This is a genomic window from Streptomyces sp. NPDC050085 (assembly GCF_044460595.1).
Taxonomy (GTDB): domain Bacteria; phylum Actinomycetota; class Actinomycetes; order Streptomycetales; family Streptomycetaceae; genus Streptomyces.
Genome location: NZ_JBITJZ010000009.1, coordinates 1 through 56,166 on the forward strand (window position 1 = coordinate 1; position 56,166 = coordinate 56,166).

General features: G+C 72.4%; 50 protein-coding genes. 32 read left to right on the forward strand and 18 right to left on the reverse strand.

Features of this window, described 5'->3' with window-relative positions:
- On the forward strand, nucleotides 1-1,202 hold a 1,202-nt coding region (serA, locus tag ACIBUY_RS29275), incomplete at its 5' end, for a phosphoglycerate dehydrogenase (RefSeq protein ID WP_399154226.1).
- Between the two features lie 78 nt (nucleotides 1,203-1,280).
- On the opposite strand, the gene ACIBUY_RS29280 is transcribed toward serA, so the two are convergent.
- A complete protein-coding gene (locus ACIBUY_RS29280) occupies nucleotides 1,281-4,220 on the reverse strand; it encodes an AAA family ATPase (RefSeq protein WP_399154227.1) in 2,940 nt (979 codons plus the stop codon).
- Nucleotides 4,221-4,334: 114 nt separating this feature from the next.
- Between ACIBUY_RS29280 and ACIBUY_RS29285 the strand changes: the two genes are divergently transcribed.
- Genes ACIBUY_RS29285 through ACIBUY_RS29295 form a run of 3 tightly spaced genes read left to right on the forward strand, consistent with a single transcriptional unit; the run spans nucleotide 4,335 to nucleotide 9,217 of the window.
- Nucleotides 4,335-5,837, forward strand: coding sequence for an ABC transporter substrate-binding protein (locus tag ACIBUY_RS29285; RefSeq protein ID WP_399154228.1), 1,503 nt, complete (start codon nucleotides 4,335-4,337; stop codon nucleotides 5,835-5,837).
- Between the two features lie 10 nt (nucleotides 5,838-5,847).
- Nucleotides 5,848-7,734 carry an ABC transporter permease subunit gene (locus ACIBUY_RS29290; protein ID WP_399154320.1) on the forward strand — a complete coding sequence of 629 codons (1,887 nt, stop codon included), beginning with the start codon at nucleotides 5,848-5,850 and terminating at the stop codon, nucleotides 7,732-7,734.
- Complete coding sequence (locus ACIBUY_RS29295; protein ID WP_365572919.1) at nucleotides 7,724-9,217, forward strand: ABC transporter ATP-binding protein; 1,494 nt, start codon at nucleotides 7,724-7,726, stop codon at nucleotides 9,215-9,217. Before ACIBUY_RS29290 ends, ACIBUY_RS29295 begins: the two co-directional genes overlap by 11 nt.
- Before the next feature lie 117 nt (nucleotides 9,218-9,334).
- Here the strand turns inward: ACIBUY_RS29295 and ACIBUY_RS29300 are convergent, their stop codons facing one another.
- Complete coding sequence (locus ACIBUY_RS29300) at nucleotides 9,335-10,834, reverse strand: MFS transporter (protein ID WP_365572916.1); 1,500 nt, start codon at nucleotides 10,832-10,834, stop codon at nucleotides 9,335-9,337.
- A gap of 83 nt (nucleotides 10,835-10,917) precedes the next feature.
- On the opposite strand from ACIBUY_RS29300, the gene ACIBUY_RS29305 reads away from it, so the two are divergent.
- Complete coding sequence (locus tag ACIBUY_RS29305; RefSeq protein WP_365572913.1) at nucleotides 10,918-11,493, forward strand: TetR/AcrR family transcriptional regulator; 576 nt, start codon at nucleotides 10,918-10,920, stop codon at nucleotides 11,491-11,493.
- Here the strand turns inward: ACIBUY_RS29305 and ACIBUY_RS29310 are convergent.
- A complete protein-coding gene (locus ACIBUY_RS29310) occupies nucleotides 11,482-12,678 on the reverse strand; it encodes a helix-turn-helix domain-containing protein (RefSeq protein ID WP_365572910.1) in 1,197 nt (398 codons plus the stop codon). The genes ACIBUY_RS29305 and ACIBUY_RS29310 overlap by 12 nt on opposite strands.
- A 169-nt stretch (nucleotides 12,679-12,847) precedes the next feature.
- Between ACIBUY_RS29310 and ACIBUY_RS29315 the strand changes: the two genes are divergently transcribed.
- From ACIBUY_RS29315 to ACIBUY_RS29325, 3 genes are all read left to right on the forward strand, one after another.
- Nucleotides 12,848-13,774, forward strand: coding sequence for a proline dehydrogenase family protein (locus ACIBUY_RS29315; RefSeq protein WP_365572907.1), 927 nt, complete (start codon nucleotides 12,848-12,850; stop codon nucleotides 13,772-13,774).
- A 73-nt stretch (nucleotides 13,775-13,847) separates the two neighbouring features.
- Nucleotides 13,848-15,488, forward strand: a complete 1,641-nt coding sequence (gene pruA, locus ACIBUY_RS29320) for an L-glutamate gamma-semialdehyde dehydrogenase (RefSeq protein ID WP_365572946.1) — start codon at nucleotides 13,848-13,850, stop codon at nucleotides 15,486-15,488.
- A 91-nt stretch (nucleotides 15,489-15,579) separates the two neighbouring features.
- Nucleotides 15,580-16,317, forward strand: a complete 738-nt coding sequence (locus ACIBUY_RS29325) for a tyrosine-protein phosphatase (RefSeq protein WP_399154229.1) — start codon at nucleotides 15,580-15,582, stop codon at nucleotides 16,315-16,317.
- Here ACIBUY_RS29325 and ACIBUY_RS29330 read toward each other — a convergent pair.
- From ACIBUY_RS29330 to ACIBUY_RS29350, 5 genes are all read right to left on the reverse strand, one after another.
- Nucleotides 16,304-17,263: an NADP-dependent oxidoreductase gene (locus ACIBUY_RS29330; protein WP_365572901.1), complete on the reverse strand. Its 960-nt coding sequence runs from the start codon at nucleotides 17,261-17,263 to the stop codon at nucleotides 16,304-16,306. The genes ACIBUY_RS29325 and ACIBUY_RS29330 overlap by 14 nt on opposite strands.
- Before the next feature lie 202 nt (nucleotides 17,264-17,465).
- Nucleotides 17,466-18,713, reverse strand: coding sequence for a lysophospholipid acyltransferase family protein (locus ACIBUY_RS29335; protein ID WP_399154230.1), 1,248 nt, complete (start codon nucleotides 18,711-18,713; stop codon nucleotides 17,466-17,468).
- Nucleotides 18,714-18,727: 14 nt separating this feature from the next.
- Nucleotides 18,728-19,600: a phosphatidate cytidylyltransferase gene (locus ACIBUY_RS29340; RefSeq protein WP_399154231.1), complete on the reverse strand. Its 873-nt coding sequence runs from the start codon at nucleotides 19,598-19,600 to the stop codon at nucleotides 18,728-18,730.
- Nucleotides 19,597-20,205: a CDP-alcohol phosphatidyltransferase family protein gene (locus ACIBUY_RS29345; RefSeq protein ID WP_399154232.1), complete on the reverse strand. Its 609-nt coding sequence runs from the start codon at nucleotides 20,203-20,205 to the stop codon at nucleotides 19,597-19,599. The genes ACIBUY_RS29340 and ACIBUY_RS29345 overlap by 4 nt, the downstream gene beginning before the upstream one ends.
- Nucleotides 20,206-20,290: 85 nt before the next feature.
- On the reverse strand, nucleotides 20,291-21,322 hold the full coding sequence (locus ACIBUY_RS29350; protein WP_365572889.1) for an NADP-dependent oxidoreductase: 1,032 nt from the start codon (nucleotides 21,320-21,322) through the stop codon (nucleotides 20,291-20,293).
- A gap of 101 nt (nucleotides 21,323-21,423) precedes the next feature.
- Between ACIBUY_RS29350 and ACIBUY_RS29355 the strand changes: the two genes are divergently transcribed.
- On the forward strand, nucleotides 21,424-22,320 hold the full coding sequence (locus tag ACIBUY_RS29355; protein WP_365572886.1) for a LysR family transcriptional regulator: 897 nt from the start codon (nucleotides 21,424-21,426) through the stop codon (nucleotides 22,318-22,320).
- Between the two features lie 222 nt (nucleotides 22,321-22,542).
- A complete protein-coding gene (locus tag ACIBUY_RS29360; protein WP_365572883.1) occupies nucleotides 22,543-22,686 on the forward strand; it encodes a hypothetical protein in 144 nt (47 codons plus the stop codon).
- Nucleotides 22,687-22,709: 23 nt separating this feature from the next.
- Here ACIBUY_RS29360 and ACIBUY_RS29365 read toward each other — a convergent pair whose 3' ends face one another.
- Nucleotides 22,710-24,296 (reverse strand): purple acid phosphatase family protein, encoded by a 1,587-nt coding sequence (locus ACIBUY_RS29365; RefSeq protein ID WP_399154233.1) that lies wholly within the window; start codon nucleotides 24,294-24,296, stop codon nucleotides 22,710-22,712.
- Between the two features lie 129 nt (nucleotides 24,297-24,425).
- Between ACIBUY_RS29365 and ACIBUY_RS29370 the strand changes: the two genes are divergently transcribed.
- From ACIBUY_RS29370 to ACIBUY_RS29400, 7 genes are all read left to right on the forward strand, one after another.
- Nucleotides 24,426-25,466, forward strand: coding sequence for a 3-isopropylmalate dehydrogenase (locus ACIBUY_RS29370; RefSeq protein WP_365572877.1), 1,041 nt, complete (start codon nucleotides 24,426-24,428; stop codon nucleotides 25,464-25,466).
- A 276-nt stretch (nucleotides 25,467-25,742) separates the two neighbouring features.
- Nucleotides 25,743-26,837, forward strand: a complete 1,095-nt coding sequence (locus tag ACIBUY_RS29375) for a branched-chain amino acid aminotransferase (RefSeq protein ID WP_365572874.1) — start codon at nucleotides 25,743-25,745, stop codon at nucleotides 26,835-26,837.
- Nucleotides 26,838-27,040: 203 nt separating this feature from the next.
- Nucleotides 27,041-27,748 carry an urease subunit gamma gene (ureA, locus tag ACIBUY_RS29380; RefSeq protein ID WP_399154234.1) on the forward strand — a complete coding sequence of 236 codons (708 nt, stop codon included), beginning with the start codon at nucleotides 27,041-27,043 and terminating at the stop codon, nucleotides 27,746-27,748.
- Nucleotides 27,745-29,457, forward strand: a complete 1,713-nt coding sequence (locus tag ACIBUY_RS29385) for an urease subunit alpha (protein ID WP_399154235.1) — start codon at nucleotides 27,745-27,747, stop codon at nucleotides 29,455-29,457. The genes ureA and ACIBUY_RS29385 overlap by 4 nt, the downstream gene beginning before the upstream one ends.
- Before the next feature lie 10 nt (nucleotides 29,458-29,467).
- Complete coding sequence (locus tag ACIBUY_RS29390; RefSeq protein ID WP_399154236.1) at nucleotides 29,468-30,514, forward strand: agmatine/peptidylarginine deiminase; 1,047 nt, start codon at nucleotides 29,468-29,470, stop codon at nucleotides 30,512-30,514.
- Nucleotides 30,511-31,119: a TetR/AcrR family transcriptional regulator gene (locus tag ACIBUY_RS29395; RefSeq protein WP_365572862.1), complete on the forward strand. Its 609-nt coding sequence runs from the start codon at nucleotides 30,511-30,513 to the stop codon at nucleotides 31,117-31,119. The genes ACIBUY_RS29390 and ACIBUY_RS29395 overlap by 4 nt, the downstream gene beginning before the upstream one ends.
- A 126-nt stretch (nucleotides 31,120-31,245) precedes the next feature.
- A complete protein-coding gene (locus tag ACIBUY_RS29400) occupies nucleotides 31,246-32,496 on the forward strand; it encodes a hypothetical protein (RefSeq protein ID WP_399154237.1) in 1,251 nt (416 codons plus the stop codon).
- Here the strand turns inward: ACIBUY_RS29400 and ACIBUY_RS29405 are convergent.
- Genes ACIBUY_RS29405 through ACIBUY_RS29415 form a run of 3 tightly spaced genes read right to left on the reverse strand, consistent with a single transcriptional unit; the run spans nucleotide 32,483 to nucleotide 34,727 of the window.
- A complete protein-coding gene (locus tag ACIBUY_RS29405; protein WP_399154238.1) occupies nucleotides 32,483-33,343 on the reverse strand; it encodes a biotin-dependent carboxyltransferase family protein in 861 nt (286 codons plus the stop codon). The two genes, ACIBUY_RS29400 and ACIBUY_RS29405, sit on opposite strands and share 14 nt — an antisense overlap.
- Nucleotides 33,340-33,978 carry an allophanate hydrolase subunit 1 gene (locus ACIBUY_RS29410; protein WP_365572853.1) on the reverse strand — a complete coding sequence of 213 codons (639 nt, stop codon included), beginning with the start codon at nucleotides 33,976-33,978 and terminating at the stop codon, nucleotides 33,340-33,342. The genes ACIBUY_RS29405 and ACIBUY_RS29410 overlap by 4 nt, the downstream gene beginning before the upstream one ends.
- Entirely contained in the window at nucleotides 33,975-34,727 is a 753-nt protein-coding gene (locus tag ACIBUY_RS29415; protein ID WP_399154321.1) for a LamB/YcsF family protein, read from the reverse strand. The genes ACIBUY_RS29410 and ACIBUY_RS29415 overlap by 4 nt, the downstream gene beginning before the upstream one ends.
- 121 nt (nucleotides 34,728-34,848) lie before the next feature.
- Here ACIBUY_RS29415 and ACIBUY_RS29420 point away from each other — a divergent pair, with 121 nt between their 5' ends.
- From ACIBUY_RS29420 to cimA, 5 genes are all read left to right on the forward strand, one after another.
- Nucleotides 34,849-35,568: a DUF969 domain-containing protein gene (locus ACIBUY_RS29420; RefSeq protein WP_365572850.1), complete on the forward strand. Its 720-nt coding sequence runs from the start codon at nucleotides 34,849-34,851 to the stop codon at nucleotides 35,566-35,568.
- Nucleotides 35,565-36,530, forward strand: a complete 966-nt coding sequence (locus tag ACIBUY_RS29425; RefSeq protein ID WP_365572847.1) for a DUF979 domain-containing protein — start codon at nucleotides 35,565-35,567, stop codon at nucleotides 36,528-36,530. The genes ACIBUY_RS29420 and ACIBUY_RS29425 overlap by 4 nt, the downstream gene beginning before the upstream one ends.
- A gap of 13 nt (nucleotides 36,531-36,543) precedes the next feature.
- Nucleotides 36,544-37,188, forward strand: a complete 645-nt coding sequence (pcp, locus tag ACIBUY_RS29430; protein WP_365572844.1) for a pyroglutamyl-peptidase I — start codon at nucleotides 36,544-36,546, stop codon at nucleotides 37,186-37,188.
- Between the two features lie 106 nt (nucleotides 37,189-37,294).
- Nucleotides 37,295-38,608 carry an MFS transporter gene (locus tag ACIBUY_RS29435; RefSeq protein ID WP_365572841.1) on the forward strand — a complete coding sequence of 438 codons (1,314 nt, stop codon included), beginning with the start codon at nucleotides 37,295-37,297 and terminating at the stop codon, nucleotides 38,606-38,608.
- 296 nt (nucleotides 38,609-38,904) lie between these two features.
- Complete coding sequence (cimA, locus tag ACIBUY_RS29440) at nucleotides 38,905-40,536, forward strand: citramalate synthase (protein ID WP_365572838.1); 1,632 nt, start codon at nucleotides 38,905-38,907, stop codon at nucleotides 40,534-40,536.
- Between the two features lie 71 nt (nucleotides 40,537-40,607).
- Here cimA and ACIBUY_RS29445 read toward each other — a convergent pair whose 3' ends face one another.
- On the reverse strand, nucleotides 40,608-42,488 hold the full coding sequence (locus ACIBUY_RS29445) for a ricin-type beta-trefoil lectin domain protein (RefSeq protein ID WP_365572835.1): 1,881 nt from the start codon (nucleotides 42,486-42,488) through the stop codon (nucleotides 40,608-40,610).
- Between the two features lie 141 nt (nucleotides 42,489-42,629).
- Here ACIBUY_RS29445 and ACIBUY_RS29450 point away from each other — a divergent pair, with 141 nt between their 5' ends.
- The 3 genes from ACIBUY_RS29450 to ACIBUY_RS29460 all read left to right on the forward strand — a co-directional run bounded on the left by ACIBUY_RS29450 (nucleotide 42,630) and on the right by ACIBUY_RS29460 (nucleotide 45,371).
- Nucleotides 42,630-43,949, forward strand: a complete 1,320-nt coding sequence (locus ACIBUY_RS29450; RefSeq protein ID WP_399154239.1) for a hypothetical protein — start codon at nucleotides 42,630-42,632, stop codon at nucleotides 43,947-43,949.
- Between the two features lie 94 nt (nucleotides 43,950-44,043).
- Nucleotides 44,044-44,697 carry a hypothetical protein gene (locus tag ACIBUY_RS29455; protein ID WP_365572829.1) on the forward strand — a complete coding sequence of 218 codons (654 nt, stop codon included), beginning with the start codon at nucleotides 44,044-44,046 and terminating at the stop codon, nucleotides 44,695-44,697.
- Nucleotides 44,694-45,371, forward strand: coding sequence for a hypothetical protein (locus ACIBUY_RS29460; protein WP_365572826.1), 678 nt, complete (start codon nucleotides 44,694-44,696; stop codon nucleotides 45,369-45,371). Before ACIBUY_RS29455 ends, ACIBUY_RS29460 begins: the two co-directional genes overlap by 4 nt.
- Nucleotides 45,372-45,378: 7 nt before the next feature.
- Here the strand turns inward: ACIBUY_RS29460 and ACIBUY_RS29465 are convergent, their stop codons facing one another.
- Nucleotides 45,379-45,855 (reverse strand): DUF11 domain-containing protein, encoded by a 477-nt coding sequence (locus ACIBUY_RS29465; RefSeq protein ID WP_399154240.1) that lies wholly within the window; start codon nucleotides 45,853-45,855, stop codon nucleotides 45,379-45,381.
- Nucleotides 45,856-45,965: 110 nt separating this feature from the next.
- A complete protein-coding gene (locus ACIBUY_RS29470) occupies nucleotides 45,966-47,609 on the reverse strand; it encodes a cytochrome bc complex cytochrome b subunit (RefSeq protein WP_365572820.1) in 1,644 nt (547 codons plus the stop codon).
- A 142-nt stretch (nucleotides 47,610-47,751) separates the two neighbouring features.
- On the opposite strand from ACIBUY_RS29470, the gene ACIBUY_RS29475 reads away from it, so the two are divergent.
- Both ACIBUY_RS29475 and ACIBUY_RS29480 read left to right on the forward strand, forming a co-directional pair.
- On the forward strand, nucleotides 47,752-48,045 hold the full coding sequence (locus ACIBUY_RS29475; RefSeq protein ID WP_365572817.1) for a metalloregulator ArsR/SmtB family transcription factor: 294 nt from the start codon (nucleotides 47,752-47,754) through the stop codon (nucleotides 48,043-48,045).
- Complete coding sequence (locus ACIBUY_RS29480) at nucleotides 48,042-48,431, forward strand: VOC family protein (RefSeq protein WP_365572814.1); 390 nt, start codon at nucleotides 48,042-48,044, stop codon at nucleotides 48,429-48,431. Before ACIBUY_RS29475 ends, ACIBUY_RS29480 begins: the two co-directional genes overlap by 4 nt.
- A 32-nt stretch (nucleotides 48,432-48,463) precedes the next feature.
- Here ACIBUY_RS29480 and ACIBUY_RS29485 read toward each other — a convergent pair whose 3' ends face one another.
- Both ACIBUY_RS29485 and ACIBUY_RS29490 read right to left on the reverse strand, forming a co-directional pair.
- The gene (locus ACIBUY_RS29485) at nucleotides 48,464-48,967 is read right to left on the reverse strand and encodes a hypothetical protein (RefSeq protein ID WP_399154241.1); all 504 of its coding nucleotides are present in this window, start codon (nucleotides 48,965-48,967) and stop codon (nucleotides 48,464-48,466) included.
- A 207-nt stretch (nucleotides 48,968-49,174) separates the two neighbouring features.
- Nucleotides 49,175-50,566, reverse strand: coding sequence for an oxidoreductase (locus ACIBUY_RS29490; protein ID WP_365572808.1), 1,392 nt, complete (start codon nucleotides 50,564-50,566; stop codon nucleotides 49,175-49,177).
- A 251-nt stretch (nucleotides 50,567-50,817) separates the two neighbouring features.
- Here ACIBUY_RS29490 and ACIBUY_RS29495 point away from each other — a divergent pair, with 251 nt between their 5' ends.
- The 5 genes from ACIBUY_RS29495 to ACIBUY_RS29515 all read left to right on the forward strand — a co-directional run bounded on the left by ACIBUY_RS29495 (nucleotide 50,818) and on the right by ACIBUY_RS29515 (nucleotide 55,408).
- Complete coding sequence (locus ACIBUY_RS29495) at nucleotides 50,818-50,952, forward strand: keywimysin-related RiPP (RefSeq protein WP_365572805.1); 135 nt, start codon at nucleotides 50,818-50,820, stop codon at nucleotides 50,950-50,952.
- A gap of 62 nt (nucleotides 50,953-51,014) precedes the next feature.
- The gene (locus ACIBUY_RS29500) at nucleotides 51,015-52,982 is read left to right on the forward strand and encodes an asparagine synthase-related protein (RefSeq protein WP_399154242.1); all 1,968 of its coding nucleotides are present in this window, start codon (nucleotides 51,015-51,017) and stop codon (nucleotides 52,980-52,982) included.
- On the forward strand, nucleotides 52,979-53,230 hold the full coding sequence (locus ACIBUY_RS29505; protein ID WP_365572799.1) for a lasso peptide biosynthesis PqqD family chaperone: 252 nt from the start codon (nucleotides 52,979-52,981) through the stop codon (nucleotides 53,228-53,230). Before ACIBUY_RS29500 ends, ACIBUY_RS29505 begins: the two co-directional genes overlap by 4 nt.
- The gene (locus tag ACIBUY_RS29510; RefSeq protein ID WP_365572796.1) at nucleotides 53,227-53,670 is read left to right on the forward strand and encodes a lasso peptide biosynthesis B2 protein; all 444 of its coding nucleotides are present in this window, start codon (nucleotides 53,227-53,229) and stop codon (nucleotides 53,668-53,670) included. The genes ACIBUY_RS29505 and ACIBUY_RS29510 overlap by 4 nt, the downstream gene beginning before the upstream one ends.
- Nucleotides 53,660-55,408, forward strand: a complete 1,749-nt coding sequence (locus ACIBUY_RS29515) for an ABC transporter ATP-binding protein (RefSeq protein WP_399154243.1) — start codon at nucleotides 53,660-53,662, stop codon at nucleotides 55,406-55,408. Before ACIBUY_RS29510 ends, ACIBUY_RS29515 begins: the two co-directional genes overlap by 11 nt.
- A gap of 23 nt (nucleotides 55,409-55,431) precedes the next feature.
- Here the strand turns inward: ACIBUY_RS29515 and ACIBUY_RS29520 are convergent, their stop codons facing one another.
- A complete protein-coding gene (locus ACIBUY_RS29520) occupies nucleotides 55,432-56,040 on the reverse strand; it encodes a YceI family protein (RefSeq protein ID WP_365572940.1) in 609 nt (202 codons plus the stop codon).
- Between the last annotated feature and the right edge of the window lie 126 nt (nucleotides 56,041-56,166).

Sequence of the window (56,166 nt, forward strand, 5' to 3'; positions counted from 1 at the left end):
GGAAGCGCAGCAAGTACACGGGAGTTGAGCTCGCCGAGAAGACCCTCGGTGTCGTCGGCCTCGGCCGCATCGGTGCTCTCGTCGCCCAGCGCATGAGCGCCTTCGGCATGAAGGTCGTCGCGTACGACCCGTACGTCCAGCCCGCGCGGGCCGCGCAGATGGGCGTCAAGGTCCTCTCCCTCGACGAGCTGCTCGAGGTCTCGGACTTCATCACCGTGCACCTGCCCAAGACCCCCGAGACGCTGGGGCTCATCGGCGACGAGGCGCTGCACAAGGTCAAGCCGACCGTGCGCATCGTCAACGCCGCGCGCGGCGGCATCGTCGACGAAGAGGCGCTCTACTCGGCGCTCAAGGAAGGCCGCGTCGCGGGCGCCGGTCTGGACGTGTACGCGAAGGAGCCCTGCACGGACTCCCCGCTGTTCCAGTTCGACCAGGTCGTCTGCACCCCGCACCTGGGTGCCTCCACGGACGAGGCGCAGGAGAAGGCCGGTGTCGCCGTCGCCAAGTCGGTGCGCCTGGCGCTCTCCGGCGAGCTCGTGCCGGACGCGGTGAACGTGCAGGGCGGCGTCATCGCCGAGGACGTCAAGCCGGGTCTGCCGCTGGCCGAGCGCCTGGGCCGGATCTTCACCGCGCTCGCGGGCGAGGTCGCGGTCCGCCTCGACGTCGAGGTGTACGGCGAGATCACCCAGCACGACGTGAAGGTGCTCGAACTCTCCGCGCTGAAGGGCGTGTTCGAGGACGTCGTCGACGAGACGGTGAGCTACGTGAACGCGCCGCTGTTCGCGCAGGAGCGCGGCGTCGAGGTCCGCCTGACCACGTCGAGCGAGTCGCCCGACCACCGCAACGTGGTCACCGTGCGCGGCACCCTCAGCGACGGCCAGGAGGTCTCGGTCTCCGGCACGCTGGCCGGTCCCAAGCACCTGCAGAAGATCGTCGCCGTCGGCGAGTACGACGTGGACCTGGCGCTCGCCGACCACATGGTCGTGCTGCGCTACGAGGACCGTCCGGGCGTCGTCGGCACCGTGGGCCGCGTCCTCGGCGAGGCCGGGATCAACATCGGCGGCATGCAGGTCGCGCGGGCGGACGTGGGCGGCGAGGCCCTTGCGGTCCTCACCGTCGACGACACCGTGCCGCAGGGCGTGCTGAACGAGGTGGCCTCGGAGATCGGCGCGACCTCGGCGCGTTCGGTCAACCTCACCTGAGCGGGCTCGTCTTGTAGCTGCTGAGGGCCGGGTCACCCGCGGGTGACCCGGCCCTCGTGCGTTCTCGTGCGTCGAGCCTCAGAGGCCGAAAGCGCTGGTCTCCGGCTCGATCAGGCCCTCGCGGTAGGCGATGCCCACGGCCTCGGTGCGGCTCGCGGCGCCCAGCTTGGCCAGGATGTTCGACACGTGGACGCTCGCCGTCTTGCCGCTGATGAACAGCTCCTCGCCGATCTGGCGGTTCGTGCGCCCGCGGCCGAGCAGCCGCAGCACGTCGCTCTCCCGGGCGGTGAGCGCGGCGATGCGCTCACCGGCGGCCGGTACGTCGGCGAGCCGGCCCCGGCGGACCAGGGCGTCCAGCGCGTCGCGCAGCGGCACGGCGCCAAGGCGTACGGCGGTGTCCCGGGCCGCGAATGCCGCGGCGGCGGCCTCGTCCCGGCGGTCGGCGGTGAGCAGCGCCTCGGCCAACCGCCGTTGGCAGCGCGCCAGTTCGTACGGCTCGCCGTAGCCGAACGCCGTCACGGCCCGCTCCCAGGCGGCGACGTCGGGCCCGGTGGCGGCACGCACCGCCTCCGCCTCGGCGCGGGCCAGCCAGGCGAGGCCCTCGGGCCCCTGCCGCGTACCGTCCTCGCCGCGGGCCGCCGGGCCCCGGGCCAGCTCCACCAGCTCGGCGGCGATGCCCGCCCAGCGCTCGACGCCCGGCGCGTCCCCGGACAGTCGGCACTCCTCCGCCGCGTCCGCGACGACCGCCAGGGTGAGCGCGGCGAGCCGGACCACGGCGTCGGGCCGCTCGACGCCCAGGCCGTCCGAGAGCGTGTCCACGGAGGTGCGCAGCTGTGCCACGCAGCCCTCGGCGTCGCCGCGCAGCGCCGCCGCGTCGATCAGTACGACGCTCGCGACGAGCGTCGCCATCCAGTCCGCGGGCCCGTCGAGCAGGGCGCGGGCCCCGGCGACGGCCGCGTCCTGCTCGCCGCGTGCGAGGGCGACGTACAGCGCGGGCGCGGTCGCGAACCCGCCCGCGGCCGGGAGGAGTTCGGCGTCGGCGGCGGCCGCTCGCGCGCACTCGTCCCAGCGGCCCAGCGTGTAGAGGAGTACGGACTGCAGGTAGCGCAGCTCCAGTGCGTACGGCGAGGAGAGGAGACCGGCGTGGCGGGCGCGGTCGAGGCCGTCGCCGATCCAGGTCAGGCACTCGTCCAGGTCGCTCGACTCGTAGCACCCTATGGCGAGGTTGTAGAGCGCGCGCATCTCCACCGGGATGTTCCCCGCGGAGCGGGCCAGGTCGCGGGCCATGAGCAGGCGCTCGCGGCCCTGTGCGGTACGCCTGTTGTGCGGCTCCATGCCGACGAGCGAGACCACCAGGTCGGCCTGGGCGTCGCCGAGTCCGAGCCGCTCGGCGACGACGACGGCCTGCCGGCCGACCCGCTCGGCGTCCTCGTCGCTCCCCACGTACCGGGACGCCATGACGAAGGTCGCGGCCGCCCACACCCAGGTGTGCGAGGGCGGCTCGGCCGGGATCAGGGCGAGCGCCTCGCTGCTGTACGTGAACGCGGCCTGCAGATTGTCGATCCGCATCAGGTTGCCCGCGAGGGTGTAGCGCACCCGCGCGGCGAGTTCGGAGTCGGCGTCCGAGCCGGCCTGGGCGAGCGCGGAGCGGGTGAGTTGGACCGCGCGGTGGGGCTCGCCGGCCCGGGCGGCGGCGGCCGAGGCGCGCAGGGCGAGGGTGACCGGGTCGCTGCTCTCGGGGCGGGCCGAGGGGTCTGCCACGTCCCACAGTTCGAGCGCGGTCTCCAGATGGTGCAGCTCCTCGGCGGGGGCGCCGACGCGGCGGGCGTGGTCGGCGGCTTCGAGGGAGGCCGCAAGCGCGTCGCCCAGGTCGTGGCTCTCGCGCGAGTGGTGGGCGCGCTCCGCCGCGCTCTCCGCGGAGCGGCGCTCGCCCGCGAGGAGCCCGGCGAAGAGGCGGTGCAGCCGGACCCGCTCGCCGGGCAACAGGTCGGCGTACACGGCCTCGCGGGTCAGGGCGTGCCGGAACGAGTACGTCGCGTCGTCGTCCGGCAGCAGCAGTTGGTGGCCGACGGCTTCGCGCAGCGCCGACTCCAGCTCTTCTTCCGGGAGTTGGACGGCGTCCCGCAGCAGGTCGTGTCCGACACGGCGGCCCGCGACGGCCGCCGTGCGCAGCACCTGCTGGGCGGTCTCGCTGAGCTGCTCGATCCGGATGAGCAGGACGTCGGCCAGGCCGCTGGGCATGGCGGTGCCGTCGTCGCCGGGCAGCGCGGCGAGCAACTCCTCGGCGTAGAACGCGTTTCCCTCCGCCCGGTCGACGATGTCGCGGACCGTGCTGTCCGGGACCGGGCCCGTGCGCAGTGCGCGGACGAGCCGGGCCACGTCCGCGTCGGCCAGCGGGCGCAGCTCGAGCCGGTCGACGGAGGGCAGCCGGATCAGCTCGGCGAGCAGCGGCCGCAGCGGGTGGCGGCGGTGCAGGTCGTCCGTGCGGTACGAGGCGAACACGGCGAGGCGGCGGGAGAGTCCGCCCCGGCTGAGCAGGAAGCGGAGCAGGTCGCGCGACGACTGGTCCGCCCAGTGCAGGTCCTCGATCACCAGCAGCAGCGGAGCGGCCTCGGTGAGGTCGGAGAGGAGGCCCGCGACGCCCTCGAAGAGCTGGAGCCGGGAACCGGGGTCGGTGGCGGCTGCCGAGCCCGAGCCGATCAGGCGGTCCACCGCGGGGTACGCGGCGAAGGCCGGGGCGAGCCGCTCGTCGGCGGCCGCCGCGCCGAGGATCTCCGTGAACGGGAGGTACGGCAGGCCCACGTCTCCGAGGTCCACGCAGTGGCCGGTCAGGACCTTCGCGCCGAGGGCGGCGGCGTGCGCCGCGGCCTCCGTCAGCACGCGGGTCTTGCCGACGCCCGCGTCCCCGGCGATCAGGACGGCGCGCGGATCGCCGGCCGCGGCCCGCTCCAGCACGCCGGTGAGCCGGGCGAGTTCGCCCTCCCGGCCGATGAACGGCGTACCGAATGTCTGTGCCACGTGCCCATCCTGGCACGCCCCGTGCGCGGGGGTCCATGGAGCATTGTTGAAAATGATTATCGTCTGCTACTTTGCTGACCTCGATACTTTGCCTGCCTATTGCTTGGACGCCCCGTGCCTCTTCTCCGCTCCGTCGCTCGTGCCCCGCGCCGCCGCAGCGTGCTGGCGGCAACCCTTGCCGCGCCGCTCCTCGCCGGCTGTTTCGCCCCCGTGGAGAAAGGGGGCGGCGGCGACAAGCGCATCCGTGTCGCGATGATGCAGCCGCCCCGCTCCGGGCTCTCGCCGCTCAGCGACGACGCGTTCAAACTCGCCCGCTGGTCGACCGCCGAGACGCTCGTACGCCTCGACGCCGAGGGGAACGCGCAGCCGATGCTGGCGACCGGCTGGCGGCAGGAAGGCAGGACCTGGATCTTCACCCTCCGCCCGGGCGTCACCTTCCACGACGGCACCCGCCTCACGGCCCGGGACGTCGTCCGCTCCCTGGAGCGCGCGGCCGGTGCCTCGCCCAAGCCGCGCATCCTGGACGGCGTCGACCTCACGGTGCGGACCGACGGTGAGACCGTGCGGATCAGCACCGCGCAGGCGGACCCGCTCGTCCCGCAGCGGCTGTCCTCGCCGCAGCTGTCGATCCTCGCGGCCTCGGCGTACGGCAAGAAGACGGTGGATCCGGTCGGTGCCGGGACCGGGCCCTTCGTGCTGACCGACTCGGGCGGAACCAGCTTCGCGACCCTCGACCGCTACGACGCCTACTGGGGCGGCCGGGCCAGGGCCGCCGGGATCGACGTGACGTACATACCCGACGGCACCGCCCGCGCGGCCGCGCTGCGCAGTGGTGCCGCCGACGTCGTCGAGGCGATCCCCGTCGCACAGGCCCCGCTCCTCGACGAGGAGCAGATCGCCGAGGTGCCGATGCCGCGCACCAACACCCTTTACCTGAATACGGAGTCGGGGCCCTTCCGGGACCCGGCGCTGCGGGCCGCCGCGCGTGCGGCCGTCGACGCCGGACCGATCGTGCGGGACGTGTACGAGGGCCGGGCCGACACCGCGGACGGGCTGCTCGGGCCCGCACTGCCCTGGGCTGCAGCGCTGCGTGGCGAGATCGGCGGACGGGCCGCGGCAGGAGACCCCAAGGGCGCGGAGATCACCATCGGGACCTTCACGGACCGGGCCGAACTGCCCGAAGTCGCCGCTGTGTTGCAGCAGCAGCTCCAGAAGGCGGGGTTCAGGGTCGGCCTCGAGATCCGGGAGTACGCCGCCATCGAGGCCGACGCGCTCGCGGGGAAGTTCGACGCGTTCGTGCTGTCGCGGGCCACGGTCCTCGACTCCGGCGACCCGGCCGCGTACCTCTACAGCGACTTCGCCTCCGACGGCTCCTTCAACCTCGCACAGCTGGCGGACGCCGCAGTCGACACCGCGCTCGACCGGGCCGGTGAGACGCCGGTCGGGGACGCGCGGCGCAGGGCGGTCGTCGCCGCCGAGGCCGCGGTGCTACGGACCGACGCGGTGATCCCGATGCTGCACGAGCGCGTGATCCAGGGGGACGCGACGGGCGTCGTCGGCTCGGTGAAGGACCCGCGCGAGCGGGAGCTGATCAGCATCGACACGTACGTGAAGTGAGGCTCTGGTGATACGAGTTCAGGGGCGCGGCCCCGCTGCCGTCGCCCTGGCCAGCCGGGTGCTCGCCCTCGTCGCCGTGGTGGTTGCGGTGGGGCTGCTGCCCTGGCTGTCCGGGAAGGACCCGGCGCTGAGCGTACTGCGGGCGCGCTCCGCCGAACAGGAGGCGACGCCCGAGGCGCTGGCCGCGATCCGCGGCGACCTCGGGCTCGGGGCCGGCCCTCTTGCTCAACTCGGCCACTGGCTGGGCGGGTTGACGCACGGCGATCTCGGTACGTCGTGGGTGTCCGGGGCCGGGGTCGGGCCGGGTGTCCTGGCGGCGGTGACCGCCTCCCTGGCCCTGATGGGGGCGTCGCTGCTCGTGGCGCTGGTGCTCGCCACTGTGCTGTGTGCGCGGACCGTGGTGCGGGGAGCGCGCGGCACGTCGGCCGGGCGCGGCAGCGGCGGCGCCGGGGCGGCGATGCTCGCGTCCGTGCCCGAATTCCTGCTGGCCACGGTCGGGTTGATGGTGCTCGGGGTCTGGCTCGGCCTGCTGCCGACCTCCGGGTGGACGGGTCCCGTGGACATGGTGCTGCCCGCGCTCGCCATGGGCGTACCGGCGGGCGGGCTGCTCGGGCGGCTGGTGACGGACGCGCTGCCCGGGGCGTTCGCCGAGCGGTGGGCCGAGCTGTGGCGGGCCTCGGGGGTTTCCTCGTGGCGGATCGCGGGCGCCGGACTGCGGCGGGCGATGCCGGCCATCGTGCCCCAACTCGGGTTCGTGACCGTGGGGTTGGCGGGCGGCGCGGTTGCCGTCGAGACCGTGTTCGCGATTCCCGGGATCGGGCGGACGGCTCTCGGCGCCGCCACGTCGCAGGACGTGCCGCTGCTCCAGGCGTGTGTGCTGGTGCTGCTCGCGCTCGGTCTGGTGGCCGGTGCGGTGGCGCACGCGGTGCGGCGCAGGCTGCTCGGACCCGGTCTGCGCGACGCTCAACTCCCCTCGCGTGCGGCGCCCTTGGCGCCGCCGTCCCGGCGGCGCCTGGTCGTGCCGTTGTTCCTCGGGGTGCTGCTGCTCGGTCTCGTCGGATGGGGGCTGCTGCGCGATCCGTACACCGTGGACACCGCCGCCCGGCTCGCCGCGCCGTCCGCCGCTCATCCGCTCGGCGCCGACGGCCTCGGCCGCGATGTGCTCGCCCGGCTCGGGCACGGGGCCGCCGCCACGATCGGCACGGCAGCCGCCGTCACCGCGGTGAGTGCGGTCGTCGGGCTCGCGCTCGGCTTCCTGCCCGTCCTCTCGGCGGGCCTCGCGGACATCGCGAACGCCCTGCCGCCGGTCGTGGTCGGCATCCTCGTCGCGGGCGCAGTGGGGCCGAGCGCCGCAGGGGCGGCGCTCGCCGTGGCGCTCACCTCCTGGCCGCCCCTGGCCGCGCATGCCGCGACGCTGGTCGGCGAGGTGCGCGCATCCCGATTCCTCGTGGTCCAGCGGGCGTTGGGGGCCGGGCGCGGGCGGATTCTCGGGCGGCATGTGCTGCCCGCGGTCGCCGGGCCCGTCGCGCGGCACGCGGTGCTGCGGCTGCCGGGCGTCGCTCTCGCCCTCGCGTCCCTCGGTTTCCTCGGTCTCGGGGCGCAGGCGCCCGCGCCCGAGTGGGGGCTGCTGCTCGACGAGTCCCGTGCCTATCTGGAACGGGCACCATGGGCGGCCCTCGCCCCGGCCCTCGCGCTGGCCGCGCTGGCGGGTCTCGCCGTGTCGCTGTCTTCGCTGTGTTCTCCCTCTTCTCCGTCTTCTCCGTCTTCTCCGTCTTCTCCGTCTTCTCCGTCTTCTCCGTCTTCTCCGTCTTCTCCGTCCTTCCTGGGCGGGGTGCGGGCGCGGCCCCGCCGGGCCGCCGGCCGCCCTGTGAGCGAAGGATCACCGCGTGCCGTGTGAAACTGCCGAACCCGTGCTCTGCGTACGGGACCTGACCATCAGCCTGCCCGGCGCCGTCCCCGCTCCCGTGCGCGGTGTGGACCTGGACATCGCCGCCGGTGAGGCGCACGCGCTCGTCGGCGAGTCCGGAGCGGGCAAGACACTGACCGCGCGCGCCGTGCTCGGGATGCTGCCGCACGGGGCCGAGGTGAGCGGTGGCATACGGTTCGCCGGGCGCGAGATCGGGCAGGCGCTCGGGCGGTCCGCGCGGCGGGGCCTGTGGGGCCGCGAGATCGGGTTCGTACCGCAGGACGCACTGTCGGTCCTGTCGCCCGTGCATCCCGTCGGGGATCAACTGGCCGCGTCCGTACGGTCGTTGCGCGGATTCGGGCGCAAGGAGGCGCGGGCCGCGGCGGTCGCCGCCCTCGACGCCGTCGGCATCCCCGACGCCGCGCGACGGGCCCGTGCCCACCCGCACGAGTTCTCGGGCGGCATGCGCCAGCGCGCCGTCATCGCGATGGCCACCCTGCACCGGCCCCGGCTGCTCGTCGCCGACGAACCCACCACCGCGCTCGACCCGTGCGTCCAGGAGCAGGTCCTGGACGTGCTCACCGAGCAGCGGGCCGCGGCCGGGGCGGCGCTGCTGCTGATCACCCACGATCTGTCGCTGGTCGAGCGGTACGCGGACCGGGTGACCGTGCTGCGGGACGGGCGGGTGCAGGAGTCCGGCCCCGCGGCGTCCGTACTCGCGGCGCCCTCGGCCCCGTACACCGGGGAACTCGTGGCGGCGGTGCGCCGCAGGCCGCGGGATCCGATGCCGGACGGGGGCGAACCGGTTCTGTCCGTACGGGACTTGAGGGTCGTGTATCCGGGCCGGCGGCGGGGTGACGCGCCCGTTGTCGCGGTCGACGGGATCTCCTTCGACGTGGGACGCGGGGAGACCGTCGCGCTGGTCGGGCCCTCCGGTGCGGGGAAGTCGTCGACGGCGGAGGCGGTGTTGCGGTTGCGGCCCGCCGCGTCCGGGTCGGTGCGGTTCGCGGGCCGCGAGCTTCTCGGGCTCGGGGAGCGGGAGTTGCGGGCTCTGCGGCCCCGGATCCAGCCCGTCTTCCAGGATGCGTCCGGCTCGCTCAGCCCTCGGCAGCGGGTTAGGGACGCGGTGGCCGAGCCCCTGCGCGTCCAGGGGAGGTGGGACGCGGCCCGCGGGCCGGCGCGGGTCGATGAACTGCTGCGGCAGGTCGGGCTCGATCCCGCGCTGGGCGGGCGGCGGCCGGGGGAGTTGTCCGGTGGGCAGTGTCAGCGGGTGGGGATCGCCCGGGCGCTCGCCGGTGACCCCGAGGTGCTGGTCCTCGACGAGCCGGTGTCGGGGCTCGACCCCACCGTGCGATCCGGGGTGCTGGACCTGTTGGCCTGTCTGCAAAGGGAGTTGGGGCTCGGTTACCTGTTCGTCTGCCACGACATGGATGTGGTGGCGTCCTTTGCCCACCGGGTCGTGCGGATGTGCTGAAAGGCCGCAGTCGCGGCTGCTCGATGGGTGAGCAGTCGCGACCGCGGCCGGTTCGTTGGTGGCGCGGGCCCCGCGGTGGAGCCGCTGCTGACACAGCCCCGCCTGGCGCCCGTGGCCCTACGAGGACTTGAGCCCCCGCTTCGCCAGCAGCGCCGCCCCGATCAGGATGACCACCCCCGCGACGGCCGCCGCGTGCATCCCGCCGGTGAAGGCCTCGCGGGCCGTGGCGAGCAGGGTCTCGCCCGCCCGGCCCGGCATCCGCTGGGCCACCGCGAGCGCTCCGCCCAGGGTCTCGCGGGCCTCGTCGGGGGCTCCGGCCAGGTCGTGGCGGTAGACCGCGGTGCCGATCGAGCCGAGCACCGCCATGCCGAGCGCACCGCCGAACTCCTGCCCGGTCTCCAGGAGGGACGACGCCGCCCCTGCCTTCTCCGCGGGGGCCGCGCCGAGGGCCAGGTCGGTCAGCTGGGAGCCGATGATGACCGCGCCGGAGGCCAGCACTCCCGCCCCGGCGAGGGCGATCCACAGGGAGTCGGTGCCGGTGAGGATCAGCAGGGCGTATCCGCAGGCGCTGGTCAGGAAGCCGAGCGCGACGACGGTGGCGCGGTGCACTCCGCGCTGGACGAGGACCGTGGCGACGGGAGCCGCGAAGCCGATGAGGACGGTGGGCAGCAGTGCCCACAGGGCCGCCTCCAGGGCGCTCTTGCCGAGGACCGCCTGCAGGTACTGCGTGGTGAAGTACGCCGAACCCATCATCGCGAAGGCCGAGATGAGGTTGAGGGCGACCGCCGGGCCGAAGCCGCGGTGCTTGAACAGGTCGGGGGAGATCAGCGGTGACGCGATCGTGCGCTGGCGGCGGACGAAGAGCACCGAGAAGACGAGTCCGACGGCGAGCGAGACGACGTACTGGGGGGCAAAGCCCTCCGAGGGGATCTCCTTGATGCCGTAGACGAGCGGGAGCACGGCGGCCATCGACAGCGGGACGCTCAGCAGGTCGAAGCGGCCGGGCTCGGGGTCCTTGAACTCCGGGAGCAGGACCGGGGCGAGGACCAGGAGCAGCACCATGGCGGGGATGTTGACGAGGAAGACCGAGCCCCACCAGAAGTGCTCGACGAGGACGCCGCTGAGCACCGACCCGAAGGCGACGCCGCCGGTCATCACGGCGGACCAGATGGCGATGGCCTTCGCGCGCTGCCCCGCGTCGTGGAACATGTTCCGGATCAGCGCCATCGTCGAGGGCATCAGCGTGGCGCCGCCGATCCCGAGGACCGCGCGGGCGGCGATGAGCATCTCCGCACTGTTCGCGTACGCGGCGCAGACCGACGCCGTACCGAAGGCGAGTGCGCCGATCATCAGGAGCTTGCGGCGCCCTATCCGGTCGCCGAGCGAGCCCATCGTCATCAGCAGGCCGGCGAGCACGAACGCGTAGATGTCGAAGATCCACAGCTGCTGGGTGCCGCTCGGGGCGAGGTCGGCGCTGATCGCCGGGATCGCGAAGTAGAGGACCGAGACGTCCATGGAGACGAGGAGCAGCGGCAGCATCAGGACGCCCATGGCGGTCCATTCCCTGCGCCCCGCACGGGAGTTGGGAGTCGTGGTGGTGCTCGGCGAGTTCGTCATGACAGGAACCATACGGCCGTCTTAAACGCTTGTCTAGAACGAGTGTGTAAGACATCTGTTTGGAACCTGGGTAGGGTGCGGGCATGGGACATCGCGAGGATCTGCTCGAAGGCGCCAAGCGCTGCCTTCTGGAGAAGGGGTTCGTGCGCACGACCGCGCGCGACATCGTCAAGGAGTCGGGGACGAATCTGGCGTCCATCGGCTACCACTACGGATCGAAGGACGCGCTGCTCGCGCAGGCCTACGTGTCACTCGCCGAAGGGGCGTCCGAAGGGTGGGGCGAGGTCGGTGAACTGCCGGGCGCCCCGGGCTCGTTGGAGCGCTTCCACGCCGTGATGTCGGGCATCATCGGCACGCTCGGCCGGCCCGACTCCATCTGGCACCTGAGTGTGGAGCTGGTGTCGATGGGGGACAAGCTGCCGGGCCTGCGCGCGCACATGTCAGCGGCTCAGCGGGAGGCCGGGCGTGGCTTCATCGGCCTGGTCATGGGCGAGGAGCCGCCCGCCGACGACCCGAGCGTGGACACGCTCGGCAAGTTCTTCTCGGTCCTGGTGCTCGGCCTCATCTCGCAGCACACCTTCGACCCCGAGTTCTCGCCGAGTGCGGACGAACTCACCACGGGACTGCGGCAGTTGATGGAGTCCGCATCACAGGGCTGATGCCTTGAGCGCCATGTGCAGCAGCAGCCGGTCCTCGCCCTCGTCCAGGTCGAGGCCCGTGAGCTGCTCCACGCGCGACAGGCGGTAGTACAGGGTCTGGCGGTGGATGCCGAGGGCCGCTGCCGTGCGGCCCGCCTGGCCCGCGCAGTCGAGGAACACCTCGGCGGTGCGGGCGAGTTGGCGGTGGGCCGGGGCGAGGAGCGGGGCCACCGCCGGATCGTGGGCGGCCTCCGCGGGCAGCGCCGTGAGGAGGCGGTACGGGCCGATCGCCGACCACTGCGTGTCGGGGCCGAGGCGCGGATCGGCCAGAGCCGTGCGGGCCGCGGCCGTCGCCTCCTGCCAGGCCCCCGCGAGCTCCGCGAGGTCGGAGCGCGGCGCGCCGATGCCCGCGGCCACCCCGTCGGCCCCGGCCCGCGCCCGCAGCTTCGCCGCCGCCGTGAGTGCCGGGGTCAGCACCTCCGGCGACCGCAGCCGGACAAGCAGCGCCAGGCACTGGCCCGTCACCCCCCAGGGCACGGTGCACAGGGCGTCCGCCGCCGGGATCGAACGGACCGACGCCCCGGAGACGCCGTCCGGGTCGGCCGACGGCCAGGGCGCCACGCAGACCACCGTGTGCAGGCCGTCCGCGCGCGAGCCGAGCGCGGTGCGCAGCGCGGCCACCGCCATGTCGCGCTGCCAGCCGCGCTCCGCCGTGAGCACCGAGTGGAACTCCCGGGTGAGGTCGGCCCCCGCCTGCGCCTCGTCCGCGAGCTGCGCACCGATCCGCCCCGCCACCTCCATCGCCGCGGCCAGCTGGGCCTGCGTAGGGCCGGGATCGTCGTCGAGCAGCCATACGTAGCCGAGGACGATGCCCCGGTGGCGCACGGGTACGCAGATGCGGCCGCGGAAGACCCCGGCCTCGGGGGTCGCCGGGATGCGCACCGGCTGCGTCGCGCGGGCGATGCCGAAGCCCTCGAACCAGGCGCGCACGGCCGGGGTCGAGCCGCGCGTGAGGATCGAGCGGGTGCGCACCGGGTCGAGGGTGGACGCGTCGAAGTCGCTGTCCGCGTCCGCGTCGCTGACCTGCGCACCGAACGCGATCAGCCGGAAATCGCGGTTCTCCAAGGTCGCGGGGGCGCCGAGCAGCGCCGAGATCTCGTCGACCAGGTCCTGGTAGTCGCCCTTCACCCCGCCATTCTCGCGCACCCCACGCGTTCCTTCATACAGATGTCTGAGGTGGCGGCCACAGATGCGTGACAGCTGTCGATGGCACAGGATCGGAGGGATCCTTAGATTTCACGGTGGTTCCCCGTGCCGTTCCCGCTTTGCGGCGATTCGGCCTGTCCGCAATTCCTGCTCCTGCTGGAGGTGCCCCGTGCTGGCTCCCCTGATCCTTGCCGCGTCGCGCAGCGACAAGATGCGCTCGTTCGTGTCGGCGGCTCCGGGTACCAAGCAGGTCGTCGACCGGTTCATCGCCGGTGAGAGCGTCGACCAGGTCGTGCCGGTCATCGAGGACGCCGCCGCCAAGGGACTCGAGGTCACCCTCGACGTCGTCGGCGAGGACATCACCACCGTCGAGCAGTCGCACGCCGCCCGCGACGCCTACCTCGAGCTGATCGGCCGCCTCAAGGAGCTCGGCCTCGGCACCCGCGCCGAGATGTCCGTGAAGCTCTCCATGTTCGGCCAGGCGCTGGACGGCGGCCACGAGCTCGCCCTGAGCAATGTCCGCCCGGTCGTCGAGGCCGCCGCCGAGATCGGCACCACCGTCACGCTCGACGCCGAGGACCACACCACCCTCGACTCGATGTTCGCCATCCACGAGGAGCTGCGGAAGGACTTCCCGCAGACCGGCTGCGTCATCCAGGCCTACCTCTTCCGCACCGAGGACGACGCCCGCCGCCTCGCCGGGAACGGCTCGCGCGTGCGCATCGTCAAGGGCGCCTACAAGGAGCCCGCCGAGGTCGCGTACCAGGACAAGGCCGAGATCGACAAGGCGTACGTGCGGATCATGCGGATCCTCATGGAGGGCTCCGGGTACCCGATGATCGGGTCCCACGACCCGCGCCTGATCTCCATCGCGCAGGAGCTCGGCCGCCGCGCCGGACGCAAGCTCGACGAGTACGAGTTCCAGATGCTGTACGGGATCCGCAGCGACGAGCACCTGCGGCTCGCCGCCGAGGGCCACCGGATGCGTGTCTACACCGCGTACGGCACGGACTGGTACGGATACTTCATGCGCCGCCTCGCGGAGAAGCCCGCCAACCTGCTCTTCTTCGCGCGCTCGATCCTCACCAAGGACTGAGCCCGCACACTGCCCCCACGCTTGCTCAACCGATAACTCCCCGACCCCCCGAAGGAGATACGGACCCATGACGCTGGACGCCGTGACCCAGGTCCCCGCCCCGGTCAACGAGCCGGTGCACGGTTACGCCCCCGGTTCCCCGGAGCGCGCCCGCCTGGAGGCCAAGCTCAAGGAGCTGGCCGAGAACCCGATCGACCTGCCGTGCACCATCGGCGGCGTCAAGCGGATGGGTGGCGGCGACCGCTTCGACGTCGTCCAGCCGCACAACCACAAGGCCGTCATCGGTACGTACGCCAACGCCACGCAGCAGGACGCCCAGGACGCGGTCGACGCCGCCCTGGCCGCCGCCCCCGCCTGGCGCGCGATGTCCTTCGACGACCGCGCCGCGATCATCCTGCGCGCCGCCGAGCTGCTCTCCACCACGTGGCGCGAGACGCTGGCCGCCTCGACGATGCTCGGCCAGTCGAAGACCGCCCAGCAGGCCGAGATCGACACCCCGTGCGAGCTCGTCGACTTCTGGCGCTTCAACGTGCACTACGCCCGGGGCCTGCTCGCCGAGCAGCCGCCGGCCAACTCCACGGGCGTGTGGAACCGCATGGACCACCGCCCGCTCGAGGGCTTCGTCTACGCGATCACGCCGTTCAACTTCACGGCCATCGCGGGCAACCTGCCCACCGCCCCCGCCCTCATGGGCAACGTCGTGGTGTGGAAGCCGTCCCCGACGCAGACGCACGCCGCCGTGCTGCTCATGCAGCTCCTGGAAGAGGCCGGTCTGCCCAAGGGCGTCATCAACCTGGTGACGGGTGACGGCCTCGCCGTCTCGGAGGTCGCCCTCAACCACCGCGACCTCGCCGGTATCCACTTCACCGGTTCGACCAAGACCTTCCAGCACCTGTGGAAGACCGTCGGTACGAACATCGAGAAGTACCGCACCTACCCGCGCCTCGTCGGCGAGACCGGCGGCAAGGACTTCGTCGTCGCCCACCCGAGCGCCGACCGCGCCGTCCTCAAGACGGCCCTGACCCGCGGCTCCTTCGAGTTCCAGGGCCAGAAGTGCTCCGCCTCCTCGCGCGCCTACGTTCCGGCGTCCATCTGGAACGACGGCTTCAAGGAGGAGTTCGCGGCCGAGGTCGACGGCATCACCATGGGTGACGTCACCGACCTGTCGAACTTCATCGGCGCCGTCATCGACGAGCGCTCCTTCGCCAAGAACAAGGCCGCGATCGACCGCGCCAAGGCGGACGACTCCTGCACGATCGTCGCGGGCGGCACGTACGACGACTCCACCGGCTACTTCGTGCGCCCGACGGTCATCGAGTGCACGGACCCGGCCAACGAGGTCTTCACGACCGAGTACTTCGGCCCGATCCTCGCCGTGTACGTGTACGACGACAGCTCGGCCGACCAGTACGACGCCATGCTCGAGCAGATGGAGTCGGTGTCGGACTACGCGCTGACGGGTTCGGTCATCTCCAACGACCGCGCCGCCGCCGCGCACACGATGGAGAAGCTCCGCTACGCCGCGGGCAACTTCTACATCAACGACAAGTCGACCGGTGCCGTCGTCGGCCAGCAGCCCTTCGGCGGCGGCCGTGCCTCCGGTACGAACGACAAGGCCGGTGCCCCGCAGAACCTGTCGCGCTGGACGCTGACCCGCGCCATCAAGGAGACGCTGGTCCCGCCGACCGACTACACGTACCCGCACATGGGCTGACCCGCCCCCTGAACCCCGCCCCCGGTCCTGGGCCCCACCCCGGCCCGGGGGCGGTGTCATGCCCGGACGCGGGTGGTGATGGGATGCCGTCATGACCACGATCACGACGAGCGGTGACCGTCAGTTGACCTGGGACGGCTGTTTCAACGTACGTGACCTGGGCGGACTCGGCTCCGTGCGGCGCGGCGCGCTGGTGCGGGCCGACGGCCTCGACAAGCTCACCGCGCGCGGCTGGCAGGACCTGTCCGCGTACGGCATCTCGACCGTCGTCGACCTGCGCAACCCGGACGAGTACGGGCAGGACGCGGCGCCGCGTCCTACCGGTCTGACCACGGTGCGGGTGCCGCTCGACGGCCTCGACGCCCCGGGCGGCCGGGAGTTCTGGGACAAGTGGTGGGGCGGCTGGGAGTTCGGCACGCCCGTCTACTACCGGCCGTTCCTCGCGCAGTTCCCGGAGCGGGTCGCCGCGGTGGCCCGCGCCGTGGCCACGGCCCCGGCCGGCGGTGTCGCCTTCCACTGCTCGGCCGGGCGCGACCGCACCGGCATCGTCTCGCTGGTGCTGCTCTCCCTGGCCGGGGCGAGCCCCGAACAGATCGCCGGGGACTACGAGTTGAGCGTCCCGCGGGTCGCCGCCATGCACGCGGCCCGCGGCCGCGAGGACGACGGCCCCGAGCTCGCCGCGGGCCTCGCCGGGGCCGGCCTCACCGCGTACTCGGCGGCGGTCCGGGCCGCGAGCGGGTTCGACGCCGCGGGGTACTTGTCGGGGGCCGGACTGAGCGGCGAGGAGCTGGGGTCCCTGCGGCAGCGCCTGGGCGTCAGCTCACCGTGAGCACGATCTTCCCCTGGGTCCGGCCCGCCGCCCCCAGCTCGTGCGCCTTGCCCGCCTCCTCCAGCGGCAGGACCGCCGAGACGTGCGGGCGGATCCGGCCCGACGCCATCAGGGCCGCGACCTTGCGCAGCGTGGCGCCCGAGGGCCGCACGGCGACCGGGGTGAAGCGGACGCCGCGGGCCTCGGCGTCCTGCGGGGTGACGCCGAGGTCGGCGAGGACCGCGGAGACCAGGATGCCGCCGGGGCGCAGCGTGGCCAGGGTGCGCGGACCGTACTCGCCGCCGATCAGGTCGAGGGCGACGTCGATGTCCCGCACGGTCTGCGCGAAGTCCGTCGTCGTGTAGTCGAGCGGCTCGTCGACGCCGAGGTCGCGCAGGAACTCGTGCCGGTCCGCGCGGGCGGTGCCGATGACGTACGCGCCCTCGGCCTTGGCTGTCTGTACGGCGATGTGGCCCACGCCGCCCGCCGCGGCGTGCACCAGCACCCGGCGGGCCGGACCGATCTGCGCGAGGTCGACGAGCGCCTGCCAAGAGGTCAGCGCGGCCACGGGGACCGCCGCCGCGTGGACGTGGTCGACGGAGGACGGCTTCGGCGCCACGTGGTCGACGCGGACGACGGCGTACTCCGCGTAGCCGCCGCCGCGGATCATGCCGAACACCTCGTCGCCCGGCCGGAGTTCGGACACGTCGCGGCCCGCCTCCTCGACGACGCCCGAGATGTCCCGGCCGAGCGTGAAGGGCGGGTCGCCGAAGACCGGGGCGGCACCGCTGCGGGCCATGCGGTCGACGGGGTTCACGCCCGCCGCGTGCACGCGGACCAGCACCTCGCCCTCGCCCGGCACGGGCCGCTCCACCTCCACGACGCCGAGGACCTCGGGTCCGCCGAGGCGGCGCTGGCTGATCGCACGCATGGTGGGACGCGTGGTGGGACGCGCGGTCGAACTCATGGCGGACCTCCCCAGGGGTCCGGCCGGGTCACCGTGGCCCGGCCGGCTCTGAGGTCCATTGGTGTCGCATCGGTGCGGTGCGTCAACTCCCCGTTGTGACAGGGGAGTTCAGCGGTCACGGGTGGTGCGTCCGGGGCGCCGGCGGCAGGCCTGTGGTCATGGGGATGAACTCGTGGGCGATGTGCGGGAGGTGCGCCGGCGGTTACGCCCACCCCGCCACGATCATCGAGAGTCCCGCCGCGAACCCGGCCCCGAGCAGCGTCAGATACAGCCCGTACCGGCGCCGCATCCGGTGCGCGAGGAAGCCGAACGCGCCGAAGGCGAGACCGACGGCGAGGGTGCGCACGCCCCGGGCGCGGGCCGCGGCCGCGAGGAAGTCGCCGGGCGGGACGTCCGCGCGGCCCGCCTCATGCGCGTACACCTTGAACGGGATGCCGTTCCACGGCTGGTGGCGCACGGCCGATCCGCCCTCGACGGCGAGCTCGTGCCGGACCTCGGCGCGCATCCGGTCCGTGGTGAGCGGCGCGGGCAACTGGACGCCTGACGCGGCGAGTTGCAGGGCCAGCAGGCCACCGGCCAGGCTGCCCGCGAGTGCGGCGAAGGACAGTTTGAGCGCGCGCCGCGGCATCGCCACGCAGGCGACCGCGAGCAGCAGCTCCGGCATCAGCGGCCAGCTCAGCGCCTCCGCGAACGCCCACGCGAACGCGATCGGCAGCCCCCACCGCGAGCCGACGAGCCGTGCGATCCGCTTGCGGACGGGGGAGTCGGCGAGCGGTTCGGCGACCGTACGGTCATGGAGCGCGGCCACTGCGGAGCGGGCCTCGTCGGGCGTCGCGGCCGGCGGCAGGGCGGCGCCGATCCGGACCCGGACGAGGGACGGCCGCAGCCTGCCGTGCTTGGGCAGCAGCCGGTCCGTGCCCGCGATCCCGACCGGCACGACGGGCACCCCGGCGTGCTCGGCGAGCACCAGGGCGCCGCGGTGGAACGAGCCGAGCGCGCCGTCACGGCCCCGCGTGCCCTCCGGGAACAGCACGACCGTGCCGCCCGCGCGCAGGGCGGGGACGTGGGCCAGCAGATCGTCCATGCCGCCGCCGCTGCGGCGGACGGGGAACCCGGCGGCGAGCCTGCGGCAGATGCGGGCCCGTCGTCGTGACGCGAACCAGTAGTCGGCCGCGGCGCCGATCCGCGGGGTGTGCCGTGCGTCAAGGCCCGCGAGCAGGGCGGCCGTGTCGGCGTGGGAGGTGTGGTTGGCCACGACCACGCAGCCGCCGCGGGGGAGCCGGCCCCGGGTCTCGATGCCGCCGGTCAGGGTGAGAACGGTTCGCCACAGCGCCTTGCGCAGGCGGGCGGCCGTGGTGGGCCGCCCGAGCGGGGTGGTCGCGCGCCCCTGGGGGCGCTGATCGCGCGCCGCGGTGTCCGGTCCTCCGGCTCCGAGATGCTTCCCGCTCACATTCCCGCCCCCGCTCACATCCCCACCCCCGCCACCATCACCAGCAGCAACGCCACAAGCAGCGAGTCGATCCGGTCCAGGAGGCCGCCGAAGCCGGGGAGCCAGCTGCCCGCGTCCTTGACGCCCGCCTCCCGCTTCACCATCGACTCGACCAGGTCCCCGAGCACGCCCCCGGCCAGGACCGCACCCCACAACACGGCGGAGAACTGTCCAACTGCCGCCAGCGCACCGGCCGTTGCCGCCGCCGCGCCCACCACTCCGGCCCACGTCTTGTGGGGGGACAGCGGCGACAGCGGGCGGGCGAGTGGCCCGCGGCGGCCCAGGGCCGTGCCGCCGCACCACGCGCCCACGTCCCCGAAGGCCACCGCGATCCCGACGGCGAGGGCCGTGTCCGCATCGAGGAGAACGAGCCCGGCCAGGGCCACCGGGATCCAGACGAGCCCGAAGAGCGTGCGGCACGCCCGCGTGAAGCCGCCGGACGCGTCACCCCTGACCACGGCCACCACGACCGCCGCCCCGAACAGCGCCCCGGCCGCCCGCAGCGCGTCCGTCCCCGGAGCCGCCCACGCCAGGGCCGGCACCGCCACCGCCGCCGCGAGCAGCACGGCCTGCTCGCCCCGGCCGAGCCGGGCCAGCCGCGCGTACTCGGCCACCGCGACGACCCCGAGCCCGGCCGCCAGGACGAACGCCCCGGCCCGCCCCACGAGGAACGCCCCGAGGAACAGCGGCGCCGCCACCGCCCAACTCCGCCACCGCTTGCGCAACTCGGCCCGCATCCGCACCCGCGCGGGCAGTGCCGCCACGGCCACACCTCCGGCGCCGAGCACCCCGCCGACGACCGGCAGCGCCCGCGTCGCCGCCTCCGCGGCGAGGAACACGGCGCTCATCGCACGACCTCCGTGGTCTCCGTGGTCCCCGTGGTCCCCAAATCCCGCCAGATCCAGCGCAGTCGGACCAGCGCCGTCAGCGCGGACCCCGCCGCGACGACCACGAGCACCGGCACGTACCAGGCCGACGCCGCCGCGACCACCACCAGCAGGCAGCGCTCCGTCTTGCCGACCGGGCCCCCGTTGCGGCGCGGGGCGCCCGCCGCCGCGCCCGCGAGCGCGACCCAGGACGGCAGGGTCGCCGCGAGCGCCGCCGTCGCCACCAGCCACAGCGGGGCCAGGGCGCAGAACCCGGCGATGACCGCCAAGTCGGCGGCGCGGTCGCCGAGTTCGTTGAGGACGGCGCCGCGGCGCGTCGTGCGGCCCGTGTCCCGGGCCAGGGCGCCGTCCAGGTTGGCGAAGCCGAGCCGCGCCGCGAGCAGCACCGCCACCGGCAGCGCGGCGTACGGCGCGGGCAGGAACGCGAGCGCGGCGCCCGCCGCCGCGCCGCATGCCACGCCCGCCCACGTCAGGGTGTCGGGCGAGACGCCGCGTGCGGCGCACCCGGCGCGGACACCGGCGAGCCGGTTCGCGTACCAGGGCTTGAGGGAGTAGAGGCCGTTCATGACCCCGACTCTGCTGCGGAATCCGGGCGGCCGAATCGGTGTGCGTACTCAAATGGCGAGTGAGTACGGGGTCACGTCACGCCACTCACGCCCGCACCACGATCTTCCCGGTGTTCTCCCCGCGCAGCATCCCCAGGAACGCCGTGACGATGTTCCCGAACCCGTCCACCACCGTCTCGTCGAGCCCGATCCGCCCGCTCTGCAGGTGCGGCACCGCGAACGCGTACAACTCCTCCTGCACATCGCGGTAGTGGGAGACGAGGAAGCCCTCGATGCGCAGGCTCTTCTCCACCACGTCCGCGTGGTTGAAGACGACCGGCGGCGCGAGTGCGGCGGTGTCGTACTGGCCGACCGTGCCGATCCGCACCACCCGGCCGCGCTCGCGCAGCGCCCCGACGGCCGCACCGAGGTGCTCGCCGCCGACGTTGTCGACGAAGACGTCGATGCCGGTGGGTGCCGCCTTGGCGAGGTGCTCCGAAATCGCTCCGCCCGCCCGGTAGTTGAACACCTCGTCGTAGCCGACGTGCTCGGTCAGGTACGCGGCTTTCGCGTCCGAACCGGCGCTTCCCACGATCCGGCCTGCGCCGAGCAGCCGCGCGATCCGTCCCGTCGCCGTGCCCACGCCGCCCGCCGCGGCCGACACGAACAGGTCCTGCCCTGGCCGCAGTTCGGCGATCCGGGTCAGCCCCACGTACGCGGTCAGGCCGGTGCCGCCGAGGATGCTCAGATGGGCCGAGAGCGGGATGCCGTCGAACGACGGGACGTGCCGGGCCTCTTCGGGGCGCACCACGGAGTGGGTCCGCCAGCCCTGCCGGTGGAAGACGATGTCGCCCTCCGCGAAGCCGGGCGTCCTGGAGGCGAGGACGCGGCCCAGCGCCCGGCCCTCCAGCGGGGCGTCCAGCTCGAAGGAGCCGTACGGCGACTCGTCCATCATTTCGCGGTGGTACGGGTCGACGGACCAGTAGAGGTTCTCCACGAGCGCCGTACCGGGCGCGGGCTCGGGCACGGCCGACTCCACGATCCGGAAGTGGTCGGCGGTGGCGGGCCCGTTGGGGCGCGAGGTCTGCTGCACGGTGAGGGCGATGTCGTGGGACGAGCCACGGGGAGAGTGCGTCATGTCCGTGACCGTAGGAAGGAATGCGCGGCCCGGGCAGAGGGTTGGGCTCATGCAACGGCCGCATCCATGAGCGGCCCTCATAGAAGCAGGTGAGACCTGTCGTGCCCGATGTGTCGCAGGCCCGTGACCTCGCCCCGCACGAGCTGCGCATCCTGGTCGCCGTCGCCGAGGAGGGCGGCTTCGGCGCCGCCGCGGCCGTGCTCGGCGTGACCCAGTCCGCCGTCTCCCACTCCGTACGGGGCAGCGAGCGCAAGCTCGGCGCGGTCCTCTTCGAGCGGGGCAGGTCCGGCGCCAGGACCACCGAGGCCGGGGCCGGGGTCGTCGGCCACGCACGCCGCGTCCTGCGCCTGCTCGCGCTCATGGCCGCCGAGGCGCGGGCCGAACAGGGCGTCGTCGAGGGCCCGTTGCGCATCGCCGCCTTCCGCAGCGCGGCCCTGCACCTGCTGCCGCCCGCCCTGGAGGCGCTCACCGCCCGGCACCCCGGCATCGAGCCGGAGGTCCGCGTCGTACGGGACGTCGGCGCGGGCACGGCGGGCGAGGTCGCCGCGGGGCGCGCGGACCTGGCGATCGCGACGATGAGCGGTGGCGAAGGGACGTCACCGGTGCTGCCGGGGCTCGTCGGCGACGTCCTGGCCGAGGAGGCGTACTCCCTCGTCCACCCCGTGGGCCACCCGGCCCCGCGCACCCTCCCGCTCGTCGACTGGACGGAGAACTGCGGGTCGTACACCCGTGACTGGTGGGCCGCCCAGGACTGGATCCCGCGCGCCACGGTCCGGGCGGAGGACGACGGAACAGTGCTCTCGATGGTGAGCACCGGTCTCGGCATGGCGATCATGCCGGAGCTCTCGCTGCGCGGAGCACCGCACACAGTCGAGATCACTGATCTCGGCCCCGCCCGCCCCGTCCGCTCCATCGGTTACGTCACCACGCCCGAACTGGCCAGAACCGCCCCCGTGCGCGGCCTGATCCGCGAGCTGAGAGGGGTCTCGCGGGGCTGAAGGCGTGACTCGCGTCTCAGATAGTAGGAAGTCCGAGTAATTGTGGAGACAGAAGCAGCGACCTGTCCTAACTTTGTAGAAGCCGAACGTCTCGCTTACCTCGCGAATGGCGGCTGTGAGCCGGAGCACCTGGCAGGCAACCCCTGCAGCTCCCCGCTCCCCGCCTCTTCCGGCGCCTCGAAATCCCGTGTTCCCGAAGGATTCTCAAGGAGTCGATCCGTCATGGCCACTGCGACGCCCGTCCGCCGCCGAGTCCGTCACGTCTCCCCGTCGAGCGAAACCGACCGTCAGTCCGCGAAGAACGCCGCCGCCGCCCTCCAGCGAGCGCTGGACCGCAGGGACAACGGCGGCGAGAGCGGTCACTGAGACCCACTCAGGCCCACTCAGGCCTACTGAGACCTGCGCACCTCGAAGTAGTCGATGCGCTCGCCGCTCTCGGCCAGCGCGGAGACCTTCATACGCCCCTTCTCCACCTCGACCGCGAGGAACGAGAAGCCGGTGTACCGCACCCGCGACCACTCAACCGTGTCAGGGTCGGGCAGGCGTGACTTCGTCCAGTGGAAGGTGACGATCGAGTCGCGATCGTGCACGTCGCCTTCGTAGCTGTCCGGCACGCCGAGCCCGAAGCCGTAGAGGTCCTTGCCGGCGCCGCCCGCGGTGACGTACACGATGCCGTCGCGCGTCGGATCGGTCGACGCGCCGACCGGCACCGGCTTGCCGACCTCTCCGTTCCCGCCACCCCTGATGGCGTCCGTGCGCTCGTACACGTGGTTGTGCCCGTTGATCACCAGGTCCACCTGGTGCCGGGCGAAGAGCGGCAGCCACGCGTCGCGCACCCCGCCGTCCGAGGCGTGCGTGGACGTCGAGTACGCACAGTGGTGGAAGAAGACCACCACGAACTCGATGTCGTCCCGCGCCCGCAGCTCCCCGAGCCGCCGGTCGAGCCACGCGGTCTGCTTCCCGTCCGTGTAGCCCCTGTTGGCGGGGATCTCGTACGAGACGTCGTTCGCGTCCAGCGCGACCACGCCCACGTTCCCGTACGTGAAGGAGTAGACGCCCGGCGCCTTCGCCGGGTCGGGGCCGTTGTCCGGCAGGGACCAGCGCGCGCTCTGGCCGCCGTAGCCGTTCGGCGAGTACCAGGCCTCCATGTCGTGGTTGCCGGTCGTCACCATCCACGGCACCGACTTCGCGACCGTCTCCGTCTGCGCGAGGAACTGGTCCCACACGCGGGCGTCGTACGTGTCCGACTCCTTGCCCTGGCCGCTGCTGTCGGCGTAACAGATGTCGCCCGCGTGCAGGTGGAAGGACGGGTTCTGGCCCAGGATCACCTGGTCGTTGCCGAGCGCGTGACAGCTGACTCCCTGGTCGCCGAAGGCCGTGAAGACGAACGTCTCCGGGACGGCGGGAGCGGTGCGGAACGTGCCGAGCGTGCCCAGGCGCTCGGCCGACGCCGGGTCGAAGCCGTCATGGCCGACGCCGTAGTAGTACGTGGTCCCGGGCCGCAGCCCGTCCAGCGCCACGTGCAGATAGTGCTGCTCCACCGCCGGGAGCTTCTTCGACAGGGGCGGCGTGTGCAGCGCCCGCACCTCCGCCTCGATCTTCCGGCTCAGCTCCCAGGGCTTCAACCCCACCCGCACATAAGGGGAGTTGACCGCGAAGGGCACCTGCCAGGAGATCCGCATCTGCGTCTTCGGGTCGGCGCCGAAGGCGAGGTGCCGTCCGAAGGGGGCGACGAGCGAGCCGTTCACGGTGACCGCGGGCCGGCGTATCCGCCCGGGCGCCGCGTGCACCGGGGACGCCGAGCCGCCCAGCAGTGCGGCCCCGCCCACCGAGGCCGCCGCCCCGCTCAGGGCCCGGCGCCTGCTGAACCTCGTACGGAGGTACTCGTGCTGCTCGGGCATGCTCATCCGCCGGGCGAGCCGGGGCGGGATGCCGACATCGGGGGTGTCGTTGGCGGGGCTGGTGGCTCGGCTCATGGCAGGCAACTTCCCAGTAACTCCCAACACCCGCCATACATAAGGGTGAACAGAATGCGGCGGTCGCGCGACGCGTCCGCATTCTGGACACCGCGTGTCATCCCATGGGACAAGGAGTACGGTGCCGTCATGTCTCGCAGCATCAATCTCGCAGTGATCCCCGGTGACGGCATCGGCCAGGAGGTCGTGGCCCAGGGTCTCAAGGTCCTCTCCGCCGTCCTTCCGCAGGATGTGAAGCTGGAGACCGAGGAGTACGACTTCGGCGCCAAGCGCTACCACGCGACCGGTGAGACCCTCACCGACGCCGACCTCGCCTCCCTCAAGAAGCACGACGCGATCCTGCTCGGCGCCATCGGCGACCCGAGCGTGCCGTCCGGCGTGCTCGAGCGCGGCTTCCTGCTCAAGCTCCGCTTCGCCTTCGACCACCACGTGAACCTGCGTCCGTCGAAGCTGCTCCCCGGTGTCTCGACGCCGCTCGCCGGCCAGCCGGAGATCGACTTCGTCGTCGTGCGCGAGGGCACCGAGGGCCCGTACACGGGCAACGGCGGCACGATCCGCAAGGGCACGCCCCACGAGGTCGCCACCGAGGTCTCCGTCAACACGGCCTTCGGCGTCGAGCGCGTGGTCCGCGACGCGTTCGCCCGCGCCCAGGCCCGCCCCCGCAAGAAGCTCACGCTGGTCCACAAGAACAACGTGCTGACCTTCGCCGGGCACCTGTGGACGAACGTCTTCAACCAGGTGGCCAAGGAGTTCCCCGAGGTCACCACCGACTACATCCACGTCGACGCCGCGACGATCTACCTCGTCACCGACCCGGCCCGCTTCGACGTGATCGTCACCGACAACCTCTTCGGCGACATCATCACCGACCTCGCCGCGGCCGTCTCCGGTGGCATCGGCGTCGCGGCCTCCGGGAACATCAACCCGGGCCGCGAGTTCCCGTCCATGTTCGAGCCCGTCCACGGCTCGGCCCCGGACATCGCGGGCCAGGGCAAGGCCGACCCGACCGCCACGGTCCTCTCGGTCGCCCTCCTCCTGCGGCACCTCGGCTACGAGTCCGAGGCCGCCCGCATCGAGACCGCCGTCTCCGCCGACCTGGGTGAGCGCGGCGAGACCGTCCGCTCCACCGAGCAGATCGGCGACGCCCTCGCCGCGCGAGTAGCCGGCTGACCCGGCGCTCATCCACGTACACCACGTAAGAGAAGCCGCCGGGCCGCACACCGCACCCGGCGGCTTCTCCTATGCGGCCCCGGGTGCCACCATCAACCCCTGGGCCGCATCACGCCGCACCACACCCCACCACTCACCAGGTCCGTTTCGAGCACACCTCGCCACGCGCGATAATCGAACGCGAGGCCGCGATGTACGTGGAAGCTCGGACGTCCTAGTACAAGGAGTGCAGACGTGAGCGCGGTCCGTCACAACCAACGGTGAAGGACACGCATCATGACCACGACGCCCACGATCGAGCTCAAGCCCTCGTCCGCCCCGCTGTCCGCCGCGGAGCGGGACGCGATCCTGGCCAGCCCCGGTTTCGGCCGCCACTTCACCGACAACATGGTGACGATCCGGTGGACCGAGGGCCGCGGCTGGCACGACGCCCAGCTCGTCCCGTACGGGCCGATCTCCCTCGACCCGTCGACGCACGTGCTCCACTACGGCCAGGAGATCTTCGAGGGCCTCAAGGCGTACCGCCAGCCCGACGGCTCCGTCGCCGTCTTCCGCCCGGAGGCCAACGCCCGCCGCTTCCGCACCTCCGCCCGCCGCATGGCCATGGCGGAGCTGCCCGAGGAGCTGTTCATCGAGGCGCTCGACGTGCTGCTCGCCCAGGACGGCGCCTGGGTGCCGCCGCACGGCGGCGAGGAGGCCCTGTACCTGCGGCCGTTCATGTTCGCCACGGAGGCCGCGCTCGGCGTGCACCCGGCGAACGAGTACCTGTTCATGCTGATCGCGTCCCCGTCCGGGGCCTACTTCGCGGGCGGCGTCAAGCCCGTCACCATCTGGGTCTCCGAGGACCACGTGCGCGCCGTGCCCGGCGGCACCGGCGACGCCAAGACCGGCGGCAACTACGCCGCGTCGCTGCTGCCCCAGGCCGAGGCCGCCGCGAACGGCTGCGACCAGGTCGTCTACCTCGACGCGGTGACCCGCACCAAGGTCGAGGAGTCCGGCTCGATGAACGTCGCCTTCGTCTACGGCGACCGCATCGTCACCCCGGCGCTCACCGGCTCCATCCTGGAGGGCATCACCCGCGACTCCCTCCTCCAGGTCGCCCGTGACCTCGGCTACACCGCCGAGGAGGGCGTCATCACCCTGGAGCAGTGGCGCGCGGACGCCGCCTCCGGTGCGCTCACCGAGGTCTTCGCCTGCGGCACGGCCGCGGTCGTCACGCCGATCGGCCACGTCAAGACCAAGTCGGACCAGTGGACGCACGGCGACGGCAACCCCGGCCAGGTCACGCTCAAGCTGCGTGAGGCGCTGCTCAACCTGCAGCGCGGCACGGTCGAGGACACGCACGGCTGGATGCACAAGATCTCCGGCTGACGCACAACTCCCGGCCCCCGTACCGCAGTTCGCGGTACGGGGGCCGTTGTGCGTGCTCAGACCCGCTCGGCTTGGGCAGAGCTCGCTTAGAGCAATGCTCAATGTGGGATATCTCAAGCCCTGCATCGCTATATCTGCCCTTCCTTCCGTTGGTCGCGACCGTTGTTTAGAGTGACGTTCTAACGATGAGGAGGTGCGGAGGCGTGCGACTGACTCCCACGGAGCGCGACCGGCTGCTGCTGTTCGGGGCCGCCGAGCTGGCCCGGGCCCGCAGGGCGCGCGGCCTGCGGCTCAATGTGCCGGAGGCGACCGCCCTGATCGCGGACACCGTCTGCGAGGCGGCCCGCGACGGGCGCCGCCTCGCCGAGGCGATCGAGGCGGCCCGCTCCGTACTCGGCCCGGACGACGTGCTGCCCGGCGTCGCCGACGTCGTCACCGAGGTGCACGTCGAGGCGGTCTTCGACGACGGGTCCCGGCTCGCCGTGGTGAGCGACCCGATCGGGGCCCGCGGGCTGGGGGACGAGGCTCCCGGGGCGCTGCTGACCGGACCCGAACACGCCGACCCCGAGCCGGAGTTGACGCTCGCCGTCACCAACACCGCGACCGTGCCCGTCTCCGTCACCTCCCACTTCCACTTCTTCGAGGCGAACCCGCGCCTCGATTTCCCGCGCGCACGGGCGTACGGGATGCGGCTCGCCGTGCCCGCGGGCTCCTCGGTGCGGTTCGGCCCGGGGGAGTCCGCCGAGGTCGGGCTCGTGCCGATCGGCGGGGCCCGCGTGGCCATCGGCTTCGCCGGGCTCGTCGACGGGCCGCTCGACGCCCCCGGCGCCCGCGAGGAGGCGCTGCGCCGCGCCGCCGCCTGCGGATATCTCGGAGTGCAGGAAGCAGCAGATCAGGAGGCCGGACGATGAGCCGCCCCGCAGGACACGCGGCCGAGGCCCGCCGCCTCACCCCGTACGAGTACGCGGCCACGCACGGGCCGCGGGCCGGCGACCGGGTCCGCCTCGGCGACTCCGGGCTCACGATCCTGGTGGAGTCGGACGCGCAGGCGTACGGCGACGAGTTCCTGGCCGGGTTCGGCAAGACCGCCCGCGACGGGCTGCACCTGAAGGCCGCCGCGGTCCGCGAGACCTGTGACGTCGTGATCTCCAACGTGGTCGTGATCGACGCCGCGCTCGGCATCCGCAAGGTGTCCATCGGCATCCGCGAGGGCCGCATCCACGCCATCGGGCGGGCCGGGAACCCGGACACCCTCGACGGCGTCGACGTCGTCGTCGGGACCGGCACGTCCATCGTCTCCGGCGAGGGGCTGATCGCCACCGCCGGGGCCGTCGACACCCACGTCCACCTGCTGTCGCCGCGGATCATGGAGGCCTCGCTCGCCTCCGGTGTCACCACGATCATCGGCCAGGAGTTCGGCCCGGTCTGGGGCGTCGGCGTCAACTCGCCCTGGGCGCTCAGGCACGCCTTCTCCGCCTTCGACGCCTGGCCCGTCAACATCGGCTTCCTGGGCCGGGGTTCGTCCTCCCACGGGGCGCCGCTCGTGGAGGCCCTCGCGGAGGGCGGCGCCTGCGGGTTCAAGGTGCACGAGGACATGGGCGCGCACACCCGCGCGCTCGACACGGCGCTGCGCGTCGCCGAGGAGCACGACGTCCAAGTCGCCCTGCACAGCGATGGGTTGAACGAGTGCCTCTCGGTCGAGGACACCCTTCGCGTCCTCGACGGGCGCACCATCCACGCCTTCCACATCGAGGGCTGCGGCGGCGGCCACGTGCCGAACGTGTTGAAGATGGCGGGAGTGGCCAACGTCATCGGGTCCTCGACGAACCCCACCCTGCCCTTCGGGCGTGACGCCGTCGCCGAGCACTACGGCATGATCGTCTCCGTCCACGACCTGAAGACGGACCTGCCGGGCGACGCCGCCATGGCCCGCGACCGGATCCGCGCCGGGACGATGGGCGCCGAGGACGTGCTGCACGACCTGGGCGCCATCGGCATCACCTCGTCCGACGCGCAGGGCATGGGCCGCGCGGGCGAGACCGTGCGCCGTACGTTCGCCATGGCCGGGAAGATGAAGCACGAGCTCGGCGACCCCGGCGTCGGCCACGACAACGAGCGCGTCCTGCGCTACATGGCCAAGCTGACGATCAACCCGGCCATCGCGCACGGCCTCAGCCACGAGATCGGGTCCATCGAGCCCGGCAAGATGGCCGACATCGTGCTGTGGCGCCCCGAGTTCTTCGGCGCGAAACCGCAGCTCGTCCTCAAGTCCGGCTTCCCCGCGTACGGCGTCGTCGGCGACCCGAACGCGGCCACCGACACCTGTGAACCCCTGGTCCTGGGGCCGCAGTTCGGGGCGCACGGCGCGACGGCCGCCGAGCTGTCCGTGGCCTTCGTCGCACAGGCGGCCGTCGACGACGGGCACGACGCCATGCCCACGCGCAGGCGCCGTGTCGCCGTGCGCGGCACCCGCGGCATCGGCCCGGCCGACCTGCGCCTCAACTCCCGTACGGGAGCGGTGGACGTGGACCAGCGCACGGGCCTCGTCACCCTCGACGGGGAGCCGCTGCGCTCCGAACCGGCCGAGTCCGTCTCCCTCAACCGCCTCTACTTCCTCTGAGGATTCCGTCATGACCTACGCGATGCCGCCCGAGTGGGCCCCGCACGAGCGCACCTGGATGGCGTGGCCCGGCGCCAACCCCACCTTCACCGACGACCGGGAGCTGGCCGAGGCCCGTACCGCATGGGCCTCGGTCGCACACGCCGTGCGCGCCTTCGAGCCGGTGACGATGGTCGTCGGCACGGGCCAGCTCGACTCGGCCCGTGAACTCCTCGCCGATGACGTCGAGTTGGTGGAGCGCGACCTCGACGACGCGTGGATGCGCGACATCGGTCCCACGTTCGTGAAGCACGCAGAGACCGGTGAACTGGCCGCCGTGGACTGGACGTTCAACGGCTGGGGCGCCCAGGACTGGGCCCGCTGGGAGCACGACGCGAAGATCGCCCGGCACGTGGCCGACCTGGCCGGGGTCCCTGTGCACTCCTCGACCCTGGTGAACGAGGGCGGCGGCATCCACGTCGACGGCGAGGGCACCGTCCTGCTCACCGAGACCGTCCAGCTCGATCCCGACCGCAACCAGGGCTTGACGAAGGCCGACGTCGAGGCCGAGATCCACGCCCGGATCGGGACGTCGAAGGCGATCTGGCTGCCGCGCGGACTCACCGGGGACTACGGCGAGTTCGGCACGCGCGGGCACGTCGACATCGTCGCCGCGTTCGCCGCGCCCGGCGTCGTCCTCGTCCACTCCCAACAGGACCCGGCCCACCCGGACTTCGAGGTCAGCCGCGAGATCATCGGCGTGCTCCGCGGGCAGACCGACGCCCAGGGCAGGCCCCTGGAGATCGTCGAGGTCCCGGCCCCGACCGTGCTCACCGACCCCGACGACGGGGGCTGGGTCGACTACTCGTACATCAACCACTACCTCTGCAACGACGGCGTCGTCCTGTGCGCCTTCGACGACCCGAACGACGAGCGGGCCGCCGCGATCTTCCGCCGGCTCTTCCCGTCCCGGACGGTGACCCCGGTCGACGCCCGGACGATCTTCGCGGGCGGCGGCGGCATCCACTGCATCACGCAGCAGCAGCCCCGCGCGGCCCGTACGACACCGGCGCCATGACCGCATCCCGCCGCCGCACCCCGGCCCCGCCGCTCGACACCGTCCTCGCCACGGCCATGGCGATGATCGCCGAGAGCGGGCTCGACCGGCTCACCATGGCCGCGCTCGGCCGCGAGGTGCAGATGAGCAGCGGCCACCTCGCGTACCACTTCGGGTCCAAGGACGAGCTGCTGCTGCGCACCCTCGAATGGAGCGAGGGCCAACTGGGCGAGCGGCGGAGGCAGTTGCTGGCGGGCGAGGGCGGCGTACGGGAGCGCCTCGACGCGTACGTCGACCTGTACGTGCCCGACGGGCACCGCGACCCGCACTGGACGCTCTGGCTCGAGGTGTTCAACCGGTCGCGCAGCGCCGGGGACGACGCCCGCACCCGCCAGGCCGCCATCGAGGGGGCCTGGCACCGCGACCTGGTGGCGCTGCTCGCCGAGGGGATCTCGCGCGGCGCGTTCCGTGCCGTCGACCCGGACCGGTTCGCGACGCGGCTGCGGGCGCTGCTCGACGGGTTCTCGATCCATGTGGCGATCGGGCTCAGAGGGGCCGAACGCGGGCAAGTGCTCGATCACGTACGGGAGTTCATCGAGGACGGGCTTGTGGTGCAGGACGGCTGACGGGCCGTCCAGGTTGTACGTCATCTGAGGGATTGCCCGATTGCTTCCGGTGCGGTTGTATCGCTCCGAGCCCTCGGCGCAGGGCCGGGGGACGCGCGTCTTACGGGGGATTCGATGAGCAGAGGCATGCGTGCCGCTGTCGTGGCGGCCGGGCTCGCGGTGGTCGTGGGGGCGACCGGTTCGGCGCACGGGGCGCCGGCGCGGGGCACGACGGAGCGGATCAGCGTCGCCGCGGACGGGACCCAGGCGGACGGGGAGTCGACCGGGGCCTCGGTCAGCGGCGACGGACGGTTCGTCGTCTTCTCGTCCGCCGCGGCGAACCTGGTGCCGGGGGACACGAACGCGGACACCGACGTCTTCCTGCGCGACCTGCGCCGGGGCACCGTCCAGCGGATCGGCGAGGGCGGACACGGCGCATCGATCAGTGCGAACGGAAGGTACGTGACCTACCGGGGCCAGACCGGCAGCGCCGAGGGCCACGACTTCTACTCCGGCTACTTCCTGTACGACCGCAGGACCGGCCGCACCGAGGTGGTCAGCCTCTCCGACGACGACAGGCCGGTCAGCGGGGGGTACGGCACAGGGGCCGTGATGAGCTCCGACGGGCGGTACGTCGTCTTCGACTCGCCGCTGAGCGAGAACGGGGACTCCAGCGAGCGGACCTCGTTCGGCATGTATCTGCGGGACCGCGAGAAGGGCACCACGCGGCTGATGAGCCCGACGGTGTTCGAGTCCGGGTACTGGACCCTGGGCGCTGCCACGATCAGCGCCGACGGGAGCCGGATCGCGTTCTCCGCGGGGCAGGTCAAGCCCGGGTTCGAGGGCCGTGTCTACGTCTACGACCGGCGCGCCGGGAAGGCCGAGGTCTTCGCGAAGAACTACGCGGGGCAGCCGTACACCCAGACCAGCGTGCCCACGTTCAGCGCGGACGGCAGGTACGCGGCGTTCACCTCCAGCGCCCCCGACCTGGTGCCGGACGACACGAACGGCACGTACGACGCGTTCGTGCGCGATCTGCGGACCGGGGCGACGCGACGCGTGTCCGTGAGTGCGAACGGGGGTCAGTCCGCGGGCAGTTGGAGCGGCGCGCAGATCAGCGGCGACGGCCGGTACGTGGCCTTCTCGTCCTCCGCCACCGACCTGGTGGCGGGCGACACGCGCCACGGGCCGCTGTTCCTGCGCGACCTGCGCACCGGAGTGACCGAGCGGCTGAGCGTGGGCGCGGGCGGCGCCGAGAGCGACGACCAGGCCATGGGGATCGCCGCGCTCAGCCGGGACGCCTCGACCGCGGTGTTCGGCTCGTGGGCCACGAACCTGGTGCCGGGGGACACCAACGGGGTGCCGGACGTCTTCGTCCGCCGCGTCAGCCGGAAGTGAACCGCACCGGAGTCCCCGGCACCGCCTGCGCCGCCGCGGCAAGGGCCTCCTCGGGGACGACGGCGATCACCGGATAGCCGCCGGTCGTCGGGTGGTCGTGCAGGAAGACCACCGGGCGGCCGTCCGGCGGCACCTGCACCGCGCCGAGGACCATGCCCTCGCTCGGCAGCTCGCCCGTCAACTCCCGCTCCAGGGACGGGCCTTCGGTGCGCAGCCCGATGCGGTTGCTGTGCGGCGAGACGGTGTACGCGGCCGTCAGGAAGGTGCGGACCGCCTCGGGCGTGAACCAGTCGGCGCGGGGGCCGAGGCGCGCGGGGAGGATCAGTTCGGCCGGGGGAGCGGGCCAGGGGGGCGCCGCCGGGAGCGCGGGTCGCGGCTCGGTGGGTCGGCCCACCGGAAGCAGATCGCCCTCGGCCAGCGGCGCCGGGCCGAGGCCCGAGAGGAGGTCGGTGGAGCGGCTGCCGAGCACCGGCTCGACCAGGACGCCTCCGGCGAACGCGACGTACGAGCGCAGGCCGTGGGTGGCCGGGCCGATGTCGAGCGTGGCGCCCGCGGGGACGCGGACCGGGGTGCCCCAGGGGGCGGGGCGGCCGTCGATCGTGACCCGGCACGGGGCTCCGCCGACGACCGCGGTGACCTGCCGGTCGGGGCGCAGGGCGCAGCCGGTCAGGGTCGTTTCGAGCGCGGCGGCGTTCTCCGGGTTGCCGACGAGCCGGTTGGCCAGGTGCAGGGCGGGTGCGTCCAGGGCGCCCGAGCGGGGAACTCCCAGGTGGGCGTGGCCCGTTCGGCCGTCGTCCTGGATGGTCGTGAGGGCGCCGGGTCTGACCACGGTCAGTTTCGCGGTCATCGCTCTTCCCCCGGCGGCGCGAACCTGACCCGCGTTCCCGGTGCGAGGAGCGCCGCCCGCTCCCTGGCCGGGTCCCACAGCGCGGTCGGATCCGGCATCGTGCCGATGAGCTGCCACCCGCCCGGCGTCGCCCTCGGGTACACCGCCGAGTACGGACCCGCCAGAGCCACCGCCCCCGCCGGAACCTTCGTGCGCGGCGTCGGGCGACGCGGGACGTGCAGGGCCTCGGGCAGGCCCGTCAGATAGCCGAAGCCGGGGGCGAAGCCGCAGAACGCGACGCGGTATGTGTACGAGGCGTGACGCGGGCCCACCTCGTCCTCGGGGACGCCCCACAGCTCGGCGACCTCGGCCAGGTCGGGGCCGTCGTACACGACCGGGACCGTCACCGTCTCTCCGTCCTCGGGCGGCGTCAACGGCACGTCCCAGTCGGCCAGTTGGCGCGCCAGCGGCTCCGGGTCCCGGACGCCGTCGAGCAGCACGGTGCTCGCCCCGGGCACGATCTCCGCGACCGACGGCAGCGTCCCCGCCGCGCGCCGCCGCAGCAGCTCCGCGTGGAAGGCGCCGGTGCGCTCGCCGTCCGGCAGCTCCACGAGCAGCGCCTGCCGCCCGGCCCGGTGCACGACCACGCCGGTCACGCGAACGCCCCGACCGTCACCCCGGCCCGCTCCAGCGCCGCGCGGACCCGGGCGGCGATCAGAGCGGCGCCCGGGGTGTCTCCGTGCACGCACAGCGAACGGGCCGCGACCGCGACCCGCGAACCGTCGACGGCCTCGACCCCGCCGTCCACGGCGAAACCGACGGCCCGGCGCACCACCGCGTCCGCGTCCTCGACCACGGCACCGGGCTCACGGCGCGACACCAACGTGCCCTCGGGGGTGTACGCGCGGTCGGCGAACGCCTCGCGCACCGGCGTCAGGCCCGCCTCGTCGGCGGCGGCGAGCAGCCGTGACCCCGGGAGCCCGAGCACCGGCAGCGCGCCGCCCGCGAGGCGGACCCCGGCCACCACGGCGTGCGCCTGCGCGTCGTCGTGCACGGTCCGGTTGTAGAGCGCGCCGTGCGGCTTCACGTACGCCACGCTTGCCCCCGCCGCCTCGGCGAAGACCCGCAACGCGCCGATCTGGTACGCCACTTCGGCCGCCAGCTCGTCCGCCGGCACGTCCATCGCGCGCCGCCCGAACCCGGCGAGGTCGCGGTAGGAGACCTGCGCCCCGATCCGCACCCCGCGCGCCGCGGCGAGGTCGCAGACCCGGCGCATCACGCTCGGATCGCCGGCGTGGAAGCCGCAGGCGACATTGGCACTGGTCACGACGGAGAGCAGGGCCTCGTCATCGGTGAGGGTCCAGCGGCCGAAGCCCTCGCCGAGGTCGGCGTTGAGGTCGATCACGTTCCCGCCTTCAAGGTCATGGGGCACCTCATCAACGTACGCCCTCTTGTTCGATCGTTCAACGATCCCCTAAGGTCCGTGCAACCCTCACCCACCCCTCGTGCCTCATGAAGGCGGCCGCATGATCGTGCTCCTCGGTGTGCTCGTGGTGATCCTCGGATTCGTCACGCGCCGCAACCCCGTCCTGGTGGTCGGCGTCGCCGGCATCACCACCGCTCTGCTCGGCAGGATGAACGTCCAGGAGATCCTGGCCGCGTTCGGCAAGGCGTTCGCGGACAGCCGCTCCATCACCGTCTTCGCCGTCACGCTCCCCGTGATCGGCCTCCTCGAGCGGTACGGCCTGCGCGAACAGGCGGGCCGCCTCATCGGCAGACTCGCCGGGCTCAGCGCGGGCCGGTTCCTCACCGCGTACCTGCTGCTGCGCCAGGTCACCGCGGCCTTCGGGCTCACCAGCATCGCCGGGCCCGCACAGAGCGTGCGCCCGCTGGTGGCCCCCATGGCGGAGGCCGCCGCCGAACGCCGCACCGGCGCCACCCTGCCCGACAAGGTCCGCGAGAAGGTCCGCTCCCACGCCGCAGGCGCCGACAACGTAGGCCTCTTCTTCGGCGAGGACTGCTTCATCGCGATCGGCTCGATCCTGCTGATCACCGGCTTCGTGAACTCCACCTACCACCAGCAGCTCGAACCCACCCAACTCGCCCTGTGGGCCATCCCGGTGGCCGCCTGCGCCTTCGTCGTCCACGGCGCCCGGCTGCTGCTGCTCGACCGCCGACTGGACCGCGAGATCGCGCTCGCCGCCGCCGAGAACGACCTGCCGCTGCCGAAGGAGACCGCGAAGTGATCAAGGTCGAGTGGCTGTACTGGCTGATAGGCCTCGTGTTCGTCGTCATGGCCGTACAGATGGCGACGGACCGGACCAACCCGAAGCGCTGGACGTCCGCGGCCTTCTGGGGCCTGCTCGGACTGACCTTCCCGTACGGCACCGGAGTCGTCGAGGGCGGCGCGACCTGGACCCTGCCCGCCGAACCGCTCGGCGTCGCCGTCCTCGTGCTCATCGTGCTCGCCGGGTTCAACTTCATCGGCAAGGGCGTCCCGGCGACGACCACGGCCGAGCAGCGCGAGGCCTCCGCCACGCGCCTCGGCAACAAGCTCTTCATCCCTGCCCTCACGATCCCCGTCGTCGCCCTCGTCTGCGCCTCGTTCCTCGACGACTCCGGCCTGTTCGAGACCGGCAGGGCCACGCTCGTCGGGCTCGGCATCGGCTGCGTCCTCGCGCTCGTCATCGGCCTGCTCGTCACCGGCGAACGCAAGCCGTCCGTGCCGCTGCACGCCGGGCGCTCGATGCTGGAGTCCATGGGCGCGGCGCTGCTCCTGCCGCAGCTCCTGTCCGTCCTCGGCGCGATCTTCGCGGTCGCCGGAGTCGGCACGCAGGTCGGCAAACTGGTCGACGACGTCCTGCCCGACGGCTCCACGTACCTGGCCGTGATCGCGTACTGCGTCGGCATGTTCCTGTTCACCGTGATCATGGGCAACGCCTTCGCCGCGTTCCCCGTGATGACCGCGGCGATCGGCTGGCCCGTGCTCATCCAGCAGATGCACGGCAACGAGCCCGGGGTCCTCGCGATCGGCATGCTCGCCGGGTTCTGCGGCACGCTGTGCACACCGATGGCCGCCAACTTCAACATCGTTCCGGCGTCGCTGCTCGAACTGAAGGACCAGTACGGGCCGATCAAGGCGCAGTTGCCGACGGCGCTGCCGCTGCTCGGCTGCTGCATCGTGATCATGTCCGTCTTCGCGGTCTGAGAGGTCTGAGCCGATGACCCGGGTCCTGCTCACCGGATTCGAACCCTTCGGCGGGGAATCCGTGAACCCGTCGTGGCAGACGGCGGAACTCGTCGCCGCCGCCCCTCCGGAAGGACTGGCCGTCACCGCCGTCCAACTCCCGTGTGTCTTCGGGGAGTCGATCACCGCACTGCGCCGTGCCGTCGCCGACGTCCGGCCCGAACTCGTCCTCTGCCTGGGCCAGGCGGGCGGCCGGACCGGCGTCACCGTCGAACGGGTCGCGCTCAACGTCGACGACGCGCGCATCCCCGACAACGCGGGGGCCCAGCCGGTCGACGAACCCGTGGTGCGGGGTGGGCCCGACGCGTACTTCTCGTCGCTGCCGGTGAAGGCGTGCGTCGCGGCGATGCGGGGTGCCGGGGTTCCGGCGGCGCTCTCCCACACTGCCGGCACGTTCGTCTGCAACCACGTCGCGTACGGCCTTGCCCATCTCCTGGCCACCGAACTCCCGTCCGTCCGGGGCGGTTTCGTCCACGTCCCGTGGTCCCCGGACCAGGTACGGGACGGCTCGGCGCCGTCGCTGCCGGTGGCGCTGGTCGCGGACGGGATCCGGGCGCTGCTGCTGGCCGCAGCGTCGACCCGGGTGGACCTGAGGGTGTCGGAGGGGGTGACGCACTGAGCGCCGTGGGGGCGAGCCCCCGCGACCACAATGACCGCAAGTACGCCCGATCGTTGCACCGGCCACCCTTGTCACCCGGCGGAGCGATCCCTCATCGTGGCCCCACATGGGACGAGAGCAATGGAAGAAGGTCCTGGTCGGGTCGGCCGGGAACATGGTCGAGTGGTTCGACTGGTTCGTGTACGCGAGCTTCGCCACGTACTTCGCGGGGGCGTTCTTCCCCGACGGCAACCCGACCGCCCAACTCATGAACACCGCGGGCATCTTCGCGGTCGGCTTCTTCATGCGGCCGGTCGGCGGCTGGCTGCTCGGCCGGGTCGGTGACCGCAAGGGACGCAAGGCCGCACTGACCCTCACGGTGACGCTGATGTCGGCGTCCGCCGTGCTCATCGCCGTCGCGCCGACCTACGCCGTCGCCGGATACGGCGGCGCCGTCGTGCTGCTCGTCGCCCGCCTCCTGCAAGGACTCTCGGTCGGCGGCGAGTACGCGGCCAGCGCCACCTACCTCACCGAGGCGTCCGACCCGAAGAAGCGCGGCTTCGCCTCCAGCTTCCAGTACGTGTCCATGACCGCGGGCCAGATCGTCGGCCTCGGGCTGCTGCTCATCCTGCAGCACGCCCTGTCCGACGACGCCCTGCACAGCTGGGGCTGGCGCATCCCGTTCGTCGTCGGCGCCCTCGGCGCGGCGATCATCTTCTACCTGCGCCGCAACATGCTGGAGACCGAGGTCTACGAGGAGTCCGCCGACGCCGACGCGACCGTGGGCGGCGACGACAAGGGCACGATCAAGGCCCTGTGGGCGCACAAGCGCGAGGCCTTCCTCGTCATGGCGCTCACCATGGGCGGCACCGTGGCGTACTACACGTACACCACCTATCTCACCAAGTACCTGTCCAATTCGGCCGGGTTGAGCAAGCAGACGGCGACCCTCGTCTCGTTCTGTGCGCTCATCGTCTTCGCCTGCATCCAGCCGCTGGCCGGCGCGCTCTCGGACCGCATCGGCCGCCGCCCGCTGCTCATCACCTTCGCCGTCGGCTCGACCTTCCTGACCGTGCCGATCATGACGCTGCTCAAGCACGCGGGCTCCTTCTGGCCCGCCCTCGGCCTCGCCCTGCTCGCGCTCGTCGTCGTCACCGGCTACACGTCCATCAACGCGTGCGTGAAGGCCGAGCTCTTCCCGACCGGCATCCGCGCCCTCGGCGTCGCCCTGCCGTACGCGATCGCCAACGCCCTGTTCGGCGGCACCGCCGAGTACGTCGCCCTGTGGTTCAAGGACGGGGGCATCGAGTCCGGCTTCTACTGGTACGTCGCCGGGTGCGCGGCCGTGTCGCTGGTCGTCTACCTGACGATGCGCGAGACCCGCGACATCGACCTGAACCGGGTCAAGCAGGAAGATTCCGTACTGGAGTCGGCGGTCTGACCGCATGGTGAGACCACAGCCCGGGCCGCGCCCGGGCTGTGGCAGACTGCGGGCGTGCTCTCGTTCGCCATGATTATTGGCAGCAGGCGCGCCGGTCCGCAGTGACCGCCTCGTACGACCCGGTACAGGTGGACACCGTCGTCCTCGACCCGCGCGCAGACCTCTCGCACCCGCGAGAGGTTTTTCTGTTTCTGGCCCACCCACAGCCAGGCAGGGAGTGCGAGGGATCATAGAAGGACGGTGGAGCCGGTCATTCCGGTACGAAGACCGAGATCCCGATCAGGAGCCAGATCAGCATGAGCAGCAGCCCGAGCGAACGTAGCGAGACCCCCACCGGTGAACTCGACGATTCCTTTCACGTCTTCGACACGACGCTGCGCGACGGCGCACAGCGCGAGGGCATCAACCTCACGGTCGCGGACAAGCTGACCATCGCACGGCATCTGGACGACTTCGGCGTGGGCTTCATCGAGGGCGGCTGGCCCGGTGCCAACCCCCGCGACACGGAGTTCTTCGCCCGTGCCGTCAAGGAGATCGACTTCAAGCACGCGCAGCTCGTCGCCTTCGGCTCGACCCGCCGCGCGGGCGCCAAGGCCAGCGAGGACCCGCAGGTCAGGGCGCTCCTCGAGTCCGGCGCCCCGGTCATCACGCTGGTCGCCAAGTCCCATGACCGACACGTCGAACTGGCCCTGCGCACCACCCTCGACGAGAACGTGGAGATGGTCCGCGACACCGTCTCCTACCTGGTCTCCCAGGGCCGCCGCGTCTTCGTCGACTGCGAGCACTTCTTCGACGGGTACCGCGCCAACCCCGAGTACGCGAAGGCCGTCGTCCGTGCCGCCCACGAGGCCGGTGCCTCCGTCGTCGTCCTGTGCGACACCAACGGCGGCATGCTCCCCGCCCAGGTCCAGGCGATCACGCACACCGTCCTCGACGACACCGGCGCCCGGCTCGGCATCCACGCCCAGGACGACACGGGCTGCGCCGTCGCCAACACCCTGGCCGCCGTGGACGCGGGCGCGACCCACGTCCAGTGCACGGCCAACGGCTACGGCGAGCGCGTCGGCAACTCCAACCTCTTCCCGGTCGTCGCCGCCCTCGAGCTCAAGTACGGCAAGAAGGTCCTGCCCGAGGGCGCGCTGCGCGAGATGACCCGCATCTCGCACGCCATCGCCGAGGTCGTGAACCTGACGCCGTCCACGCACCAGCCGTACGTCGGTGTCTCGGCCTTCGCGCACAAGGCGGGCCTGCACGCCTCCGCCATCAAGGTCGACCCGGACCTGTACCAGCACATCGACCCCGAGCTCGTCGGCAACCGCATCCGCATGCTCGTCTCCGACATGGCGGGCCGCGCCTCCATCGAGCTCAAGGGCAAGGAGCTCGGCGTCGACCTCGGCGGAGACCGCGAACTGGTCGGCCGCGTCGTCGCGCGCGTCAAGGAGCGCGAGCTGCAGGGCTACACGTACGAGGCGGCCGACGCGTCCTTCGAACTCCTCCTGCGCGCCGAGGCCGAGGGCCGGGAGCGCAAGTACTTCCGCATCGAGTCCTGGCGGGCCATCGTCGAGGACCGCCCCGACGGCACCCACGCCAACGAGGCCACGGTCAAACTCTGGGCCAAGGGCGAGCGCATCGTCGCCACGGCCGAGGGCAACGGCCCGGTCAACGCCCTCGACCGCGCCCTGCGCGTGGGCCTCGAGCGCATCTACCCCCAGCTCGCGAAGCTGGAGCTGCTCGACTACAAGGTCCGCATCCTTGAGGGCAAGCACGGCACGTCCTCCACGACCCGCGTCCTGATCTCCACGGGCGACGGCTCGGGCGAGTGGTCCACGGTCGGCGTCGCGGAGAACGTGATCGCGGCGTCGTGGGGGGCGCTCGAGGACGCGTACACGTACGGCTTGCTGAGGGCCGGGGTCGAACCGGTCGAGTAGTGAGTACCCGGAGCGGGGTCTCAGGGGGCTCCGCCCCGGACCCCGCTCCTCAAACGCCGGACAGGCTCGATCTACTGAAGCGTCCACTTCTGATTGGCGGCGCCGGTACACGACCAAAGCTGGGTCGCGGTCCCGTCAGTAGACGAATTCCCGGTCACATCGAGGCACTTGTCGGCACCGGCATTCACCAGATCCCCGGTGCCCGCCTCGTACCGCCACTGCTGAGCCCCCGATCCGTTGCAGTCATAGAGCTGAACCCTGGCCCCGTTCGCGGTCGAACCCCCGCTCACATCAAGGCACTTGCCGAGCGCCCGCACGGACCCGTCCGCCTGCACGGTCCAGGTCTGGTTCTGCGAACCGGAGACGCAGGACCAGATCTGCGCGACGGCCCCGTTGGCGGTGGACCCGTCCCGTACGTCGAGGCACTTGCCGCCGAGCCCGTGGAAGGCACCCACCCGGTCCGCGCCGCCGGCCTGCGTGCCGCTCCACGTGAACGTCGCCGACGTCTTGCCCGGCAGCGAGTAAGTCACGTGCCGGCCGCCCCAGTTGATGGTGACGTCCTTCGCGCTCGACGCGTCGTTGTACGCGATCAGCGCCTTCGAGCCGTCCGTGTTGCGCCACGCGACGTTCGGCACGGCGCTCGAGGCGGTCGAGGCGATCCGCGACGCACCCGGCCGGACGAACTTCGTCAGGTGCCCCATCGTGTAGTACTCGATGTTGTAGTCGACCCGGCCGCTGTTCGCGTCCCCGTTGTGGACGGTGATGAGCCCGTCGCACGTACCGCAACCGCCGTTGTGCGGACCCCGGTTCTGGTCCACGGCGAGGGACCACTTCGTCACCGACTTCGCCCAGTTGCGGGTGTAGTCGATGATGTTGGTCATGTCCTCGCGCTGCTGGTTCGCGATCCAGGTGCCGCCGGAGTGCTCGGTCTGGAAGGCGTCGAGGGCCGGGTACTTGTTGTGGATCTCGGTCTGCTTGGCGACGTCGCCGCCGTAGCCGTGCCAGGCGATCCCGCCGAAGTTCGGGTGGGCGCGCACGGCCGCGTCGTCCACGGTCGGGGCGGCGTACGCGTCGTAGGTGTCCCAATTCCAGTCGTGGGCAAGGACCTTGGTCCTCAGCCCGGCGCCCGCGAGCTTCGGCAGCAGCTCGCTCTTGGTGAAGTACGCGAGCCCGGAGCCGTTCCAGCTCATCGACGGATAGCCGGAGCAGCACGTCGGCTCGTTCTGTGCGGTGACGTAGTCGATCGGCACGCCGGCCGCCTGGTACGCCTGGATGTACTTCACGAAGTAGCTCGCGTACGCGCCGTAGTCCTCGGCCTTGAGCCAGCCGCCGTTGAGCTGCCCGCTGTCCTTCATCCAGGCGGGCGCGGTCCACGGCGAGGCCATCACGGTGGCGGCCGGGTTGAGCTGCTTGGCCTGCTTGGTCAGCGGCAGCACGTCGGCCTGGTCGTGGGCGATCGAGAAGTTCGCCAGCGACGGGTCGCTCTGCCCGGCGGGCATGTCGTCGTACGTGTATCCGTACCGCGCGAGGTCGGAGCCGCCCATCGGATTGCGCACGAACGAGAGCCCGATCCCGTCCGTCGGCGAGAACAGCTTCTTCATCGTCGCGTCCCGCGTCGCCGCCGACAGGGCGCCGCTGCTGTTCATCAGCCAGGCCGCGGTGTCCGTGAAGGACGCGCCGCCGCCGGTGAACGTCTGGTAGCGGGTGTTCTCGTCGACGGTGATCGCCGTCCCGCTGCCGCCGGTGCCCGGCTGGAAGGAGACCGGGGCCTGCTGCTGCAGCCCCCGGGTGACGTGGCGGCCGCCGCTGTCGTCGGTGGTGGTCAGCCAGACGGAGACCTGCTCGCCGGCCGCGTGCGCCGCGGTGACGCCCGCGCCGGCGAGTCCTGCGGTGGTCAGGGCCCCGGCCAGCAACAGCCTGGCCAGGCGCCCGGATCTGGTGGGGGTGCGCATGGTGCCTCCTGTGTCCCAACAGGTAACTCTCATGGCTTAGTTCAAGACGTGAGTTAAAGGGGGTTCCATGCGCGCGTCAAGAGTTCACGTCACGAACACTTCGATCCGTCATTCACACCCGCGCTGGGTTAGCGTCGAGGTATGAGGCCCTCCCTGGCGGCCCTCGCCGCTTTGCTCCTCGCCCTCGGCGCGGCGCTCACCGGCACGCCCGCCGCTTTTGCGGCCTCGGACGTCTCGACCGTGGCGGACGCCCTGGAGAAGAGCCCCGTGTATGTCGATCCGGCCGTCGCCGGCGCGCTGACCTCGGCGGATGTCGACGCGCTCACCAAGAGGATCAAGGACGCGGACAAGCCGGTGATGGTGGCGGTGCTGCCCGCCGACTTCCCCAAGCAGGACCTGTTCACCGATCTGCGTACGAAGACGGGGGTCGTCGGGGTGTACGGGGTGCGGCTCGGCGACGCCTTCGACGCGCGCGCCGACCACCAGGTCATGTCGGCCGACGCCGTTCACAACCTGACGACGAGCGTCCGCGGTGAGCCCGTCGCCCGGCAGCTCGACGACTTCGTCGACACCGCGGTCCGTACGGCGAAGGGCTCCGCGCCCTCGTCCTGGGGCGGCGGGGACCCGGGCGCCCCCGTGGGCGCGCTGATCGGCGTCGGCGTGGTCGTCGTGGCCGGTGGCGCGGGCGCGTACGCCCTGGTCAGGCGGAACCGGCGGCGCCGCGAGGAGGCGGAGCGCGCCGCCCTCGACAAGCTGCGGGTGGTGGTCGACGAGGACATCACCGCGTTCGGCGAGGAACTGGACCGGCTCGACTTCCGCCCGGCCGAGGCCGGGGCCGACGACGCGATGCGGGCCGACTTCGAGCGGGCGCTCGACGCGTACGAGAAGGCCAAGCAGTACATGGCCGCGGCGCAGCGGCCCGACGACGTGCGCGGCGTGACGCAGGCCCTGGAGGACGGCCGCTTCTCGCTCGCGCTCCTCGCCGCCCGCCGCGAGGGCCGCCCGCTGCCCGAACGGCGGGTGCCGTGCTTCTTCGACCCCCGCCACGGGCCCTCGGTGCAGGACGCCGAGTGGACACCGCCCGGCGGGCAGCCCCGCGAGGTCCCGGTCTGCGCGGCGGACGCGACGCGGCTGCGGGACGGCGCCGAGCCGCTCGTGCGCACGGTCGACGCGGGCGCGGGCGAGCGCCGCCCGTACTACGACGCGGGCCCGATGTACGGCCCCTGGGCCGGCGGCTACTTCGGCGGCGGCATCCTGCCGGGCCTGCTCGTCGGCACGATGCTCGGCTCCATGATGGCGAGCCCTGCGTACGGCTACGCGGACGGGGGCGGCTACGCCGACGGCGGCGACTATTCGGGCGCGGACTTCGACTCGTCGGACTTCGGGGGAGGGTTCGGGGACGGCGGTGGTGGCGGCGGTGACTTCGGCGGCGGGGGCGACTTCGGTGGCGGCGGCTTCTGACCCATCCGGTCAACCCCGTGCCGGCGCAGGGGAGTTGCTACGCTGAGCCGACCAGTCAGAGCACTGTGCGCACCGGCCGCGAACGGAGCTGACCGTGCCCGACGCAGACGTGATCCTCTTCGACCTCGGAGGGGTGCTCTTCTGTGACCCCTGGGAGACCCTGTTGCTCACCCCCGGCCGCGGGATCGCCGACCGGCTCGGCATTCCGCGCGCCGCTGCCGAAGCGGCGGGCGGCAAGCTGTGGCGGAGGTACTCCGTGACACCGGCCCGGGAGGCCGACTACTGGGCCGAGCTGGCCGCCGAGCTCGGCACCGAGCTGCCCGCCGGGATCGTCCGGGACGCGGGGCACGAGCTGCTCAGGCCCAGCCCCTGGGCGCAGCGCCTGCTCGGGGCGGCCGCCGCGACGGGCGCGGCCCTCGGCATCGCCTCGAACAACACGTCGTTCTGGTACGCCCGCCAGTTCGCTCGTCTCGGCCTGAGCGAATGGATCGATCCGGCCCTCGTGTACGTGTCGCAGGACCTCGGCGTGACCAAGGGGACGCCGGGACGCGGACTCCTCGACATCGCCGCCGAGGACCTGACCGGGCGGAGGGTGGCACTGGTCGAGGACCGGGAGTCCAATCTGCGGCGCGCGGCGGCACTGGGCCTGCGCGCCGTCCCGTACGCCTACGAACGGGACGGCGACAGCTTCCCGGGGTTCACCGTCTCAGACTTCACCGACTTCTCCGACTCCGAGGTGGGCAGATGACCTCACCCGCGGCGCCGGGCCCTCACCCGTCGGTGCCGACGCAGCCGCCGTCGCCGGGCCCTGGGCCCGGGCAGGATCCGCCCACGCCCACCCAGATCCTGCCCGTGACCGTGCAGGCGCTGCTGACCGAGTACAACTCGCTGCGGCAGGAGAGCCTGCAGTCCATCAGCAACCGCATCCAGATCATGAACTTCGCGTTCACGTCCCTGGCCGTGGTCATGGCGGCCATCCTCAGCACATCGGTGACCCCGGCCCTGGTGGTGCCGATCTGTCTCGTGTTCATCCCGGTCAGCGCGAAGGCGAGCCTGCTGATCTGGCTCGGTGAGTACCACCGCTCCCAGCGCGCGGGCCGGGGCGTCGCGGCGATCGAGGCCCGGATCAACCAGCACCTCGGTGAGCCGGACCTCCTCACCTGGGAATCCGGCCTCATCTCCTCGCGTACGCACATGAGTTACCCGTACGCGGCGACGGCGGCCTACATGCTGTCCGCCGGGATCCTGGCCCATGTCGTCGGGATCTACTTCCTCGTCGACATCGTCTCCGGGCACGGCACCCGCACCGCGGTCGGTGCGGCGCTGGGCGCCGGGTGCTACGCACTGGCGCAGGAGATCCTCTTCTTCCGCTTCTTCCAGCGCCGGTGGCGCGCCATCCGCGCGTTCTCGCACAGTCAGTGACGGACGCTCAGCAGCCGCCGGGCCGCAGCCCCACGAACGTCGTGCGTGTGGCCGTGTCGTCGGAGGCGTCGGGGTCGGTGAGGGTTCCGGTCACCGCGGCGGCGAGTACGTACCTGCCCCGGGCGTAGTCCTCCGCCCGGGCCGTGAAGCGCATGGTCAGGGACGCGCCCTCGGCGATCCTCCCCAGGGTGCAGGCCGCCGACCCACCGCTCAGTTCGCAGACGGCCGGGGGGCCGGTCAGGAGGACCACGTCCTCCGGCAGGGACAGGGTCATGGTGGCGCCGGGGGAGTCCGACGGGCCGGTGTTGTGGACGGTGACCGTCCACGTGCCCTGGCCCGTCGGCCGGAGTTGGGCAGGGCCCGTGAGCGTGACGCCGAGGTCGGCGGTGTGCGTGGCGGGCGCCCAGGCCCCGGCCAGGACCGCGGCGGCGGCCACGGTCCGGCCGATGCGGGCGAGGTGACGGGGGTGCGTGCAGGTGGTCATGAGCGGACCGTAGCCGCAGCGGCATGCTCCGGCGTGCCGTCACCGCGGTGCGTACCGCCGTTCGACGCAACGGCGGCCGTGCCCGGCACGGGCCTGCGGCGGCCCGCGCCTCATCCGCGTACGGACGTCTGCTCGTGCCCGGATTCGTCCTTGCCGAGCGCGGTGCGCGGCTTCGGGATCTGCGTGCCCTCCCCGTACATCCACCGGGACAGGGCGACCCGGAGCCGCGTGGCCCCGCGCACGCGCCTGCGCACCCCGTGCTCGTCCGTGTCCGGCGCCGCCGCCAGCGCGGCGGGCTGCTCGTGCTGCGTCAGCCGGTACAGCTCCTCGGCGGGCAGGGGCTCGTGGACCTCCACGAACTCGCCGTGCGGAAGCCGCCGGATGCGCCCCGTCTCCCGGCCGTGCAGCACCTTGTCGCGGTCCCGTCGCTGCAGGCCCAGACAGATCCGCTTCGTCACGACGAACGCGAGCACCGGGCCCGCGATCAGCGCGACCCGCGCGAACCAGGTGATGGCGTTCACCGAGAGGTGGAAGTGCGTGGCCCAGATGTCGTTGGCGCCCGCCATCATCGCCACGAAGAACCCGACGAGCCAGGCGACGCCAAGTCCCGTGCGGACAGGGCGGTTTCGCGGCCGGTCGAGGAGGTGGTGTTCGCGGCGGTCGCCGGTGATCCACGCCTCGACGAACGGATACACCCCGATCAGCACCAGCCACAGCGGGAACGCGACGAGCGGGACGAGGATCCCCAGGTTCAGGGTGTGGCCCCACGCCGCGATCTCCCAGCCGGGCATCACCCGCACCAGCCCCTCCGCGAACCCCAGGTACCAGTCGGGCTGGGCGCCCGTGGAGACCTGGTCGGGGCGGTAGGGGCCGTACACCCAGACGGGGTTGATGGACGCGACGGCCGCGATGACGGTCACGACGCCGAACACGAGGAAGAAGAAGCCGCCCGCCTTGGCGACGTACACCGGGAAGAACGGCTGGCCCACGACGTTGCGTTCGGACTTTCCGGGGCCGGGGAACTGGGTGTGCTTGTGGTAGAAGACCAGGATCAGGTGGAGGACGACGAGCGCCGCCATGATGCCCGGCAGCAGCAGGATGTGGATCGAGTAGAAGCGGCCCACGATGTCGTGGCCGGGGAACTCGCCGCCGAAGAGGAAGAACGACAGATACGTTCCGACGATCGGGACGGACAGCGTCATGCCCTCGATCAGGCGCATGCCCGCGCCCGACAGCAGGTCGTCCGGCAGCGAGTAGCCGAGCAGCCCCTCGAACAGGGCGAGGAAGAGCAGCAGCCACCCGAACACCCAGTTCAGGTCGCGGGGTTTGCGGAACGACCCCGTGAAGAAGTGCCGCATCATGTGGACGAACATGGCCCCGACGAAGAGCAGAGCCGCCCAGTGGTGGATCTGCCGGATGAGCAGTCCGCCGCGTACGTCGAAGCTGATGTCGAGCGTCGAGGAGTACGCCTCCGACATCCGTACGCCGTTCAGCGGGACGTAACTGCCGTGATACTCCACCTCGTTCATGGACGGGTGGAAGAAGAGGGTCAGATAGACGCCGGTCAGGACCAGCACGATGAACGTGTAGAGACAGATCTCGCCCAGCATGAACGACCAGTGGTCGGGAAACACCTTGCGCAGGTACTTCCGTCCCAGGCCGTACACCCCGAGCCGGCCGTCGGCCCAGTCGGCGATGCGCTCGCCCGCCGCGGGTGCTGGGGGCCGCTCGGCGCGGGTGGTGCTGTCGGACATCACAAGCCTCCCGTCGGTGCTCACAGCTGAGACAGGACAGGGGGTGCCGTTTGTGACACCGGACGCCCTCTTTGTGAGCCAGCTCACGCGGCCGTGCCGCCTCCGCTTGATAGGCAAGTGATGACTTGCCTATCGTGGAGGCATGCCGGACGACGTCTTCAAGGCGCTGGCCGACCCCACGCGTCGGCGCATCCTCGACGAGCTCGTGGACCGCGACGGCCAGACCCTGTTCGAGATGTGCGCACGCCTCTCGACCAAGCACGGTCTCGGCCTGTCCCGGCAGGCGATCAGCCAGCACCTGGCCGTCCTGGAGTCCGCGGACCTGGTCCGCACGCGACGCGAGGGCCGCTACAAGTTCCACGACCTCAACACCGCCCCCCTCGAGCGCATCGTGACCCGATGGCTCAGGCCCGACCCCCCGGAGAGCACCCCATGAGGATCCACATCACCAGCGTCTTCGTCGACGACCAGGAGACGGCCCTGCGCTTCTACGCCGATGTCCTCGGCTTCGTGAAGAAGCACGACGTCCCGCTCGGCGGGGGCGCCCGCTGGCTGACCGTGGTCTCCCCGGAGGCCCCCGACGGCACCGAGCTCCTCCTGGAGCCCTCCGGTCATCCCGCGGTGCAGCCGTACAAGACGGCCCTGGTCGAGGACGGCATCCCGGCCGCGTCCTTCGCGGTGGACGACGTCCGGGCCGAGTTCGAGCGGCTGCGCGCCCTCGGGGTGACCTTCACCCAGGAGCCGCTGGAGATGGGCCCGGTGACCACGGCGGTCCTCGACGACACCTGCGGGAACCTGATCCAGATCGTGCAGAGCAAGTAGCCGAGTGGCCAAGTCGCCGAGCAGGTGCCTGGTCAGGCGGCGGGGCAGAGGGCCTCGGCGGTGACCGGGGCCGCGGTGCGGGCCACGGTCGCGGGGCGGGCCGTCGGCTGCTTCAGGATGCGGGCGAAGACGACGACCCGCAGCACCACGAACCGGCCGATGCCCGCGAGCCCGGAGGCCGACAGGTAGACGACCTGCTCGACCACGGCGCCGGGCGATGCCACCAGCTGCTGCAGGAGGAACATCGCCACGGAGGTCACCGCGTACGCGGCCGCCGCCGACCCGGCCGACTGGGTGTGCTGGCGCCAGGTCGCCCGTCCGCCCGCACCGAAGGTGAAGCGGGCGTGCAACTCGGTGGCGAGCAGCGTGGAGACCACGGTGATCAGCGCGTTGGCCAGGGCCCAGGGGATCCAGGAGGCGAGCGCCGCCACGGCGAAGCTGGAGGCGACCCCGACCCCGCCGCCGCAGAGCACGAAGCGGGCGAAGGCGTGGAAGGCGCCGGGCGCCGTCTGCTGCTGGTCCTGTGCAGTCTTCATGGTCCCCACCCCTGTCCTTCTGTCCTTCGGCGATGTGCTCCGGCCTGCTCCCGAAGCGCGGTGCGTTTCGGTGGTGCCATCATGGCACACCAGTGGTGCCATGGCTAGGCATTTATGGCGTCGCGTGTGCCAGTGATGGCGTCGCCGTCAGGTGGATGCATTAAAAGAGCAGGTCAGGGGCATGGTGTCACCGTGGCGCCAGTGGCGTCATCCTCGGCTCAGTGTGCGTGTCACGCCCGCCACGACCGCCGTCGTCAGCACCCAGCCGACCGCGACGAGCCCGTACGCGAGCCCCTGCACCTCGGGCTGCGCCCAGTGCCAGACGTCGCGCTGGCCGAGGCCCCCGATCGGGACGAGCAGATCGAGGGTGTACGCGAACGGGTTGAAGGGCGGCCCCTCGCCCCGCTTGTTCGCCACGGGAGTGTGGAGGTGGAAGACGAGCGAGCCGACGAGGGTCAGCAGGGCCAGCCAGATCCCGGCGATCCAGGGCCGGTAGCCGTAACCGACGGTCGCGTCGAGGAGGCCGCCCCAGATCCGCCCGAGCGGCCGCTGGGTCTTCCTGCGCTGCCGCTCCCGCATCAGCAGGACGCGGCGCGCCTCGTCGTCGTGGCCCAACCGGCGGTAGTACGCGGCCAGTTGCTCGTACGGCTGCGGTGCGTACGCCTGCTGGTGGCTGAGCCAGCGGAGCCGGTTCGCGCAGTCCTCGCGCTGGCTCCGCGCCGTCGGCTCCAGCCAGTCGTACGTCAGCCCGTCCAGGCCCAGCGGATCGCGCCAGGTGGGCGGCGCGTCCTGGATCCGGGTCGCCCGCGCGTTGCGCAGGTTCACCCCGCCCGCGGGCGGCCTGGCGAACCGCAGGTCGAGCGCCTCCACCTGTGCCCCGACGCACATCAACGACGAGCCCACGCCGAGGAGTTCGGCGTCCTTGAAGGAGAGCATGTCGTCGATGCGGGCCCCGCGCAGCCGCACCCGCCCGTCCGCCCGGAACCCGTGGTTCAGGCGCACGCTCGACGCCCGCAGCGAGTCCCCGTTGAACGCGACCTCCGTCGGCTCCGGCAGCACGATCCGCGCCCCGCCCATCCACAGCCCGCCGGGCAACTCGGCGCCGGGGAACAGGACTTGGCCGTGCGCCACGAAGCCGTCCTCGCAGAACACCCCGCCCGCCATGACCAGGCCGCCCGCGTTCAGTGCGATCGCCTCCGTCGACACCAGGTGCGCCCGGTCGAGCCGGAGCCCGCCCGTGATGTGCGCGTGGACCAGGTTCACGGCGCCGCGGCGGCCGCCGCTGATGGTCGATCCGCGCAGATCGAGCCGCCCGCCGATCTGGGCGGTCGGCGCGACGAAGCCGGGCAGTTCGCACTCGGTGACCGTGAACGCCAGCGTGCTCGCGCCCTCCAGGGTCACCGGCTCGTCGAACCGGCACCCCTCGAACCGCACGAGCCGTCCGATCTCGGCCCCGTCGAGCGCCAGGGCCCCGCGGATCCGGGCGCCGCGCAGCACGTACGGCTCCGCCCCGGCCTCCGCGTCGAGGATGTCCCGCCGGACCCGCTCCGCGGAGACGCCCCGGAATCTCCCGATGGCCCGAACTCGTCCCCTACTCATGCGTACCCCCGCCGACTTGCCGCAGCTCTTGCCGATAAGCCCGATTCTGCCGTGAAGCGATCAAGTCGTCCTGTGAATTCGATCGCGTTCCGTGCATGGATGCTCACCAACTGGCAATGATCGCCGTGGTGTTCACACGATGCACACGAAGCACACAGTGCACACCAACCGCACCAAGTGCACCAAGCGCAGCAACCGCACCAAGCGCACCTGTCACATCCGTTGCACGTACGTGAGAGGGAGAGATGGCCTTGAACAAGCAGGCGCAGGACACGAAGAAGAGTTACGTGAAGCCCGCCATGGTCAAGCAGGGCGACTTCACCAAGACGACGGCCGGCTACTTCGTCGGCGCCTACAAGGAGTGGGTCGTCCGCCGCTTCACCTGACAGGCCAGGCCGGCCGCAGCCGGCTCGACATCCGAAGTGCGAGATCCGAGGAAACGGTGAAGATGCCCGGCCGCCCCGTACAGCCGCCCCACGCACGCGACTGCTTCGTCGTCCTGCCGGACACCCCGGCGGGCCGGGCGGCGGCCGGGCGTCTTCCCGCCGACGGTGACGACTACGAGGTGTTCCGGTATCCGTCCGGCCGCCCCTGGGTCGTCCTCCGCACCCCGCTGCGCCGCGTGAGCAGTGCTCTCGCGGGGTCGGACGCCGTCGTCCTCATCGGGCCCGACGAGGTCCCGGAGGCCGATCTCGTACGGGAGTTGAGCGCCGCGCGCGACAACGCCGACCTGCATCGGCGCCTGGCGCGCTCGCTGCCCGGTGTACATCACGTGATATCTCGTATACGAGACATGACGTGGGTCCGCGGCACCGCCTCCGGCCTGCGCCGCGTCTATGCCACCACCCCCACCGGCCCCACCGGCCCCACCGGCCCCACTGGCCCCATCGACCCCACCGACCCCACCAGTCCCACCGGCCCCGGTCCCGGCGGACTCGTCTCCGACCGCCCCGCCGTCCTCGCGCACCTCACCGGCGCCGCCCTCGACGAGGCCGCGCTCGCGCTGCGCCTCCTCGACTTCGTGCCGCACCCGCTCGGCGGCCGCCCCGTCTGGCGCGGCATCACCGAGATCGACCCGGCGCACGCCCTCGCCCTGCGTGCCGACGGGACGTACCGCACGCACCGCTGGTGGCACGCCCCGGACCCCGAACTGCCCATGGCGGAAGGCGCGTTGCGGCTCGGGGAAGCGCTCGACCGTGCCGTGCGCGCCCATCTCGCCGGACGCACCCGCGTGAGCTGCGAGCTGTCCGGCGGCTTCGACTCCACGTCCCTCGCCTTCCTCGCCCGCCGCGCGGGCCCCGCCGACCTCGCCCTGCTGACCGTGGCGTCCAGGGAGCGCGGCGCCGAGGACGAGACGTGGGCCCGCCGGGCCGTCGACCTGGCCCGCGCGCGAACCCCGACCGGAACCGGCCCCCGCCTCACCCACCTCACCGTCCCCGCGGCCGAGGCGCCCCTCTTCTACGCCGGGGTCGCCGAACGGCTGCAGGGCCCCGCCGACCTGCCCACCGACGAGCCCCTGCCCGTCGCGCCCGCCCGCGCCCGCGCCCGGATGCTGCTCGCCCGCGCCGCGGCCACCGGCGCCGAGTGCCACCTCACCGGCTACGGCGGCGACGAGCTGTTCATGGCGCTCCCGGCCGCGGCCGGCGACCTGTTCCCCGGGCAGCCGGTCGCCGCCTGGAACCGGATCAGCGCCGTGCGCCACCAGCTCGGCTGGCCGCTCGCCGCCACGGTCCGCGCCCTGCTGACCCGCCCCTCCTTCCGCACCTGGCTCGCCGGCGCCGTCACCGGCGACCTGGTCCCGACCGCCCGAACTCCCCATCTGTCCTGGGGAGTTCGCCAGTCGCTGCCGCCCTGGCTGACGCCCGACGCGCGCACCCTGATCGTCGGCGCGTTCCGCGAGGCCGCGGCGAGCGCCGAACCGCTCGCCCCGCGCCCCGGACGCCACCTCGACCTCGACACCGTCCGCATGGGTGCCCGCCACTTCCAGGCCATGGAGGAGTACGGGCACGCGCTCGGGCTTCCGGTGGCCGCGCCGATGTACGCCGACCACGTCATCGAGGCCACCCTCGCCGTACGCCTCGCCGACCGGCTCGACCCCGGCCGCTACAAGCCGCTGCTCGCCGAGGCCGTGCGCGACGTCGTGCCCGCGCCGCTGCTCGCCCGGACCACCAAGGACCACATGAGCAGCGACACCGTGCAGGGCCTGGTCCAACACGCCGACGAACTACGGCAGTTGTGGGACCCGGACGCCTCCCACCTCGCCGCCCTCGGCCTGGTCGACGCGGAGCGGCTCGACGCGCTCGCCGCCGACCCGTACGCGCCGCTGCACACCCGCTGCTCCATCGACTCGGCGGTCGCCTGCGAGATGTGGCTGCGTGACGCCGACACGACCTCCGAAAGGGTTCTCGCCCCGTGATCCTCAGCCCCGGCATCACCGTCACAAGCACCGACTTCGGCGGCGTCCTCCTGGACCAACGCACCGGCACGTACTGGCAGTTGAACGAGTCCGGCACCGTCGCCGTCACCGCGCTCGCCGACGGCCTGAGCCCCGAGGAGGCCGTCGAGCGGATCCTCGCCGCCTTCGACGTCGACCGGGCCCGCGCCGAGGCCGACGTCGCCGACCTCGCCCGCCAGCTCGTCGAGGCGCGGATGGCGACCCCGTGAGCACCGAGATGACGATGCCGGGCCGCGGCGTGCGCGGCCCGAAGGTGCGGCTCGCGATCGCCGTGGGCCTGCTCGTGGGCCGCCTGCGCCCCGACCGGCTGCGCCGCGTGCTCACGCTCGCCCGCCGCGGCGCCCGCCCCGCGACGTACGAGGAGACGCGGGCCGCGTACGAGGCGGTCGTCGCCACCAGCCGCCGCTGCGCGGGCTGGTACGGCTGTCTGCCGCGCTCCGTCGCGATCGCCGTGCTGTGCCGGACGGCGGGCACCTGGCCCACCTGGCACGCGGGCGTCCGCGCCGCGCCCCCGTTCGCCCCGCACGCCTGGGTCGAGGCCGGGGGCCGGATGGTGGAGGACGGGGCACAGGCGGCGGACTACCGCCCCCTCATGACCGTCGCCGCGGCCCCGAAGAACGCGGAGGTACCGGCCCCGCATGCCCGCTGACCTGGGCCGCCTGTTCGCCCACGCCCGCCCGCACGCCCGCACCCTGGCCCTCGGCGGCGTCCTCGCGCTCGCCGGATCGGGCGCCGGGCTCGCCATGCCGTTCATGGCGAAGTACGCGGTGGAGGCCTTCGCCGAGAACCGGTCCCCGGCCCCCGCGCTGCTCCTGCTCACGCTCGTCGTGCTCGCCGGGGCCGCGCTCACCGCGGCCGGCAGCTATCTCCTGGCGCGTACCGGGGAGGCGGTCGTGCTCGGCGCCCGTGAACGCCTCGTCGCCCGCATGCTCCGGCTGAAGATCGCCTCCGTGGACGGCCTCACCCCGGGCGACCTGCTCACCCGCGCCACCGGCGACACCACGCTCCTGCGCACGGTCCTGTCCCGCAGCCTCGTCGAGTCGCTGACCGGCGCGCTCACCCTGCTCGGCACCGTCGTCCTGATGGGCGTCGTGGACCTGGTGCTGCTCGGTGTGACGGTGCTCGTCCTGGCCGTAGTCGCGGCCGCGCTCGGTCTGCTCATGCCGCACATCCGGCGCGCGCAGACCCAGGCGCAGGAGGCGGTGGGGGAGATGGGCGGGGCGCTCGACCGGGCGCTGCAGTCCTTCCGTACGGTCAAGGCGAACGGCGCCGAGGACCGCGAACAGGCCGCCGTCACGGCCGTCGCCCGCCGGGCCCGGGACAAGGGCCTCACCGTCGCCCGCTGGACGTCCGCGTCCGACGTGTCGATGGTGGTGTCGGTGCAGGTGGCGTTCCTGTGCGTGCTCGGCGTCGGCGGCGCCCGCGTCGCGTCGGGCGCGCTCGACATCGGCTCGCTGATCGCGTTCCTGCTGTACCTGTTCTACCTGGTCGCGCCGCTGGGCCAACTGACCGAGGGCTGGGTCGGCCTGACCAACGGCATGGCCGCGCTCGACCGGATCACACAGATCGAGGACCTGCCGGGAGAGGACGCGCAAGAGGCCCAACCCATCGCCCCGGCAAGGGAATTCACCGACACACCAGGCCCGGTGGACGTGACGTTCACCGACGTCGTCTTCCGCTACGACGAGGAGCGCGCCCCCGCGCACGACGGCCTCACCTTCGACGCCCCGGCCGGCGGCCTCACGGCACTCGTCGGCCCCTCGGGAGCGGGCAAGTCCACGGTCTTCGCACTCCTCGAGCGGTTCTACGACCACGCAGGCGGCACCGTGTCCGTCGCGGGCCGCGACGTGCGCGACTGGCCGCTCGCCGACCTGCGCGCGAGCCTCGGATACGTGGAACAGGACGCGCCGGTCCTCGCGGGCACTCTGCGCGACAACCTGCTGTACGCGGCCCCGCAGGCACCGGAGAGCGACGTCCTCGACGTCGTGGCGCGCACCCGGCTCGACGGCCTGGTGGGCAGGCTCCCCGACGGGCTCGACACCCGCGTCGGCCACCGCGGCGTCCTGCTCTCGGGCGGCGAACGCCAGCGGGTCGCCATCGCCCGCGCGCTGCTGCGCCGCCCGCGCCTGCTGCTGCTCGACGAGGTCACCGCGAACCTGGACGCCGTCAACGAACAGCACCTGCGGGACGTCGTCCGCGACCTCGCCCCGCACACCACGGTCCTCGTGATCGCGCACCGCCTGTCGACGGTCGTGGACGCGGACCGCATCGTCGTCCTGGAGAACGGCCGCGTCCGCGCCCAGGGCCCCCATGCCGAACTGCTCGAAAAGGACGCACTGTACGGCGAGTTGGCGGCCACGCAACTCGTGGCCGCCTCAACTCGCTGAGTACGACGGGTGGTCCGGTCGGCTCAGGCGCTCTTGATCGCCGAGATGTCGAAGTTCAGCTTGATCTTGTCGGAGACGAGGACGCCACCGGTCTCGAGCGCCGCGTTCCAGGTCAGGCCCCACTCGGAGCGCAGGATCTCGGCCTTGCCCTCGAAGCCGACGCGCTCGTTGCCGAACGGGTCCTTCGCCGCGCCGTTGAACTCCAGGTCGATGGTGAGCGGCTTGGTCGTGCCGAGGATGGTCAGGTCGCCGGTGATGCGGTAGTCGTCGCCGCCCAGCGACTCGGCGGACGTCGAGCGGAACGTCATCGTCGGGAACTCCTCGATCTTGAAGAAGTCCGCGCTCTTCAGGTGGCCGTCACGGTCGGCGTTGCCCGTGTCGATGCTGGCCATCTGCACGTCGAACGACGCGGTCGACTTGTCCGGGGCCGAACCGTCGAGGTGCAGCTCGCCGGTGAAGTCCGTGAAGCTGCCCTTCACGTTGGTCACCATCGCGTGGCGGGCGACGAAGCCGAGCGAGGTGTGCGCCGGGTCGACGGTGTACTCACCGGTGAGGGCGCTGAGGTCCTGGCCCGCCTGCGCGGCGGCCGGGGTGGCGGTGGTCTCGTCGTTCTTGCGGCCGAAGATGCCCATGACGTGCTCCTTGGGGGACGGGCGGCACGGGGGTGCCGACATGATGTTGAAAGTTGAACCATCAACAGAGACGACTCTAGCGCGATGATGTTCAACTTTCAACATCAATCGCAACGTGTCCCTTCG

What these genes read in the sequence shown, in the direction of transcription:
- ACIBUY_RS29360 (WP_365572883.1), top strand. Translation starts at nt 22,543, where the DNA reads ATGGCCACTGCGACGCCCGTCCGCCGCCGAGTCCGTCACGTCTCCCCG.
- ACIBUY_RS29445 (WP_365572835.1), bottom strand. Translation starts at nt 42,488, where the DNA reads ATGCGCACCCCCACCAGATCCGGGCGCCTGGCCAGGCTGTTGCTGGCC.
- pcp (WP_365572844.1), top strand. Translation starts at nt 36,544, where the DNA reads ATGACCCGGGTCCTGCTCACCGGATTCGAACCCTTCGGCGGGGAATCC.
- ACIBUY_RS29390 (WP_399154236.1), top strand. Translation starts at nt 29,468, where the DNA reads ATGACCTACGCGATGCCGCCCGAGTGGGCCCCGCACGAGCGCACCTGG.
- ACIBUY_RS29350 (WP_365572889.1), bottom strand. Translation starts at nt 21,322, where the DNA reads ATGACGCACTCTCCCCGTGGCTCGTCCCACGACATCGCCCTCACCGTG.
- ACIBUY_RS29365 (WP_399154233.1), bottom strand. Translation starts at nt 24,296, where the DNA reads ATGAGCCGAGCCACCAGCCCCGCCAACGACACCCCCGATGTCGGCATC.
- ACIBUY_RS29470 (WP_365572820.1), bottom strand. Translation starts at nt 47,609, where the DNA reads ATGTCCGACAGCACCACCCGCGCCGAGCGGCCCCCAGCACCCGCGGCG.
- ACIBUY_RS29340 (WP_399154231.1), bottom strand. Translation starts at nt 19,600, where the DNA reads ATGAGCGCCGTGTTCCTCGCCGCGGAGGCGGCGACGCGGGCGCTGCCG.
- ACIBUY_RS29490 (WP_365572808.1), bottom strand. Translation starts at nt 50,566, where the DNA reads ATGAGTAGGGGACGAGTTCGGGCCATCGGGAGATTCCGGGGCGTCTCC.
- cimA (WP_365572838.1), top strand. Translation starts at nt 38,905, where the DNA reads ATGAGCAGCAGCCCGAGCGAACGTAGCGAGACCCCCACCGGTGAACTC.
- ACIBUY_RS29370 (WP_365572877.1), top strand. Translation starts at nt 24,426, where the DNA reads ATGTCTCGCAGCATCAATCTCGCAGTGATCCCCGGTGACGGCATCGGC.
- ACIBUY_RS29465 (WP_399154240.1), bottom strand. Translation starts at nt 45,855, where the DNA reads ATGACCACCTGCACGCACCCCCGTCACCTCGCCCGCATCGGCCGGACC.
- ACIBUY_RS29420 (WP_365572850.1), top strand. Translation starts at nt 34,849, where the DNA reads ATGATCGTGCTCCTCGGTGTGCTCGTGGTGATCCTCGGATTCGTCACG.
- ACIBUY_RS29345 (WP_399154232.1), bottom strand. Translation starts at nt 20,205, where the DNA reads ATGAACGGCCTCTACTCCCTCAAGCCCTGGTACGCGAACCGGCTCGCC.
- ACIBUY_RS29385 (WP_399154235.1), top strand. Translation starts at nt 27,745, where the DNA reads ATGAGCCGCCCCGCAGGACACGCGGCCGAGGCCCGCCGCCTCACCCCG.
- ACIBUY_RS29325 (WP_399154229.1), top strand. Translation starts at nt 15,580, where the DNA reads ATGACCACGATCACGACGAGCGGTGACCGTCAGTTGACCTGGGACGGC.
- ACIBUY_RS29520 (WP_365572940.1), bottom strand. Translation starts at nt 56,040, where the DNA reads ATGGGCATCTTCGGCCGCAAGAACGACGAGACCACCGCCACCCCGGCC.
- ACIBUY_RS29435 (WP_365572841.1), top strand. Translation starts at nt 37,295, where the DNA reads ATGGGACGAGAGCAATGGAAGAAGGTCCTGGTCGGGTCGGCCGGGAAC.
- ACIBUY_RS29500 (WP_399154242.1), top strand. Translation starts at nt 51,015, where the DNA reads ATGCCCGGCCGCCCCGTACAGCCGCCCCACGCACGCGACTGCTTCGTC.
- ACIBUY_RS29480 (WP_365572814.1), top strand. Translation starts at nt 48,042, where the DNA reads ATGAGGATCCACATCACCAGCGTCTTCGTCGACGACCAGGAGACGGCC.
- ACIBUY_RS29475 (WP_365572817.1), top strand. Translation starts at nt 47,752, where the DNA reads ATGCCGGACGACGTCTTCAAGGCGCTGGCCGACCCCACGCGTCGGCGC.
- ACIBUY_RS29485 (WP_399154241.1), bottom strand. Translation starts at nt 48,967, where the DNA reads ATGAAGACTGCACAGGACCAGCAGCAGACGGCGCCCGGCGCCTTCCAC.
- ACIBUY_RS29460 (WP_365572826.1), top strand. Translation starts at nt 44,694, where the DNA reads ATGACCTCACCCGCGGCGCCGGGCCCTCACCCGTCGGTGCCGACGCAG.
- ACIBUY_RS29305 (WP_365572913.1), top strand. Translation starts at nt 10,918, where the DNA reads ATGGGACATCGCGAGGATCTGCTCGAAGGCGCCAAGCGCTGCCTTCTG.
- ACIBUY_RS29405 (WP_399154238.1), bottom strand. Translation starts at nt 33,343, where the DNA reads ATGACCGCGAAACTGACCGTGGTCAGACCCGGCGCCCTCACGACCATC.
- ACIBUY_RS29300 (WP_365572916.1), bottom strand. Translation starts at nt 10,834, where the DNA reads ATGACGAACTCGCCGAGCACCACCACGACTCCCAACTCCCGTGCGGGG.
- ACIBUY_RS29395 (WP_365572862.1), top strand. Translation starts at nt 30,511, where the DNA reads ATGACCGCATCCCGCCGCCGCACCCCGGCCCCGCCGCTCGACACCGTC.
- ACIBUY_RS29515 (WP_399154243.1), top strand. Translation starts at nt 53,660, where the DNA reads ATGCCCGCTGACCTGGGCCGCCTGTTCGCCCACGCCCGCCCGCACGCC.
- ACIBUY_RS29400 (WP_399154237.1), top strand. Translation starts at nt 31,246, where the DNA reads ATGCGTGCCGCTGTCGTGGCGGCCGGGCTCGCGGTGGTCGTGGGGGCG.
- ACIBUY_RS29375 (WP_365572874.1), top strand. Translation starts at nt 25,743, where the DNA reads ATGACCACGACGCCCACGATCGAGCTCAAGCCCTCGTCCGCCCCGCTG.
- ACIBUY_RS29450 (WP_399154239.1), top strand. Translation starts at nt 42,630, where the DNA reads ATGAGGCCCTCCCTGGCGGCCCTCGCCGCTTTGCTCCTCGCCCTCGGC.
- ACIBUY_RS29330 (WP_365572901.1), bottom strand. Translation starts at nt 17,263, where the DNA reads ATGAGTTCGACCGCGCGTCCCACCACGCGTCCCACCATGCGTGCGATC.